The 44,168-nt window shown below is 66.2% G+C and carries 37 protein-coding genes and 6 tRNA genes; 24 read left to right on the forward strand and 19 right to left on the reverse strand.

All coding sequences use genetic code 11. The features are described from left to right. Positions 1 to 60 precede the first annotated feature (60 nt). The 3 genes from RMP06_RS11080 to RMP06_RS11090 all read left to right on the forward strand — a co-directional run bounded on the left by RMP06_RS11080 (position 61) and on the right by RMP06_RS11090 (position 2,814). On the forward strand, positions 61 to 1,131 hold the full coding sequence (locus tag RMP06_RS11080; protein WP_310461844.1) for an IS630 family transposase: 1,071 nt from the start codon (positions 61 to 63) through the stop codon (positions 1,129 to 1,131). A 1,070-nt stretch (positions 1,132 to 2,201) separates the two neighbouring features. Continuing rightward, entirely contained in the window at positions 2,202 to 2,534 is a 333-nt protein-coding gene (locus RMP06_RS11085) for a transcriptional regulator (RefSeq protein WP_310461845.1), read from the forward strand. Next, positions 2,509 to 2,814 carry a helix-turn-helix domain-containing protein gene (locus tag RMP06_RS11090; protein ID WP_310461846.1) on the forward strand — a complete coding sequence of 102 codons (306 nt, stop codon included), beginning with the start codon at positions 2,509 to 2,511 and terminating at the stop codon, positions 2,812 to 2,814. The genes RMP06_RS11085 and RMP06_RS11090 overlap by 26 nt, the downstream gene beginning before the upstream one ends. Before the next feature lie 59 nt (positions 2,815 to 2,873). On the opposite strand, the gene RMP06_RS11095 is transcribed toward RMP06_RS11090, so the two are convergent. The 3 genes from RMP06_RS11095 to RMP06_RS11105 all read right to left on the reverse strand — a co-directional run bounded on the left by RMP06_RS11095 (position 2,874) and on the right by RMP06_RS11105 (position 6,458). Next, positions 2,874 to 4,664: an acyl-CoA dehydrogenase gene (locus RMP06_RS11095; protein ID WP_310461847.1), complete on the reverse strand. Its 1,791-nt coding sequence runs from the start codon at positions 4,662 to 4,664 to the stop codon at positions 2,874 to 2,876. A gap of 107 nt (positions 4,665 to 4,771) precedes the next feature. Continuing rightward, positions 4,772 to 5,707, reverse strand: a complete 936-nt coding sequence (locus RMP06_RS11100; RefSeq protein WP_310461848.1) for an electron transfer flavoprotein subunit alpha/FixB family protein — start codon at positions 5,705 to 5,707, stop codon at positions 4,772 to 4,774. Position 5,708: 1 nt separating this feature from the next. Further along, on the reverse strand, positions 5,709 to 6,458 hold the full coding sequence (locus tag RMP06_RS11105; protein WP_310461849.1) for an electron transfer flavoprotein subunit beta/FixA family protein: 750 nt from the start codon (positions 6,456 to 6,458) through the stop codon (positions 5,709 to 5,711). 233 nt (positions 6,459 to 6,691) lie between these two features. On the opposite strand from RMP06_RS11105, the gene murI reads away from it, so the two are divergent. The 5 genes from murI to RMP06_RS11130 all read left to right on the forward strand — a co-directional run bounded on the left by murI (position 6,692) and on the right by RMP06_RS11130 (position 11,357). After that, a complete protein-coding gene (gene murI, locus RMP06_RS11110; protein WP_310461850.1) occupies positions 6,692 to 7,513 on the forward strand; it encodes a glutamate racemase in 822 nt (273 codons plus the stop codon). 77 nt (positions 7,514 to 7,590) lie between these two features. Further along, positions 7,591 to 8,520, forward strand: coding sequence for a glycine betaine ABC transporter substrate-binding protein OsmF (gene osmF / locus RMP06_RS11115; protein WP_310461851.1), 930 nt, complete (start codon positions 7,591 to 7,593; stop codon positions 8,518 to 8,520). A gap of 7 nt (positions 8,521 to 8,527) precedes the next feature. After that, positions 8,528 to 9,697 (forward strand): ABC transporter permease, encoded by a 1,170-nt coding sequence (locus tag RMP06_RS11120; protein WP_310461852.1) that lies wholly within the window; start codon positions 8,528 to 8,530, stop codon positions 9,695 to 9,697. Next, positions 9,694 to 10,638 carry an ABC transporter ATP-binding protein gene (locus RMP06_RS11125; protein ID WP_310461879.1) on the forward strand — a complete coding sequence of 315 codons (945 nt, stop codon included), beginning with the start codon at positions 9,694 to 9,696 and terminating at the stop codon, positions 10,636 to 10,638. Before RMP06_RS11120 ends, RMP06_RS11125 begins: the two co-directional genes overlap by 4 nt. A gap of 14 nt (positions 10,639 to 10,652) precedes the next feature. Next, positions 10,653 to 11,357: an ABC transporter permease gene (locus RMP06_RS11130; protein ID WP_310461853.1), complete on the forward strand. Its 705-nt coding sequence runs from the start codon at positions 10,653 to 10,655 to the stop codon at positions 11,355 to 11,357. Positions 11,358 to 11,441: 84 nt separating this feature from the next. On the opposite strand, the gene RMP06_RS11135 is transcribed toward RMP06_RS11130, so the two are convergent. The 12 genes from RMP06_RS11135 to RMP06_RS11190 all read right to left on the reverse strand — a co-directional run bounded on the left by RMP06_RS11135 (position 11,442) and on the right by RMP06_RS11190 (position 22,482). Next, positions 11,442 to 11,517 (reverse strand) — tRNA-Gly (locus tag RMP06_RS11135). Between the two features lie 26 nt (positions 11,518 to 11,543). Then, positions 11,544 to 11,636 (reverse strand) — tRNA-Leu (locus RMP06_RS11140). A gap of 28 nt (positions 11,637 to 11,664) precedes the next feature. Then, positions 11,665 to 11,740 (reverse strand) — tRNA-Gly (locus tag RMP06_RS11145). A 23-nt stretch (positions 11,741 to 11,763) separates the two neighbouring features. Beyond that, positions 11,764 to 11,837, reverse strand: a tRNA-Cys gene (locus RMP06_RS11150). A gap of 68 nt (positions 11,838 to 11,905) precedes the next feature. Then, a tRNA-Gly gene (locus RMP06_RS11155) sits at positions 11,906 to 11,981 on the reverse strand. A gap of 72 nt (positions 11,982 to 12,053) precedes the next feature. Next, positions 12,054 to 14,477, reverse strand: coding sequence for an endopeptidase La (gene lon / locus RMP06_RS11160; protein WP_310461854.1), 2,424 nt, complete (start codon positions 14,475 to 14,477; stop codon positions 12,054 to 12,056). Positions 14,478 to 14,557: 80 nt separating this feature from the next. Beyond that, positions 14,558 to 15,835, reverse strand: a complete 1,278-nt coding sequence (clpX, locus tag RMP06_RS11165; protein WP_310461855.1) for an ATP-dependent Clp protease ATP-binding subunit ClpX — start codon at positions 15,833 to 15,835, stop codon at positions 14,558 to 14,560. A gap of 45 nt (positions 15,836 to 15,880) precedes the next feature. After that, on the reverse strand, positions 15,881 to 16,489 hold the full coding sequence (gene clpP / locus RMP06_RS11170) for an ATP-dependent Clp endopeptidase proteolytic subunit ClpP (RefSeq protein ID WP_310461856.1): 609 nt from the start codon (positions 16,487 to 16,489) through the stop codon (positions 15,881 to 15,883). Between the two features lie 206 nt (positions 16,490 to 16,695). Further along, entirely contained in the window at positions 16,696 to 18,003 is a 1,308-nt protein-coding gene (gene tig / locus RMP06_RS11175) for a trigger factor (protein WP_310461857.1), read from the reverse strand. Positions 18,004 to 18,055: 52 nt separating this feature from the next. Then, positions 18,056 to 18,142: transfer RNA gene (locus tag RMP06_RS11180), tRNA-Leu, on the reverse strand. Positions 18,143 to 18,212: 70 nt separating this feature from the next. Next, positions 18,213 to 21,335, reverse strand: a complete 3,123-nt coding sequence (locus RMP06_RS11185) for an efflux RND transporter permease subunit (RefSeq protein ID WP_310461858.1) — start codon at positions 21,333 to 21,335, stop codon at positions 18,213 to 18,215. Positions 21,336 to 21,357: 22 nt separating this feature from the next. Beyond that, on the reverse strand, positions 21,358 to 22,482 hold the full coding sequence (locus tag RMP06_RS11190) for an efflux RND transporter periplasmic adaptor subunit (protein WP_310461859.1): 1,125 nt from the start codon (positions 22,480 to 22,482) through the stop codon (positions 21,358 to 21,360). A gap of 94 nt (positions 22,483 to 22,576) precedes the next feature. Here RMP06_RS11190 and hpnC point away from each other — a divergent pair, with 94 nt between their 5' ends. Genes hpnC through RMP06_RS11215 form a run of 5 tightly spaced genes read left to right on the forward strand, consistent with a single transcriptional unit; the run spans position 22,577 to position 26,339 of the window. After that, on the forward strand, positions 22,577 to 23,395 hold the full coding sequence (gene hpnC / locus RMP06_RS11195; RefSeq protein ID WP_310461860.1) for a squalene synthase HpnC: 819 nt from the start codon (positions 22,577 to 22,579) through the stop codon (positions 23,393 to 23,395). A gap of 12 nt (positions 23,396 to 23,407) precedes the next feature. Continuing rightward, the gene (gene hpnD / locus RMP06_RS11200; protein WP_310461861.1) at positions 23,408 to 24,253 is read left to right on the forward strand and encodes a presqualene diphosphate synthase HpnD; all 846 of its coding nucleotides are present in this window, start codon (positions 23,408 to 23,410) and stop codon (positions 24,251 to 24,253) included. Beyond that, positions 24,250 to 25,518: a hydroxysqualene dehydroxylase HpnE gene (gene hpnE, locus RMP06_RS11205; protein WP_310461862.1), complete on the forward strand. Its 1,269-nt coding sequence runs from the start codon at positions 24,250 to 24,252 to the stop codon at positions 25,516 to 25,518. Before hpnD ends, hpnE begins: the two co-directional genes overlap by 4 nt. Before the next feature lie 36 nt (positions 25,519 to 25,554). Next, positions 25,555 to 25,833, forward strand: coding sequence for a type II toxin-antitoxin system TacA family antitoxin (locus tag RMP06_RS11210; RefSeq protein ID WP_310461863.1), 279 nt, complete (start codon positions 25,555 to 25,557; stop codon positions 25,831 to 25,833). After that, positions 25,830 to 26,339 (forward strand): GNAT family N-acetyltransferase, encoded by a 510-nt coding sequence (locus tag RMP06_RS11215; protein WP_310461864.1) that lies wholly within the window; start codon positions 25,830 to 25,832, stop codon positions 26,337 to 26,339. Before RMP06_RS11210 ends, RMP06_RS11215 begins: the two co-directional genes overlap by 4 nt. 64 nt (positions 26,340 to 26,403) lie before the next feature. On the opposite strand, the gene RMP06_RS11220 is transcribed toward RMP06_RS11215, so the two are convergent. Together RMP06_RS11220 and xseA are read right to left on the reverse strand one after the other, a co-directional pair. Further along, a complete protein-coding gene (locus RMP06_RS11220) occupies positions 26,404 to 26,988 on the reverse strand; it encodes a superoxide dismutase (RefSeq protein WP_310461865.1) in 585 nt (194 codons plus the stop codon). A gap of 69 nt (positions 26,989 to 27,057) precedes the next feature. Next, complete coding sequence (xseA, locus tag RMP06_RS11225) at positions 27,058 to 28,281, reverse strand: exodeoxyribonuclease VII large subunit (RefSeq protein WP_310461866.1); 1,224 nt, start codon at positions 28,279 to 28,281, stop codon at positions 27,058 to 27,060. Positions 28,282 to 28,517: 236 nt separating this feature from the next. On the opposite strand from xseA, the gene RMP06_RS11230 reads away from it, so the two are divergent. The 11 genes from RMP06_RS11230 (at position 28,518) to RMP06_RS11280 (ending at position 40,837) form a co-directional block, all read left to right on the forward strand. Then, positions 28,518 to 29,144 (forward strand): MotA/TolQ/ExbB proton channel family protein, encoded by a 627-nt coding sequence (locus RMP06_RS11230; RefSeq protein ID WP_310461867.1) that lies wholly within the window; start codon positions 28,518 to 28,520, stop codon positions 29,142 to 29,144. Positions 29,145 to 29,165: 21 nt separating this feature from the next. Continuing rightward, positions 29,166 to 29,597 (forward strand): ExbD/TolR family protein, encoded by a 432-nt coding sequence (locus RMP06_RS11235; protein WP_310461880.1) that lies wholly within the window; start codon positions 29,166 to 29,168, stop codon positions 29,595 to 29,597. 4 nt (positions 29,598 to 29,601) lie between these two features. Continuing rightward, positions 29,602 to 30,645, forward strand: coding sequence for a tetraacyldisaccharide 4'-kinase (lpxK, locus tag RMP06_RS11240; RefSeq protein WP_310461868.1), 1,044 nt, complete (start codon positions 29,602 to 29,604; stop codon positions 30,643 to 30,645). 11 nt (positions 30,646 to 30,656) lie between these two features. Then, a complete protein-coding gene (locus RMP06_RS11245) occupies positions 30,657 to 30,875 on the forward strand; it encodes a Trm112 family protein (protein ID WP_310461869.1) in 219 nt (72 codons plus the stop codon). Positions 30,876 to 30,877: 2 nt separating this feature from the next. Continuing rightward, on the forward strand, positions 30,878 to 31,633 hold the full coding sequence (kdsB, locus tag RMP06_RS11250; protein ID WP_310461870.1) for a 3-deoxy-manno-octulosonate cytidylyltransferase: 756 nt from the start codon (positions 30,878 to 30,880) through the stop codon (positions 31,631 to 31,633). 169 nt (positions 31,634 to 31,802) lie between these two features. Next, on the forward strand, positions 31,803 to 32,456 hold the full coding sequence (adk, locus tag RMP06_RS11255; RefSeq protein WP_310461871.1) for an adenylate kinase: 654 nt from the start codon (positions 31,803 to 31,805) through the stop codon (positions 32,454 to 32,456). 73 nt (positions 32,457 to 32,529) lie between these two features. Further along, on the forward strand, positions 32,530 to 33,288 hold the full coding sequence (locus RMP06_RS11260; RefSeq protein ID WP_310461872.1) for a 3-hydroxyacyl-CoA dehydrogenase: 759 nt from the start codon (positions 32,530 to 32,532) through the stop codon (positions 33,286 to 33,288). A gap of 27 nt (positions 33,289 to 33,315) precedes the next feature. Beyond that, positions 33,316 to 35,127, forward strand: coding sequence for a gamma-glutamyltransferase (gene ggt, locus RMP06_RS11265; RefSeq protein ID WP_310461873.1), 1,812 nt, complete (start codon positions 33,316 to 33,318; stop codon positions 35,125 to 35,127). Positions 35,128 to 35,145: 18 nt separating this feature from the next. Then, on the forward strand, positions 35,146 to 37,206 hold the full coding sequence (gene dnaG / locus RMP06_RS11270; RefSeq protein ID WP_310461874.1) for a DNA primase: 2,061 nt from the start codon (positions 35,146 to 35,148) through the stop codon (positions 37,204 to 37,206). Positions 37,207 to 37,441: 235 nt separating this feature from the next. Next, positions 37,442 to 39,778 carry an RNA polymerase sigma factor RpoD gene (rpoD, locus tag RMP06_RS11275; protein ID WP_310461875.1) on the forward strand — a complete coding sequence of 779 codons (2,337 nt, stop codon included), beginning with the start codon at positions 37,442 to 37,444 and terminating at the stop codon, positions 39,776 to 39,778. Between the two features lie 123 nt (positions 39,779 to 39,901). Then, positions 39,902 to 40,837 carry an adenylate/guanylate cyclase domain-containing protein gene (locus tag RMP06_RS11280; protein WP_310461876.1) on the forward strand — a complete coding sequence of 312 codons (936 nt, stop codon included), beginning with the start codon at positions 39,902 to 39,904 and terminating at the stop codon, positions 40,835 to 40,837. Positions 40,838 to 40,844: 7 nt separating this feature from the next. Here the strand turns inward: RMP06_RS11280 and RMP06_RS11285 are convergent, their stop codons facing one another. Together RMP06_RS11285 and RMP06_RS11290 are read right to left on the reverse strand one after the other, a co-directional pair. Next, on the reverse strand, positions 40,845 to 42,377 hold the full coding sequence (locus tag RMP06_RS11285) for a sensor domain-containing diguanylate cyclase (protein WP_310461877.1): 1,533 nt from the start codon (positions 42,375 to 42,377) through the stop codon (positions 40,845 to 40,847). Between the two features lie 27 nt (positions 42,378 to 42,404). Continuing rightward, positions 42,405 to 44,168 (reverse strand): cadherin-like domain-containing protein (locus RMP06_RS11290; protein WP_310461878.1); only part of this gene is annotated, 1,764 nt, incomplete at its 5' end.

Consider the following 44,168-nt stretch of genomic DNA (forward strand, 5'->3'; position numbering starts at 1 on the left):
TTATTAACACCCTAATTAGAAGCAGTACACTGGACCATTGACCGGAAAGAGGTGAAGCCGATGACAACGCCAGACGGACGCCAACTCTCGGAAGAGTCGTTGCAATTGCTGCGCCGCCAAGCACACCGACTGCGGCACGAGATGAATCTGACGTGGGGGAACATCGCGGAGATTGTGGGGGTGAACCTGTCAACGCTGATGGTGTGGGTGAGGAGGTTTGATCTGAGCCGGGCGCAGGTGGGCGATGTAGCGTCGCTGCGGCGAGGCCGGGAGTACGGGCAAAAGCGCACGCTGAGCGAGGCGGACGAGCAGGCGTTGCGGGACGTGGTGCTGCACGAGACGCCGCAGGTGCTGGATCTGCCGTTTGCGCTGTGGAATCGCCACGCGGTGCAGCAGGCGGTGGAGGTGAAGTTCGGGGTGAAGATGCCCATCAGCACGGTGGGGGAGTACCTGAGGCGGTGGGGATGCACGCCGCAGAGGCCGACCAAGAAGGCGCAGGAGCAGGACGCGGTGGCGGTGAGTGAGTGGCAGGAGAAGGTGTATCCGGCCTTGCTGAAGCGGGCGAAGGCCGAAGGGGCGGAGATCTGCTGGGCGGACGAGACGGCGGTGAGGCAGGACACGGCGTGGGTGCGGGGATACGCGCCGGCCGGGCACACGCCGGAGCTGGTGCATCGGGTGAGGTGGAGTCACTTGACGATGATCTCGGCGCTGAGCAACCAGGGACAGGTGAGGTTCGCGCTGCACGAGGGGTCGATCAACGCGGAGCGGTTCATCGACTTCATGCAGGCGCTGGTGCATGACGTGCCGGCCGAGCGCAAAGTGTTCCTGATCGTGGACAACCTGCGGGTGCATCACTCGAAGGCGGCGCGGCAGTGGCTGGAGCGGGCGCAAAACCAGGCGCGGATCGAATTGTTTTACTTGCCGTCGTATGCGCCCGAGCACAACCCGGACGAGTGGATCAACCGGGATCTGAAAACGCATCTTCGCCAGGCAGCGCCCATCAAGGATGATTCGATGCTGCGCCGTCTGGCCGAGCAGTTCATGAACAAACTGCAGGCGTCCAGTGAGTTCGTGAAGACGTATTTCGAGCATACGCATACCCGGTATGCGACTGGGAACTGTGGTGTTTAGTTAGACTGTTAATAGCACAAAAATCTCAACTTTGGAGCCGCTGCAGTTCATTTAGAAAATCAAGCCCCATACCACACAAAACCAACTCAAGAACAATACCAAGCAGCGATCAAGTGAAGTAAATCACAACATATTCAGACCAAAAATACCCCATACACCAACATCTGCAACAAAGCATTCAACCACATCATATTCCTATGTTTAAGTCCAAATACACTGTTTTTTTCTGCACGATAATTTCCTGCGGCAGCGCTTTTTCCGGTGAAATGCCCCCATCATCCACCAAAGATTTTTGCGATCTAGCATCTAGTGTGGGTTACCCTTCGCGAGGTTTTCGCGTAAATAGCAATGGCTGCTCCTCTGAGATGGTTGACGTCCCCGGAAGCGCTTCAAGTAATGGCATCAGCAACAATATCGCATACTATGCCATAGGTGATTCTTACGGCAACGGTAGAATCGGAAAAGTTTCGATTATTTTGAATATAAATAACACCAAAAACAAATCTAGGTCATTAGATGAATTAATTAGTGTTGCAAATTACGTCGGGTACCAAGTTTTAGGTGGAATTCCGAAAGAATTTAGTGGGTTCGTGAAATCCGGAAAAAATGCCAAATGGCAATCAGGAGCGTGGCTTCTAGAAATTAAACATGACAGGTGGAGCACCGGGCTGGGTCAGGATATAAAAATCATGTACTATCCTAGATAACTTAAGCCCGCTCATTAAATATTCATCGAATATCCTAGTTTTTTAGGTGCAAAAAAATTTCGCAGTTCGGCCGAACATTATCGCTTGCAGACTCAGTGTCTGATTTTTTAGTCCCGACATGCCGCCTGCGTCAACCTTAGCCACCGGCGCCTGCCCAGACCTACGATCAGAACGCGTCCAGCGCCAACCCGCACACGGCCCCCGCCTCCGCCCACGATCGCATCCCGCAGGAGCAGTCTTAGCACCGTCATTAGAAGGTGCCCCTCATAGAACTACGCCGCGGTGACCCTGGCTTGCATGAGGGCGACAACCCCCAACTGATAAGGGTTGTACATGGTACGTCTTTGACGTACAGTGACGTTCATGTACACCATCGCAGAAACGCCCTCCTTCATCGAAGACGCGAAAAAACTGTGGACTGAAGAAGAGCGCGCTGCCTTTTGCGTATGGATCGCTGGCAACCCAGAGGCGGGCGATGTCATCCCCAGCAGTGGCGGCTGCCGCAAGGTGCGATGGTCTCGGCCCGGCATGGGCAAGCGCGGAGGTGTCAGAGTGATCTACTTCACTCGCCTGCCATTCGGCAAGATATGGCTCCTCGTCATCTACGCCAAGGCGGTCAGAGGCAACATCCCTGGCCATATTCTCAAAGCCGTTCGTGAGGCCATTGAAAATGAAGAATCGTCGCCAACCCACTGACACCCTGTCCGGCACCGAACTCGGCCTGAAACTCCTTCAATCCGTCAAGGAAATGCAGGCAGGCCAAGCCGCCAGAATCACCGAGGTCGAGCTGAACGAAGTCGCAGACGCCCGCCAACAGACCGGGCTGTCGCAAGCTCAGTTTGCCGAAGCACTGTGCATTTCAAAGCGCACGCTGCAAGAGTGGGAACAAGGTCGGCGCTCGCCTTCCGGGGCCGCGCAAGCATTGATCCGAATTGCTCGCAAACACCCCGAGGTCTTGCTGGAATCCCTCGGGTAAAACAAAAAGGGCAGCCACCCCATCAGGCTGGCTGCCCTGCCCTCTAGATCAACGCCCGATCAGAACGCATCCAGCGCCATCGCACACACCGAGTCCGCGCCCGCGACAATCGCATCCCGCAGCCCCGGCACCTTCACCAGAATGTGCTCCGCATAGAACTGCGCCGTGGTGATCTTGGCCTGCATGAAGGCGACGTCCTCGCCCTCGTTGATGCAGTCCTGCGCGGCCAGCAGCGCGCGGCCCATCTGCCAGCCCGCCATCAGGTTGCCGGCGAGCATCAGGTAAGGCACCGAGCCGGCGTAGGCCGCATTCGGGTTGCTGCGGCTGTTGCCGGCGATGAACGCCACCGCGTCGAGGAAGGCCAGCCGCGCCGCCGTCAGGTTCCTGGCGAACGACTGGGCCGCCACGCTGTCCCGCGCCGCCAGCAGCGCCTCGGTCTGCTCGATCTGCCCGGCCAACGCCTTGGCGGTCTGCCCACCATCACGCCCGGTCTTGCGCCCCACGAGGTCGTTCGCCTGGATGGCGGTCGTGCCTTCGTAGATGGTGAGGATCCGGGCGTCGCGGTAGTACTGCGCCGCGCCGGTCTCCTCGATGAAGCCCATGCCGCCATGCACCTGCACGCCCAGGCTCGTGACCTCCTGGCTCATCTCGGTCGAGTAGCCCTTCACCAGCGGCACCATGAACTCGTAGAAGGTCTGGTTGGCCTTGCGGGTGTCGGCGTCCGGGTGGTGGTGCGCGGCGTCATAGGCGGCGCCGGCCACCAGCGCCAGCGAGCGGCAGCCCTCGGTGTAGGCGCGCATCGTCATCAGCATCCGGCGCACGTCGGCGTGGTGGATGATCGCCGCCGCGCCCGGGGTCGAGCCGTCCACAGGGCGCGACTGCACGCGGTCACGGGCAAATTGCACCGCCTTCTGGTACGCCCGCTCGGCCACCGCGATGCCCTGCACGCCCACCGCGAAGCGGGCCGCGTTCATCATGATGAACATGTACTCCAGGCCGCGGTTCTCCTGACCCACCAGCGTGCCGATCGCCCCGCCGTGGTCCCCGAACTGCAGCACCGCGGTCGGACTGGCCTTGATGCCGAGCTTGTGCTCGATCGACACGCAGTGCGCGTCGTTGCGGGCGCCCAGGCTGCCGTCGTCGTTCACCAGGAACTTCGGCACGACGAACAGGCTGATGCCCTTCACGCCTTCCGGGGCACCGGCCACACGGGCCAGCACCAGATGGACGATGTTCTCGGCCATGTCGTGTTCGCCGTAGGTGATGAAGATCTTGGTGCCGAAGATCTTGTAGGTGCCATCCGGCTGCGGCTCGGCCCGGGTGCGCACGGCGGCCAGATCGGAGCCGGCCTGCGGCTCGGTCAGGTTCATGGTGCCGGTCCAGCGGCCTTCGACCATCGGCGTCAGGTAGATCGCCTTCTGCGCGTCCGAACCGGCGGTCAGCAGCGCCTCGATCGCGCCGTCCGTCAGCAGCGGGCACAGCGCGAAGCTCAGGTTGGCGCTGTTGATCATCTCGATGCAGGCCGCGCCGATCGCCTTGGGCAAGCCCTGGCCGCCGAACTCCTCGGGGTGCTGCAGGCCCTGCCAGCCGCCTTCGCCGAGCTGACGGAATGCTTCCTTGAAGCCGGGCGTGGTGGTGACGACGCCGTCTTTCCACGACGAGGGCTGCTGGTCACCCACCCAGTTCAGCGGGGCAACCACGTTCTCGTTGAACTTGGCGCATTCTTCGAGCACCGCCTGGGCGGTGTCGAGGCCGTGGTCAGCGAACTGGGGGATCTGGGTGAGCTGTTCCAGGCCAGCCAGTTCCTTGAGGCCGAAGAGGAAATCCTTGACGGGGGCGCGGTAGGTCATTTTTCGGGGTCTTTCTTCTGGGGTTCTTGGTCTCGGGACGGAAAAAAGGCGCCACAACAACCGGTTGGGCGCCTTCGGTGAGCCGTGTCAGCAGTGACGACCGAGGGTCACAGCGCCTTCACCAGCTCAGGCACGGCGGTGAAGAGGTCGGCTTCGAGGCCGTAGTCGGCGACGGAGAAGATCGGGGCTTCCGGATCCTTGTTGATCGCCACGATCACCTTGGAGTCCTTCATGCCGGCCAGATGCTGGATCGCGCCGCTGATGCCGCAGGCGATGTACAGGCTCGGCGCCACGATCTTGCCGGTCTGCCCGACCTGCCAGTCGTTGGGCGCGTAGCCCGCATCGACCGCCGCACGGCTCGCGCCGAGCGCAGCACCCAGCTTGTCCGCCAGCGGGATCAGCACTTCATTGAACTTGTCGCTGGAGCCGAGCGCGCGGCCACCGGAGACGATGATCTTGGCGGCGGTCAGCTCGGGGCGGTCGTTCTTGGTGACTTCCCGGCCGACGAACTGGCTCTTGCCCGAGTCGGCCACAGCGGCGACGGATTCCACGGCCGCCGATCCGCCCGTGGTCGCCGCAGCATCGAAGCCGGTCGTGCGCACGGTGATGACCTTCACCGCGTCGGTGCTCTGGACCGTGGCGATGGCGTTGCCGGCGTAGATCGGGCGCTCGAAGGTGTCGCCGCTGATGACCTTGGTGATGTCGGTCACCTGGGCCACGTCGAGCTTCGCGGCCACGCGCGGGGCGACGTTCTTGCCGCTGGCGGTCGCCGGGAACAGCAGGTGGCTGTAAGCACCGGCCACGGCCAGCACCTGCGCCGCGAGGTTCTCGGCCAGACCGTCAGCGAGGCTGGCGCCATCGGCGTGCAGCACCTTGGTCACGCCAGCGATCTGCGCTGCAGCCGCTGCCGCACCGGCCGCGTTCGCGCCCGCCACCAGCACATGCACTTCACCGAGCTGCGCCGCAGCGGTCACGGTGTTGAGCGTCGCGCCCTTGATGTGGGCACCGTCGTGTTCAGCAATAACGAGTACGGATGCAGCCATCTCAGATCACCTTCGCTTCGTTCTTCAGCTTGGCGACCAGCGCCGCCACGTCCGCCACCTTCACGCCCGCACCGCGCTTGGCCGGCTCGGCGACCTTCAGCGTCTTGATGCGCGAGGTGACATCCACGCCCAGCGCATCGGGCTTGATGACTTCGAGCGGCTTCTTCTTCGCCTTCATGATGTTCGGCAGCGTGACGTAACGCGGCTCGTTCAGGCGCAGGTCGGTGGTGATGATCGCGGGCAGCGACACCGACACCGTTTCCAGACCGCCGTCCACTTCGCGGGTCACCACGGCGCGGCCATCCACCACCGCGACCTTGGAGGCGAAGGTGGCTTGCGGCAAATCGGCCAGCGCGGCCAGCATCTGCCCGGTCTGGTTGCAGTCGTCGTCGATCGCCTGCTTGCCCAGGATCACCAGGCCCGGCTGTTCGCGGTCCACCAGCGCCTTGAGCAGCTTGGCCACCGCCAGCGGCTGCAGCTCGTCCGCACACTCGACCAGAATGCCCCGGTCGGCGCCGATGGCCATCGCCGTGCGCAGCGTCTCCTGGCACTGCGTGACGCCGCACGAGACGGCGATGATCTCCGTGACCACGCCCTTCTCCTTCAGCCGCACCGCCTCTTCGACGGCGATCTCGTCGAAGGGGTTCATGCTCATCTTCACGTTGGCGATGTCCACCCCCGTGCCATCGGATTTGACGCGGACCTTGACGTTGTAGTCGACGACCCGCTTGACGGGTACGAGTGCCTTCATGCGAAGTTCTCCAGTATTGGAATGGATCTGAATACGGACGGCGGGAATGCAATTCTAGAGGCCGCCCCACGGCGAATTGCGACGGATTGTGGCAGTGCGACCTGCCTCGTCAAAAAAAGCACGACCGTTCGATTTTAGCCATTCTTGCCGCACTGCACCATTGGTGCGCCCCACTTTTTGCATCAGGGAACACCCGCGGGTGCCATGCAGGCGCTGCTAGACTGGCGCTCCGCATGACGATCCCCGCGCCCTCCTCCGTCCCCCGCATCGGCGTGTTCGACTCCGGGCTGGGCGGCTTGTCGGTGCTGCGGGCCATCCGCCAGCGTCTGCCGGAGGCCCAATTGCTGTACGTCGCCGATTCCGGTCACGCGCCGTATGGCGAACGCAGCGATGACTACATCTGCGCCCGCTCGCTGGCGATCGCCGAGTTTCTGTATGGGCAAGGGGCGCAACTGCTGGTGATCGCGTGCAACACCGCCACCGCCGCCGCCGCGACCGCTGTGCGCAGCCGCTATCCCGAGGGGCGCATCGTCGGCGTCGAGCCGGGCCTGAAACCCGCCGCCGCGCTGACCCGCAACGGCCGTGTCGGTGTCATGGCCACCAGCGGCACGCTGCGCAGCGAACGCTTTCGCCTGCTCGCCCAAGCGCACACCACCCACATCGACCTGCGCCTGCAAGCCTGCACGGGGCTGGCCGCGGCGATCGAGTCTGGCGAGGTGGACGCCCCCGCCGTGCGCGAGCGGGTCGCCACCCACTGCGCCGCCTTGCGCGAACAGGACGTGGACACGGTGGTCCTCGGCTGCACCCACTATCCCTTCGTTGCCCACCACATCCAGGCCGAGATGGGTCCGGACGTGCGGCTGATCGACACCTCGGACGCGGTAGCGCGGCGCACCGTGGCGCTGGCCAGCGGCCTGCCTGCCATGCCGGGATCGGCCGTGACCCAGCCCGCCCGCCTGTGGACCACCGGCGACCTCGGCACGCTGCAGGATTTCGCCCAGCGCTGGCTTGATTTTCCCTGCACGCTGGCCCCGTGGACGACACCGGCCGGCTGACGCGAAAAATCGCCCATTCGCTTATAGTGGCCCCGCGATTTGCCAACCAGTTCACGCTTGCCCGTCAGGAGTCCCCGATGCACGCCTCCCGCTTCACCCGCCGCTGTTTCACCGGAACCCTGCTGGCAGCGCTGCTGGCCAGTGGTGCCGCCCAAGCCCAGACCGCCGTGCGCGTTGGCTCCAAGATCGACACCGAGGGCTCGCTGCTCGGCAACCTGATCATCCAGGTGCTCGAAGCCGGCGGCATCCGCACCGAGAACAAGGTGCAGCTCGGCAACACCAAGATCGTGCGCGGCGCCCTCACCGCTGGCGAGATCGACATCTACCCCGAGTACACCGGCAACGGTGCCTTCATGTTCTCGGTCGAGAAGGATCCGGCGTGGAAGGACGCCAAGGCGGGCTACGAGAAGGTCAAGGCGCTCGATTTCCAGGCCAACAAGATCGTCTGGCTGGAACCCGCGCCCGCCAACAACACCTGGGCCATCGCCATCCGCAAGGATGTGGCGACCGCCAACAAGCTCAAGACGCTGGACGACATGGGCCGCTGGATCGCGGGTGGGGGCAAATTCAAGCTCGCCGCTTCCGCCGAATTCATCGAGCGGCCTGACGCCCTGCCGGCCTTCCAGACGGCCTACGGGTTCAAGCTCAAGCAGGACCAGTTGCTGACGCTGGCCGGCGGCGACACCACGGTGACCATCAAGGCCGCCGCCGAGCAGACTTCGGGGGTCAACGCCGCGATGGCCTACGGCACCGACGGGCCGGTGGCGGCCCTGGGGCTGGTGGTGATGGACGACCCGAAGGGCGTGCAGCCGATCTACGCGCCCGCGCCGATCGTGCGCGCCGAGGTGCTGGAAAAAAACCCGAAGATCCGCGACCTGCTCGCGCCGGTGTTCAAGACGCTGGACGGCCCGACGCTGCAGGCGCTCAACGCCCGCATCGCGCTGGGTGGCGAAGATGCCAAGAAGGTCGCCGCCAGCTACCTGAAGGCCAAGGGTTTCGTCAAGTAAGCCACCCATGCGCGACCGGCTCCGCCATCCGGTGCTGATCGTGCTGCTGCTGGCGGGATTGGCTGCGGCACTCGGCCTGTCCTTCGTGACCCAGGCGCCGAACCGGCTCCTCTCGGGTGTCGGTGTGCCTCTGGCCGAAGTGGTTGGCGTCGGGGCGCACCGCGCCTGGGCACTGGCGCCCGTGCTGCTGCTGGTGGCAGCGGCCTTTTGCACACCTGCTGCAGCGCCGACACGCTGGCTGACCCTGCTCGGCGCCACCGGCAGTCTGGCGGGGTTCACCTGGCTGGCAGGCACACACGCCAGCGCCCTGCTGTCCGACGAGCTGCCCTTGAGCCGCACCTCGCTGGGTGGCGCTTACTGGGCACTGGCGGTGCTGTGTGGCCTGGCTGCGGCCGAGGCGCTGCGCGGCTGGTCGAGCCGCGCCGTGCTGTCGCTGGCAGGCAGTGCATGTGTCGCAGTGCCGGTCATCGCACTGGTGTGGCACGGGGATCTCGACACCCTCTCGCTGCTGAAGGAATACGACAACCGGCAGGACGTCTTCGATGCGGCACTGCAGCGGCATCTGCTGCTGGTGTTCGCGACACTGGTGCCGACTGTGCTCATTGGCGGGCCACTCGGCGTGCTCGCGGTGCGGCGTCCGTCGGTGCAGCCCGCGCTGCTGTCGGCGCTGAACCTGATCCAGACGGTGCCGTCGATCGCGTTGTTCGCGCTGCTCATGGCGCCGCTGGCCGCGATGGCCGCCCAGTGGCCGACGCTTGCGCGCTGGGGGGTGAGCGGCATCGGCGTAGCGCCAGCCGTCACGGCGCTGACCCTGTATTCGCTGCTGCCCATCGTGCGCAGCACGATGGCAGGGCTGGGCCAGATCGCGCCCGGCGTGCTCGACGCCGCGCGCGGCATGGGCATGACCCGGGGGCAGATCTTCTGGCGGGTCGAGGTGCCACTGGCCTGGCCGGTCTGGCTGTCGGGACTGCGGGTGAGCACGGTGCAGACGCTGGGGCTGGCGATGGTGTCGGCGCTGATTGGTGCGGGCGGATTCGGGGCGGTGATGTTCCAGGGTCTGCTGAGCAGCGCGGTGGACCTGGTGCTGCTCGGCGTCGTGCCAGTGGTGGCGCTGGCAGCGGTGACCGATGCCCTGTTCAAGGTGCTCGCGCAGTGGACAACGCAGGGAACGCGATGATCGAATTCCAGCAGGTAGGCAAGTCCTTCGGTGGCCAGGCGGTGGTCGAGGACATCTCGCTCACCATCGCGCAAGGCGAGTTCGCTGTCCTGATCGGCCGCTCTGGCTCAGGCAAATCGACCACGCTGAAAATGGTCAACCGCCTGGTCGAACACGACCGGGGCCGCATCCTGTTCGCTGGACAGGAGATCCGTTCGTTCCAGCCCGAGGAGCTTCGACGCCGCATGGGCTATGCGATCCAGTCGACTGGCCTGTTTCCACACTGGACGGTCGAGCGCAACATTGCCTGTGTGCCGGAGTTGCTGAAATGGCCGGCGGCGCGCATCCGCGACCGGGTCACCGAGTTGCTCGAACTGCTGCAACTGCCCCCCGATCTCTTCCGGGACCGCTTTCCGCACCAGCTTTCGGGCGGCCAGCAGCAGCGTGTCGGCGTGGCCCGCGCGCTGGCGGCAGACCCGGACGTGCTGCTGATGGACGAGCCGTTTGGCGCACTGGATCCGATCACCCGGGAGGCCTTGCAGTCCGAACTCGCCCGCATCCATCAACTGTCCGGCAAGACCATCGTGCTGGTGACACACGACATCGACGAGGCATTGCGACTGGGCAGCCGCATCGTGCTGCTGGACCATGGGCGCATCGTGCAGACAGGAACGCCGCGCCAACTGCTGGCGGAGCCGGCCAACGATTTTGTGCGTGACTTCATTGGCCGCAGCGACGCGGGGCTGCGCCTGTTGGCATTGGAAACTGTGGCCAGTCGGATGCGGCACGGGCCGGCTGTGTCAACGACATCCGTGGCATTGCGCAGCACGGACTCTCTGCGGGAGGCCCTGTCGATGCTGCTTGCGCACGGTGTGTCGCACTTGCCCGTGGTCGATGGTGCGGGCCAGTCCTGCGGGCAGCTGCACCTGGCCGATCTGGTGCAAGTGCGTAGTGGGCCATGAGGCGACACCGCTGGATGGATCCGCTGCCGTGGGCCCTGCTCCTGCTGGTCGGACTCACGCTGGGCATGCCGACGCTCAAGCCGCTGTTCGCAGCAGGCTTCCCGGCACTCGACCGCCCGATGTATGAGCAGGACAGCTTTTCGGCACTGATGCTGTCGCACATCGGGCTGGTGGCGGCGTCCAGCCTGGTGTCCGTGCTGCTGGGCTGGACAGCGGGTGTGTTTGCCACTCGACCATCGGGGCAGGTGTTTCGCCCGTTGATCGAAACCATTGTCGCGATGGGCCAGACCATCCCGCCGGTGGCGGTGCTGGCGATTGCCGCACCGCTGATCGGCTTTGGAGAAGCGCCGGCCCTGATCGCGCTGGCGCTGTATGGTCTGCTGCCGGTGGTTCAACAGACCCTGGTCGGACTCGGTTCGGTACCCGAGGACGTGCTGGACGCGGCGATCGGGCTGGGCATGACACCGGCTCAGCGTCTGTGGCAGGTCGAGTGGCCGCTGGCGTGGCCCGTGGTGCTGTCGGGTGTACGCACCTCGGTGGTCATCAACATCGGGACTGCCGCGATCGCCTCGACGGTAGGGGCCAAGACGCTGGGATCACCGATCATCGTCGGCCTCAGCGGATTCAATACCGCCTATGTGCTGCAGGGCGCCGTGCTGGTCGGGCTGCTGGCAGTGGTGGTCGATCTGGGTTTCGAACGCTTGATGCCGAAACGCTGACACCAAGCACTAACCACACCACAAAACAAACAAGCCGTCACAGTGGACGGCTTGTTTGTTTTGTACAACTTTTAGTACTTGTACTGGAGCGGGAAACGAGACTCGAACTCGCGACCTCAACCTTGGCAAGGTTGCGCTCTACCAACTGAGCTATTCCCGCAATACTCTTCAATTGACCAACGAATCTGGTGCCCGGGACGGGAATCGAACCCGTACGCCCCCTCTCGGGAAAGCGGCGGATTTTAAGTCCGCAGTGTCTACCAATTTCACCACCCGGGCGGCTGATCAGCCCCCGACAAGACAAAACTGGAGCGGGAAACGAGACTCGAACTCGCGACCTCAACCTTGGCAAGGTTGCGCTCTACCAACTGAGCTATTCCCGCATTCAACTTCATGGATCAGATGCTGGAGGCGCGGAGTGGAGTCGAACCACCCTACACGGATTTGCAATCCGCTGCATAACCGCTTTGCTACCGCGCCACTGACCCTCTTCACCAATAAAAAAGGAAGCTAACTTGCGCTCCCTTTTTCAGAAACCTGTACAGCACTGGAGCGGGAAACGAGACTCGAACTCGCGACCTCAACCTTGGCAAGGTTGCGCTCTACCAACTGAGCTATTCCCGCATCGACTTGTGTCGAGAACGAAAGTATAGAACAAATCATTCTCGACGCACAAGCATTTCAGGCCAGTTTTTTTCAGTGCTTGGTCGCAGCTTCCACCACGACCGCCACCACAGGCTCCACCTTGGCGGCCTCGACCACCTTGGGCTCGTCCTCGGGCAAGGGCTGCGGCTGACGCTCCAGCGCAATTTCCAGCACCTTGTCGATCCAGCGGACGGGAATGATCTCCATCTGGCTCTTCACGTTCTCGGGAATGTCCTGGAGATCCTTGGCGTTGGCCTCGGGGATCAGCACCGTCTTGATGCCACCACGGTGGGCCGCCAGCAGCTTCTCCTTCAGCCCGCCGATCTCCGTGACCTCGCCGCGCAGCGTGATCTCGCCCGTCATGGCGACATCCGCACGCACCGGAATCCCGGTCAGCGCAGACACGAAGGCCGTCGTCATCGCAGCACCCGCGCTCGGACCGTCCTTCGGCGTCGCGCCATCCGGCACGTGGATGTGGATGTCGCGCTTCTCGAACAGCTCTTCCTTGATGCCGAGTCGTGCCGCACGGCTGCGCACCACGGTGCGCGCCGCCTCGACCGACTCCTTCATCACGTCGCCGAGCGAGCCGGTGCGGATGATCACGCCCTTGCCCGTCATGATCGCCGCCTCGATGGTCAGCAGATCACCGCCCACCTCGGTCCACGCCAGGCCATTGACCTGCCCGATCTGGTTCTGCTTCTCGGCTTCACCGTAGCTGTACTTGCGCACGCCCAGGAAGTCGTTCAGGTTGGCCGCATCGACCGTCACGCGTCCTTCGTACTTCTTCAGCGACAACCCCTTCACCACCTTGCGGCAGATCTTGGAGATCTCGCGTTCGAGCGAACGCACACCGGCCTCGCGTGTGTAGTAGCGGATGATGCCGCGGATCGCATCTTCGGCAATCGTCAGCTCCTCGTCCTTCACCCCGTTGTTGGTGCGTTGCTTGGGCAGGAGATAACGCTGGGCGATCGAGACCTTCTCGTCCTCGGTGTAACCCGCCAGGCGGATCACTTCCATCCGGTCCAGCAGCGCCGGCGGGATGTTCAGCGAGTTCGACGTGGCGATGAACATCACGTCGGACAGGTCGAAATCCACCTCGACGTAGTGGTCGCCGAACGTATGGTTCTGCTCAGGGTCCAGCACCTCCAGCAGCGCCGACGACGGATCACCCCGGAAATCGGTGCCCAGCTTGTCGATCTCGTCGAGCAGGAACAGCGGGTTGCGCACGCCGACCTTGCTGAGGCTCTGCAGCACCTTGCCCGGCATCGAACCGATGTAGGTGCGGCGGTGGCCGCGGATCTCGGCCTCATCGCGCACGCCGCCCAGCGCCATGCGCACGAACTTGCGCCCGGTCGCCCGCGCCACCGACTGCCCCAGCGAGGTCTTGCCCACGCCCGGAGGACCGACCAGGCACAGGATCGGCGCCTTGACCTTCTCGACACGCTGCTGCACCGCAAGATACTCAAGGATGCGTTCCTTGACCTTGTCGAGGCCGTAGTGGTCCTCGTTCAGCACGCCTTCGGCGAACGGCAGGTCGTGCTTGACCTTGCTCTTCTTCGCCCACGGCAGGTTGACCAGCGTCTCGATGAAGTTGCGCACCACCGTGGCTTCGGCCGACATCGGCGACATCAGCTTGAGCTTCTTCAGCTCGCCATCGGCCTTCTTGCGCGCTTCCTTGGACATGCGCGCGGCGGTGATCTTCTTCTCCAGCTCCTCGAAGTCGGCGCCTTCTTCGCCTTCGCCGAGTTCCTTCTGGATCGCCTTGACCTGCTCGTTCAGGTAGTACTCGCGCTGGCTCTTCTCCATCTGGCGCTTGACGCGGCCACGGATGCGCTTTTCCACCTGCAGGATATCGACCTCGTGCTCCAGCAGCTCCAGCAGCTTCTCCAGCCGCTTCGCCACGGGCACCAGATCGAGGATGACCTGCTTGTTTTCGAGCTTGAGCGGCAGGTGCGCGGCGATCGTGTCCGACAGCCGGCCCGCATCATCAATGCCAGCGATCGACGTGAGGATCTCGGGCGGGATCTTCTTGTTCAGCTTGACGTACTGGTCAAACTGCTGCGTCACGGCGCGGCGCAGCGCCTCGATCTCGGGCGTACCCTGGTCGGGCACCGGCACCGGCGAGACAACCGAAGTGAAGTACTCGCCACTGTCATCAATGCTGACGGTATTGGCGCGCTGCAGGCCCTCGACCAGCACCTTCACGGTGCCGTCCGGCAGCTTCAACATCTGCAGGATGCTGGAGACGCAGCCCGTCTCGAACATGTCGTCCGATTTCGGCTCGTCCTTGCCAGCGGCTTTCTGCGCCACCAGCATGATCTGGCGACCCGCTTCCATCGCGGCTTCGAGCGCCTTGATGGACTTCGGCCGTCCCACGAACAGCGGGATGACCATGTGCGGAAAGACCACGACATCGCGCAGCGGCAACAGCGGCAGCGTGATCGGGTCCGGGGGAAGAATGGGGTGGCCTGACATCAGAACCTCTCTTTCTGCGCTCCCATCTGGGAGCACATCGCCGGTTTGCAAGAGTCAGTGGCAAACCGGCGCGGATGCACTCAGGCGCTGGCCTTGGCCTGCTCGTGGTAGACGAGCAGGGGCTTGGTGTTGTCCTCGATGGTGTGCTCGTCGATGACGACCTTGGCGACACCGTGGAACGTGGGCAAGTCGAACATGGTGTCCATCAGGGCCAGCTCGATGATCGAGCGCAGCCCGCGGGCACCGGTCTTGCGGTTGAGCGCCTTCTTGGCGATGGCGGTCAAGCCGGAGGGACGAACCTCCAGATCCACCCCGTCCATCGCAAACAGCTTCTGGTACTGCTTGACCAGCGCGTTCTTCGGCTCGGTGAGGATCTGCACCATCGCGTCTTCGGTCAACTCGCCCAGCGTGGCGATCACCGGCAAGCGGCCGATCAGCTCGGGGATGAGACCGAACTTGATCAAGTCTTCCGGTTCGACCTCGCGGAACGCCTCACCAGCACTGCGCTCGGACTTGGCCTTGACCGAGGCCCCGAAGCCAATGCCCGACTTTTCGGACCGGTTGGCGATGACCTTTTCCAGCCCGTCGAACGCACCGCCGCAGATGAACAGGATGTTGGTCGTGTCGATCTGCAGGAAGTCCTGGTTCGGGTGCTTGCGGCCACCCTGGGGCGGCACCGAGGCCATCGTGCCTTCGACCAGCTTGAGCAGCGCCTGCTGGACACCCTCGCCGGACACGTCGCGCGTGATTGACGGGTTGTCCGACTTGCGGCTGATCTTGTCGATCTCGTCGATGTAGACGATGCCGCGCTGGGCACGTTCGACCTCGTAGTTGCAGTTCTGCAGCAGCTTCTGGATGATGTTCTCGACATCCTCGCCCACGTAGCCGGCTTCGGTCAGCGTGGTAGCGTCGGCGATCACGAAGGGCACATTCAGCAGGCGAGCGAGCGTCTGGGCCAGCAGCGTCTTGCCGGAACCGGTCGGGCCAATCAGCAGGATGTTGCTCTTGGACAGCTCGACCTCGTCGCCCTTGACCTTGCCCGCCATGTGTTTCAGGCGCTTGTAGTGGTTGTAGACGGCCACCGCCAGCGTGCGCTTGGCCTGATCCTGGCCAATGACGTACTGGTCGAGACTGGCCTTGATGTCGCTGGGCACCGGCAGGTCATCGCGGTTCGTCTTGCCACCAGGGACATCGGCGGCTGGTGCCTCATCGCGGACGATGTCGTTGCACAGCTCGATGCACTCGTCGCAGATGAACACCGACGGGCCAGCGATCAGCTTCTTGACCTCGTGCTGGCTCTTGCCGCAGAACGAGCAGTACAGCGTCTTTTCGCCGGAGGAGCCTTTTTTCTCGGGCATGGAATGCGGCCTTGTCGAGTCGGGAGAAATGGAATGCGGAACGGATCAGGCGCGCTTGCTGATCACTTGGTCGATCAGGCCATAGGTCTGGGCTTCAGCGGCGGTCATGTAGTAGTCGCGCTCGGTGTCGGCCTGGATCTTCTCCAGCGGCTGGCCCGACCGGTCGGCCAGGATGCGGTTGAGCTGCTCGCGGGTCTTGAGGATCTCGCGGGCGTGGATCTCAATGTCGGTGGCCTGACCCTGCGCGCCGCCGAGGGGCTGGTGGATCATGATCTTGGCGTTCGGCAGCGCAAAACGCTTGCCCTTCTCGCCGGCCGTCAGCAGGAAGGCGCCCATGCTCGCCGCCATGCCCATGCACAGCGTGGAGACTTGCGGCTTGATGAACTGCATCGTGTCGAAGATCGACATGCCAGCCGAGACGCTTCCACCGGGTGAGTTGTTGTAGAGCGTATTGTCCGGGTCGGGATTTTCGCTTTCCAGGAACAGCAACTGGGCCACCACCAGATTGGCAACCTGGTCATTGACGGGGCCAACCAGGAAAATGACCCGCTCGCGCAGCAAGCGCGAGTAGATGTCATAGGAGCGCTCGCCGCGTCCGGATTGTTCGATGACGATGGGCACCATGCCCAGGTTCTGCGTGTCGATTGCGCTCATTGAAGACCCTTGAAACATCACTGTGTCGCGCTGATGACCGCTCTGGACCGCTCGGGGGCGGGTCGGCCATCAGCGATGAACCCGATTATGGGGGTTGCTGACATTCAACGCCGGACACGGGGGAGGCCATCATGTGACAAGGGGCGCTCGTGGCGCCCCTTGTTCCGGCTTTACCGACGGCAACCGTCGGCTAGCTTGGTGGTGGTTCAGGCCCCCATCAGCTCGTCGAATGCCAGCGCCTTGTCCGTGACCTTGGCCTGGCCCAGCACGAAGTCGGACACGTTGGCCTCGATGACCACCGCTTCGACCTCGGCCAGACGCTGCTTGTCGCCCATGTACCAGGCCATGACCTGGGCTGGCTGCTCGTAGCTCTGCGCCATCTCTTCGATGTGGGCGCGGATCTGGTCCGGCGTGGCGGCCAGTGCGTGCGTGCGCACGACCTCAGCCACCGTCAGGCCCAGGCGCACACGGCGCTCGGCCTGCGGCTGGAACACTTCGTTCGGGATCGGCGCAGTGTCCGCATCCTTCACGCCGCGCTGCTTCAGATCGGCACGGGCGTTCTCGACCAGACGACCCAGTTCGTTCTCGACCAGCGCCTTGGGCAGGTCGAACGAGGTCGCCGCCTCCAGTGCGGCCATCACGGACTGCTTGTTGCGGGCGGCAACGCGGAACTTGACTTCGCGCTCCAGGTTCTTCTTGATGTTGGCGCGCAGCCCTTCGACGCTGGCGTCGGGGATACCCAGCGATTCGGCGAAGGCCACATCGACTGCCGGCAGGTTCTGCTGCTCGACCTTCTTCAGCGTGACGAGGAAGTCGGCTTCCTTGCCGGCCACGTCTGCACCGTGGTAGTCGTCGGGGAACTTCAGCGGGAAGGTCTTGGACTCGCCGGCCTTCATGCCGCGCACCGCGGTCTCGAAGGCTTCGAGCATGCGGCCTTCGCCCAGCAGGAACTGGAAGGCTTCTGCCTGGCCGCCCTGGAAGCTGTCGCCGTCGATCTTGCCGTCGAAGTCGATGGTCACGCGGTCGCCATCGGCGGCCACGTCGTCGGCGGCGCGCTCGGTGAAGGTGCGGCGCTGCTTGCGCAGGATGTCCACCGTGCGGTCGATGGCGGCTTCCGTGACTTCGGAAGACACACGCTCGATCTCGACGGCGCTCAGGTCGCCGACCACCACGTCCGGGTAAACCTCGAACACCGCGTCGAAGGCGACGTTGCCTTCGGAGGCTTCTTCCTTCTCGGTAATGCGGGGCGTGCCGGCCACGCGGACCTGCGCTTCGTTGGCCGCGTCCTGGAAAGCCTGACCGACCTTGTCGTTCATGACTTCGTACTGGACCGAGTAGCCGTAACGCTGGGCGATCACGGACATCGGCACCTTGCCGGGACGGAACCCGTCGATCTTGACCGTGCGCGCCATCCGCTTGAGGCGGTTGGCGACCTCGTTCTGGAGTTCGGTGGCCGACAGGGTCAGCGTGATGCGGCGCTCGAGCTTGTCGAGGGTTTCCACAGTAACAGCCATGTTCTGAAGCTCTTTAGGTTGCTTGAATCTGGGGGAGGTTGCGTGCCTGGTGTGGTGCGCGGGGTCGGACTCGAACCGACACGCCCGTGAAGGCGTCAGGACCTAAACCTGGTGCGTCTACCAATTTCGCCACCCGCGCGGCACGCGTCGGAAATTCCCGGAACTTTGGATTCTAACCCGATCGTGCAGGCAGCCTTTTCAGGCCCGGGTCACGCCCGTTTGACCCGGAACCACGCCGCGTACATCGCCGGCAGCGCCAGCAGCGTCAGCGCCGTAGCGACGATCAGCCCACCCATGATCGCCACCGCCATCGGCCCCCAGAAGATGCTGCGCGACAACGGAATCATCGCCAGCACGGCGGCGGCCGCCGTGAGCACGATCGGTCGGAACCGCCGCACGGCCGACTCGACCACCGCGTCCCAGGTCGGCACCCCGGCAGCCCGGTCCTGCTCGATCTGGTCGATCAGGATCACCGAGTTGCGCATGATCATGCCCATCAGCGCGATCACGCCCAGCAGGGCCACGAACCCGAACGGCCGGTTCAGCAGGATCAGCGCCCCCGCCACGCCAGCAATGCCCATCGGCCCGGTCAGGAACACCAGCATCGCCCGGCTGAAGCTCTGCAGTTGCAGCATCAGCAGCGTGAAGGTGACGAACAGCATCACCGGCACACCGGCCGCGATCGAGCCTTGCCCCTTGCTGCTCTCGGCCACCGCGCCGGCGATCTCGATCGAGTAGCCCAGCGGCATGCGCTCCTTCAACTTCTCCAGCGCCGGCCAGAGTTCCTTTGTCACGGTCGGCCCCTGCACGCCTTCCGGCACGTCGCCCTGCACGGTAATCGCGTACTTGCGCCCCTCGCGCCACATCACGCCCGGCTCCCAGACGTGGTCGATGCGGGCGATCTGCGTCAGCGGGATCGGCTTGCCGCTGCTGGTCGGGACGTAGGCGCTGCCGAGGTCGGTGATCGCGTCGCGCTCGGTGGTCGGCTGGCGCATCACGATGTCGATCAGCTTGTCGCCTTCGCGGAACTGGCCGATCGGCGTGCCGCTGAGCAGCATGCGCGTGGCCTGGGCGATCGACTGGCTGGTAACGCCCAGCGCACGCGCCTTGTCCTGGTCAATCTGCAGGCGCAGCACCTTGACCGACTCGTTCCAGTTGTCGTTCACGCCGAGCATGTTCGGGCTGGCGCGCAGGATGTCCTTGGCCTGGTCGGCCCAGACGCGCACCGTCTGCGGATCGACGCCGACGACACGAAACTGCACCGGGTACGGCACCGGCGGCCCGCTCGGCAGCAGTTGCACCCGCCCGCGCGCTTCAGGGAACTCGTCGGCCAGCAGCGTCGGCAGCCGCTTGCGCAGCTCCTCCCGCTCGGCCATGCCCTTGGGCAGCACGATCGACTGGCTCACATTGGTCTGCGGAAAGATCTGGTCCAGCGGCAGGTAGAAGCGCGGCGTGCCCGAGCCGATCCAGGTCGTCACCGTCTCGACGCCCGCTTCCTGCTGCATGCGCTTCTGGAACCGCTCGGCCACGCGCTCGCTCTCCTGGATCGTCGAGCCTTCCGGCAGCCACAGGTTGACCATGATCTCCATGCGGCTCGAATCGGGGAAGAACTGCTGCTGCACCTTGCCCATGCCCGCCAGCCCGAGCACGAACACGCCGATCGTCAGCCCGATCGTGATCCAGCGGTGGGCCACGCACCAATCCACCAGTCGCCGGAAGCGGTTGTAGAACGGCGTGTCGAACAGGTCGTGCGACTGCCCTTCGGCATGCGGCTTGACGCGCAGCAGCCTGGCCCCGAGGTAGGGCACGAAGTACACCGACACCACCCACGAGATGACCAGCGCCGCCGAGGTCACGGCGAAGATCGCGAAGGTGTACTCGCCCACCGTGGACTTGGCCATGCCGATCGGCAGGAAGCCGGCGGCGGTGATGAGCGTGCCGGTGAGCATCGGCATCGAGGTGGCGTCGTAGGCGTAGGTGGCGGCATAGAGCTTGTCGTGGCCCTCCTCCAGCTTGCGCACCATCATCTCGACGGCAATGATCGCGTCGTCCACCAGCAGGCCCAGCGCGATGATCAGCGAGCCGAGCGAGATCTTGTGCAGCCCGACGCCCCAGTAGTACATCGTGACGAAGGTGATCGCCAGCACCAGCGGAATCGTGATCGCCACCACCATGCCGGGCCAGATGTCGATGCGCAGCGGCTTGAAGTGCAGCCCCAGGCTGATGAAGCTCACCGCCAGCACCACGGCAATCGCCTCGATCAGCACATGCACGAACTCGCCCACCGAGCGCGACACGGCCACCGGCTGGTCCTGCACCTGCGACAGCGTGATGCCGGCGGGCAGCTCGGCGCGGATCTGCTCGACCTTGTGGTGCAGCGCCTCGCCCAGCGCGATGATGTCGCCGCCCTTGGCCATCGACACGCCCAGCGCGATCACCGGCTCACCCTGGTGGCGCACCTTGACGGCCGGCGGATCGCTGTAGCCGCGCTTGATCGTGGCGACATCGCCCAGCTTCGTCATGCTCGCCACGCCCGTCGCCGGGTTGACGACGCGGATCGGCAACTGGCCGAGTTCCTCGACCGTGCGGAACTGGCCGCCGACGCGGATCTGCAGGTTCTGGGTGTCGGCGTTGAGCACCCCGGCGCTCTCGACCGCGTTCTGCGTGCCGATCTGGCCGATCACCTGGTTCAGGTCGAGGCCGAGTTGCGCCAGCCGCTTGCCGGACAGCTCGATGAACACCTTCTCCGGCTGCGCGCCGAAGGTCTCCACCTTGGCGACATCCTTGACCTGCAGCAGCTTCGAGCGCACGTCATCGGCGAACTCGCGCAGCTCCTCCGTGCTGAAGCCATCGGCGGAGAGCGCCACGATCGAGCCGTAGACATCGCCGAACTCGTCGTTGAAGAACGGCCCGATCACGCCGGCTGGCAGCGTGGCGCGCATGTCGCCGATCTTCTTGCGCGTCTGGTACCAGATCTGCGGGACTTCCTTCGGCGGCGAGCTGTCCTTGATCTGGAAGATGGTGACCGACTCGCCCGGCTTGGTGTAGCTGCGGATGATGTCGGCGTTGGGGACTTCCTGGAGCGTCTTCTCGATCTTGTCGGTGACCTGGTCGGCCATCTGCTGCGCGGTGGCGCCGGGCCAGACCGCCTGCACGACCATGGCGCGGAAGGTGAACGGCGGGTCTTCGTCCTGGCCGAGCTGGAAGTACGCGGCGAAGCCGAGCACCATCAGCACCACCATCAGGTAGCGGGTCAGCGCGGGGTGTTCCAGTGCCCAGCGCGAAATGTTGAAGCCCGAACGCGGGGCGGTGTCGTGGGTGTGCGGGTTCATGGTGCTGACCTTGACCTTCCGCTTAACGCGACGCCGCCGGACGCACCGGCTCGACATACCGCTTGACCTTCATGCCGGCAGTCAGCACATGGACGCCGGCCGTGACCACTTCCTGCCCCGGCTGCACCCCGCCGCCGACCAGCACCAGATTGCCATCCGCCCCGGCGATCTGCACCGGCTGCGGCTTGACCGTCATCGTGGCCGCGTCGAGCAGCCAGACGACGCTCTTGCCGCCCTGCTCCACCACAGCCGCCAGCGGCAGGCGCGTGACTGCGTCGCGCTTGACCAGATCGAAGGCAACCGTGGCGGTCTGGCCAAGGCGCACGTCGCTGGCCGCCAGATCGGCCTTGGCAGCGAAGGTGCGGGTAGTCGGATCGGCCGCCGCCGCAATCTCGCGCAGCGTGGCGCGCACCGGCTCGCCAGTCGCGCCCCAGAGGCGAACCTGCAGCGCGCCGGACTGCTTCAGCAGCGCCCGCACCGACGCCACCCGGTCTTCCGGCACGTTGAACACCACGTCCCGTGGCCCGGCCAGCGCCAGGCGAATGATGGGCGTACCGGCGCCGACGACCGTGCCCGGTTCGGCGTCCACGCCCGTCACCACACCGGCGGCGTCGGCGACGAGGCGGGTGTACTGGGTCTGGTTGCCTTGCGCGCTGGTCTGGACACGGGCCTGGTCGAGCGTGGCCTGGGCAGCCTTGAGCGCGGTTTCACGGCGTTCCAGCTCTGCGCCACCGATGAAGCCCTGCCCGTGCAGTTCCTGGTACCGCTTGAGGTCGGCGCTGGTCTGGTCCCAGTTGGCCTGGGCGGCGCGCAGGCCGGCGGCGGCGGCATCCTGGCCGAGCTTCAGGTCCGACGGGTCGAGCTGCGCGATCACCTGCCCGGCCTTCACCTCGTCGCCGAGATTGACCGAGCGGCTCATCAGCTTGCCACCGACGCGGAAGGACAGCCGTGTCTCGGTGCGCGCCTTGATCTCGCCCGCGTATTCCTGCTGCGCGGTGGCCGACTCAGCGCTCACCTTCTGCGTGCGCACGGCGCGGATCGGTTCGGGCTGCGGCTCGGGCTTCGAGCAAGCGGCCAGCACGGTGAGCAGGGACAGCCCGAGGGCCATCGACAAAGGGCGGCGGGCGCGGAGAAGACGGGGTCGCATGGGCAGAACTCCAACTGACTGACTGGTCAGTAATGTACGGGTCGCCCTGAACCGATGTCAATTCCCGCGGACAGACCGTGGCGATAATCACGCCATGAGCGTCGATCACTACGAAAACTTCCCCGTCGCCTCGGTGCTGTGCCCGCCCGCACTGCGCCCGGCCGTCACCGCGATCTACTGGTTCGCGCGCACGGCCGACGACATCGCCGACGAAGGCGACGCGACGCCCGAGCAGCGCCTGGCCGACCTCGACGCCTTTCGCGAAGACCTGCGCAGCGTCGCCCGGGGACACGCACCGTCGCCGCGGTGGGAAGGCGTGTTCGTGCCGCTGGCCGCCATGTTCCGGCGGCACCATCTGCCGCTGCCGCTGCTGGAGGCGCTGCTGTCGGCGTTCATGCAAGACACGCACCAGCGGCGCTACCCGGACCGCGCCGCCCTGCTCGACTATTGCAAGCGGTCCGCCAACCCGGTCGGGCGGCTGCTGCTACACCTGTATGGGGTGCGCGAACTGGACGCGCTGGTGCAATCGGACGCGATCTGCACCGCGCTGCAGCTCATCAATTTCTGGCAAGACCTGAGTGTGGATCTGCCGCGTGACCGGCTGTATGTGCCGCTGCTGGACTGCGCCGAGGTCGGCGTGGGTGTGCCCGAGCTGATGCGCCAGCGCGACACTGGCGCCACAAGGGCGTTGGTGGAGAAGGAGGTGCGCTGGGCGCGGGAGTTGATGCTGTCCGGCGCACCTCTGGCCAGCCGGTTGCCCGGGCGCACTGGCTGGGAGCTGCGGCTGGTGGTGCAAGGCGGCTTGCGCATCCTCGACAAGATCGAGGCGATGGAGTTCGAGGTGCTGCGGCGGCGGCCGAAGATTGGGGTGGTGGATGCGCCGGGTCTGCTGTGGCGCGCCATGGCGATGTGACAATCCCGCCCCATGACGACGACGCCCGAACACTACGTTCAAGAGAAGGCTGCCAAGAGCGGCTCCAGCTTCTATTACGCCTTCCTGTTCCTGCCGCCGCCGCGCCGGGCCGCGATCACCGCGTTCTATGCGTTCTGCCGCGAGGTGGACGACGTGGTGGACGAGACCAGTGACGCTGGCGTGGCGGCGACCAAGCTGGCGTGGTGGCGCACGGAAGTCGCCAAGGCATTCGGGGGGCAGTCATCGCAGCATCCCGTCCTGCTGGCGCTGATGCCGCACGCGCCGCTCTACAAGATCACCGCCGCGCACCTGCACGCGGTCATCGACGGCTGCGAGATGGACCTGCAGCAAAGCCGCTACCTCGACTACCCCGGCCTGCAGCGGTATTGCCACCTCGTCGCGGGCATCGTCGGCGAGGTCGCGGCCAGCATCTTCGGCCAGACCACCCCGCAGACCACCGCCTACGCCCACAAGATGGGCCTGGCCTTCCAGCTCACCAACATCATCCGCGACGTGGGCGACGACGCGCGGCGCGGGCGGATCTACCTGCCGGTGAACGAGCTGAAGCAGTTCGACGTGAAGGCACAGGAGATCCTGAACCGCGGCTACAGCGCGCGGTTCACGGCGCTGATGCAGTTCCAGGCCGAACGCGCCCACCGCACCTACGACGAAGCCCTCGCCCTGCTGCCCGAAACGGATCGGCGGGCGCAGAAACCGGGGCTGATGATGGCCAACATCTACCGCACGCTGCTGCGCGAGATCGAGGCACACCAGTTCCAGGTGCTGCACCAGCGCGTGTCGCTGACGCCGGTGAGGAAGCTCTGGATCGCGATGCAGACGAACTGGCGCGGTCGGTGACATCTTCGGTTGCCATCGTCGGCGCGGGCTGGGCCGGGCTGGCGGCGGCGGTGGCCGCGGCCGAGGCGGGCGAGCGTGTCACGCTGTTCGAGATGGCGCCCCAAGCTGGTGGCCGCGCCCGCAGCCTCGCCGCCGATGCGGGCGGGCCACGCCTGGACAACGGCCAGCACATCCTCATCGGCGCGTACACGGCAACCCTCGACCTGATGCGTCGCGTCGGCGTCGATCCCGAGACAGTGTTGTTGCGCACGCCGCTGGCCTTGCTCGACCAGGATGGCGTGGGGCTGCGCTTGCCGCCGGGGCATCCGGTCATCGCGTTCACGCGGGCAGTGTGGGCGATGCGGCATTGGTCCTTGCGCGAGCGGCTGGCCTTGAGCAACGCGGCGGCGGGCTGGATGCTGCGGGGCTTTCGCTGCGACGCAGCGCTGACGGTGGCGCAACTGACCGCCAATCTGCCCGCCCGGGTGTGCGCCGAGATCATTGATCCGCTGTGCGTGGCGGCACTGAACACGCCCGCGGAGGCAGCCAGCGCAACGGTGTTCCTGCGTGTGCTACACGACGCGCTGTTTTCCGGGCCGGGGGCAAGCGACCTGCTGATTCCGCGGCGACCGCTGGCGGAGTTGCTGCCCGAACCGGCGCTGCGCTGGCTGGACACGCACGGCGCGACGCTGCGCATCGGGCAGCGCGTGCAGCGGCTGGCGGCGCGGACGGACGGCGCGGGCTGGACGGTCGATGACGCGCCGTTCGACCGCGTGGTGCTCGCCTGCAGCGCCAGCGAGGCGGCGCGGCTGACCCGCGACATCGCGCCTGCGTGGTCGGCGAGTGCCGCGGCATTCGGGTACGAACCGATCGTCACTGGCTATGTGCAGGCGGCCAATGCCCGGCTCGCCGCGCCGATGGTGGCGCTCGCCGAAGGTCCGCAGGCGCCCGCACAGTTCGCGTTCGATCATGGCGCACTGGGCATGACCGCGGGGCTGTTCGCGTTTGTCGTCAGCGGCGCGGCGCCGTGGGTCGCGCAGGGGATGGAGGCGACCGGCGCGGCCTTGTTGGGGCAGGCGCGGTCGGTGCTGCGCGGCGAGGGGGCGCAGGGCGCGGCGCTGGTGAAGCTGGTGGCGGAGAAACGGGCGACGTTTCGCTGTGTGCCGGGGCTGCGGCGGCCGGTGGCGCGGATCGAGGCGGGGCTGAGCGCGGCGGGGGATTATGTGGAGGGGCCGTATCCGGCGACGATCGAGGGGGCGGTGCGCAGCGTACAGCCAATGTACTAACATGCAACCCCCCGCTGTCGAATTCAGGATGCCCCCATGACCACCGCCACCCGTTCCGCCCGCCTCGGCCTGCGCGCCACGCCGGATCAGGAAGCCGTGCTGCGCCGCGCCGCCGAGGTGGCGCACAAGTCGCTGACCGAGTTCATCCTCGACAGCGCCTGCCGTGCAGCCGAACAGACGTTGCTTGATCAGCGGCTGTTCATTGCCTCGCCAGCACAGGGACAGGCATTGCTGGATCTGCTCGACCAGCAGCCCGCCGACAACCCCGGCCTGCGCGAGCTGTTCACGCGCAAAGCCCCTTGGGAAGCGGCATGACGCTGTCGGCCCCGCAGCCGCTCGGCTCGGCACACCAGTTGGACGGTTTCCACTGCGGCCAGCCCACGCTCGACGATTGGCTGATGCGCCACGCCCGCCAAGCGAACGCCAGCGGCTCGGCACGCACCTTCGTCGTCACGACGGAAGCCGAAGCGGTCGCGGGCTATTTCGCACTCACCGTCGGGCAGATCGACACGCTGGAAGCACCAGACCGCATCCGGCAAGGCATGGGGCGCTATCCGCTGCCGGTCGTGGTGCTGGCTCGGCTGGCGGTGGATCAGCGGTCACAGGGACTGGGTGCAGGAGTCGGACTGCTGAAGGACGCCGTCCGGCGCACGCTGCTCATCGCCGATCAGGCTGGCATCCGCGCCATGCTGACCCACCCGATCGACACGCCCGCTGCTGCGTTCTATCGCCGCTTCGGGTTCATCGATTCACCGCTGGGAGCGCCGCAGATGCTGTTGCTGCTCAAGGATGCGCGGCGCTGGGTTCGACCTCAGCCGTGAGCAACAAAAAAGCCGACCCACAGGCCGGCTTCCATCGCACGAGGGCGAACCCCCGTCAGCGCATTCAGGCGAAGTTGGCTTCCGCAAACGACCAGTTCACGAGGCTGTTCAGGAACGTCTCGACGAACTTCGGCCGCAGGTTGCGGTAGTCCACGTAGTAGGCGTGTTCCCACACGTCGATGCACAGCAGGGCCTTGTCGCCGGTCGTCAGCGGGGTGCCGGCGGCGCCCATGTTGACGATGTCCACCGAGCCGTCGGCCTTCTTCACCAGCCACGTCCAGCCAGAGCCGAAGTTGCCGACCGCCGATGCCTGGAACGCCTTCTTGAAGTCATCGACCGAACCCCACTTGGCGGCGATCGCGTCGGCCAGTGCGCCGGTCGGGGCGCCGCCACCGTTCGGGCTCAGGCAGTTCCAGAAGAACGTGTGGTTCCAGACCTGCGCGGCGTTGTTGTAGACGCCACCGGCCGGGGCCTTCTTGACGATGGCTTCCAGATCGAGGTCGGCGTAGTCCGTGCCCTTGATCAGGTTGTTGAGGTTGGTGACGTACGCCTGGTGGTGCTTGGCATAGTGGTATTCGAAGGTTTCCTTCGACATGTGCGGGACCAGGGCGTCCATCGCGAACGGGAGTGCGGGCAGGGTGTGTTCCATGGGGTTCCTCTTGTGGGTAGACCGGGTGATCCGGCAGTGAAAACGGCTGTGCGATTGTAGGCAAGGCGCTCAGTCTGCGCTCTGAGCGGCCGTCACGGCGGTCACCGTGGTCTGCACCCGGCCATCGCGGAGCACCGCCGTCAGCGCCGCGCCGGGCTGCACCTGCGCGACCGAGACCAGCGTGCGGCCCTCGGCGTCAGTGATCCAGGCATAGCCGCGCTGCAGGACGCGGGCCGGGTCCAGTGCCTGCAGCCGCGCCGCCAGCACGTCGAGCCGCTGACGGTGATGCTGCAGCGCACGGGGCAGCACGGCGGTGTGGCGCTGGCCGAGCAGGGCCAGGCATTGCTGGTGCTGGCGCAGCGCCTCGGTCGGCCGTGACAGGCGCTGCGCGGCGCGGTCCAGCCGCTGCGCCTCGCGGTCCAGCCGGCGTTGCAGCGCCTGCCGCAACTGCGCTTGCCGCTGGTCGAGCAAGGCCAGACAGGCGGCCCGCTCAGGGGCGACCATCTCGGCCGCCGCCGTTGGTGTCGGGGCGCGCAGGTCGGCGGCGAAGTCGGCCAGCGTGAAATCGGTTTCGTGGCCCACGCCGCACACGACCGGGATCGGCGACGCCGCAATGGCGCGCACGACTGCCTCATCGTTGAACGCCCACAGGTCTTCGAGCGAGCCCCCGCCGCGGCAGACGATCAGCGTGTCCACCTCGCGCCGCTGCCCCGCTTCGGCGACGGCACGCACCAGCAGCGGCGGCGCCTCCAGCCCCTGCACCGGCGCGGGATAGACGACCACCTCGACGTGCGGCGCCCGACGCTGCAGCGCCGTCACCACATCGTGCAGCGCCGCCGCCGCCAGCGACGTGACGACCCCGACGCGCCGCGGGAAGGCGGGCAGCGGGCGCTTGCGGGCTGCGTCGAACAGTCCCTCGGCTTCCAGGCGGGCCTTCAGGCGCAGGAACTGCTCCATCAGTGCGCCCTCGCCCGCCGGGCGCATCGCCTCGACGATCATCTGCAGCTCGCCGCGCGGCTCGTAGACCGCCAGCTTGCCGCGCAACTCGACCGCCTGGCCGTCGCGTGGCGAGAAGTCGAGATAGCCAGCAGCGCGGCGGAACATCGCGCAGCGCAGGCCAGCACTTCCGTCCGGCGCCCGCAGGTTGAAGTAGCAGTGTCCACTGGACGCCCGCGTGAAACCGGCCAGCTCGCCGCGCACGGCCACAGCGCCGAAGCGCGTCTGCAGCGCCTCGCCCACAGCCTGCACCAGCACGGCCACATCCCAGACCCGGGCGGTGTTCGGTGTCGTCATCGAGAATTCACGGTTGATCAAAAATGAGGCAATCCAACAAAAACGCTGTGTTGACAGGCACTTGGCGTCCCCCTCCTCAGCTTGTCCCCAAGGTTATCCACAGGAGTCGGGGAGAATTCGTGCCGCATCGCACAGGTGTTGTGCAGATCAGGCACGCAGCCTTGCGTCCATAATCCTTCTTGCTGCGCCGCGCCGCGCCAGGCTGCGGATGTCCACCTCACCCTGGGGAACGACCTTTGTTTTCGATCATACAAGCCGCTGGCTGGCCGATCTGGCCACTGATCCTGTGCTCCATCGCCGCACTGGCCATCGTCATCGAACGCTTCATGAGCCTGCGCGCCGCCAAGGTAGCGCCCCTGAAGCTGCTCGATGAGGTGCTCACCCTCACGCGCAGCAGCCTGCCAGCGTCGGACGTGATCGACAAGCTGCACGGCAACTCGGCGCTCGGCACGGTGCTGGCGGGCGGCATCCGTGCCGCAGTGGCCGATCCGCGCTGCGACGAGGCCCAACTGCGCAACGCCTTCGAGACCTCCGGCCGCATTGCCACGCACCGGCTGGAACGCTACCTCAACGCGCTGGGCACCATCGCTTCGGCCGCGCCGCTGCTGGGCCTGCTGGGCACGGTGGTCGGCATGATCGAGATCTTCGGCGCGCAGGTGCCGAACTCGGGCGGCAACCCGGAGCAGCTCGCACACGGCATCTCGGTGGCGCTCTACAACACCGCGTTCGGCCTGATCGTGGCGATCCCGTCGCTGATGTTCTACCGCTACTTCCGCGGCCAGGTGGACGAGTTCGTGCTGACGCTGGAGCAGGCGGCCGAGCGGCTGCTGCCCCAACTGCTGCCGCGCGCCCCGCGCCGCTGAACCGGGAGCCGCACGATGGCAATGAACTTCCGTCACCGACGCCCCGAGGAGCCGGAGATCAACCTGATCCCGTTCATCGACGTGCTGCTGGTGGTGCTGATCTTCCTGATGCTCACCACCACCTACGCCAAGTACACGCAGCTCAAGATCACGCTGCCCGTGGCCGAGTCGAACCGGATCGAGAGCCAGCCGCGCGAGATCGTGGTCGGCGTGTCCTCGGACGGCGTCTACACCATCAACAAGCAACCGGTCGAGGGGGTGGGCATCGAGGTGCTGACCAATGCGCTGAGTGCCGCTGCGCAGGGCGACGTGAGCCGCACCGTGATCATCTCGGCCGACGCGATGGCCGCGCACCAGAGCGTGATCAACGTGATGGACGCGGCGCGGCGGGCCGGGCTGGTGCAGCTGACCTTCGCTACGCAGAGCGCCCGCAGCGGCGGTACGGGCCGCTGAGCCGGTGACGCTCGCGGCGCGGCTGGAAGCCATCTGGCAACACGGCGGGCCGGCGCAGTGGGCGCTGCGTCCACTGGGCGGGCTGCATGGGGTGCTGGTCGGGCTGCGGCGGTGGCTGTACCAGCGGGGCTGGAAGGCCACGGTGCGGCTGCCGTGCCCGGTCATCGTGGTCGGCAACCGTGTCGCAGGCGGTGCAGGCAAGACGCCAACCACGCTCGCGCTGGTCGGCGCATTGCAGCAGGCCGGCTGGCGCCCCGGCATCGTCTCGCGTGGGCATGGCAGCCGGGAAACTGCTGCACGCCCCGTCCACGCGCAAACACCCGCCGCCACGGTTGGCGACGAGCCGCTGCTGATGCAACGCCGGTCGGCCGTGCCGGTCTGGGTCGGGCGGGACCGGGCAGACGCTGGCGTCGCGCTGCTGGCGGCACACCCCGAAGTCAACGTCCTCGTCTGCGATGACGGGCTGCAGCACTTGCGCCTGGGCCGCTCGGTCGAGATCGTCGTGTTCGACGAGCGCGGCGCCGGCAACGGCTGGCTGCTGCCGGCAGGGCCGCTGCGCGAGCCGATCGACGCACCCGCCGCCGCACCCCAGCAGTTCGTGCTCTACAACGCCGCACAGCCCAGCACCGCCCTGCCCGGCGATTGCGCGACGCGGCAACTCGCCGGTGCGGTCGATCTGACCACCTGGTGGGCCGGTGCGCCAGCCACACCGGAGCAACTCGCTGCACTGCGCGGACAACGTGTGTTCGCCAGCGCGGGGATCGGGCAGCCGCAGCGGTTCTTCGATGCCCTGCGGGACGCCGGTCTGGCGCTGGACCCTGCCGACACGCTGGCCCTTGATGACCACCACGACCACGCCCGCCTGCCCTGGCCCGCTGGCATCACCGACGTGGTCGTGACCGAGAAGGACGCCATCAAGCTCGACCCGCAGCGCCTCGCCGCCGAGCGACCGGGGCTGCGTGTGTGGGTGGTGCCGCTGGTGCTGGTGCTGCCACCCGCGTTCATCCGGCGCGTGCTGGACGCGCTCGGCGCCGCGCCGGCAAGGTAGCATCACGCCCCATGGACACCCGCCTGATGCAACTGCTCGTCTGCCCGCTCTGCAAGGGGCCGCTCAACCATGACCACGCCACGCACGAGCTGGTCTGCCCGGCCGACCGGCTGGCGTTTCCGATCCGGGACGGCATGGCCGTGATGCTCGAAAGCGAGGCACGCACGGTCGATCCGGACGCGCCGCCACCCTCGCCGTTCCCGCTGCCAGACCCTGCACCGACGCCTTGACCATGGACTGCACCATCCTGATTCCTGCCCGGCTCGCCTCGACCCGCCTCCCCGGCAAGCCGCTGGCGGATCTGGGTGGCCTGCCGATGGTCGTGCGGGTGGCTCAGCGCTGCGCCGCCGCTGGCGCATGGGATGTGGTCGTCGCCACCGACGCGCCCGAAGTGGCCGAGGCCTGCACTGCGCACGGCGTGCGCGTGGTACTGACCCGCGCCGATCACGCCACCGGCAGCGACCGCCTGGCCGAAGCCTGTGCACTGCTCGGACTGGACGGCGACGACCTCATCGTGAACGTGCAGGGTGACGAGCCGCTGATCGACGTGGCCCTGATCGCTGCCTGTGTGCAGGGTTTGCAGGACCACCCGGACTGCGTGATGAGCACGGCCGCGCACGCCATCGACAGCGTCGAGGAGTTCGTCAATCCGAACGTGGTCAAGGTGGTGTGCGATGCGGCGGGGCGGGCGCTGTATTTCTCGCGTGCGCCGCTGCCCTGGTGGCGTGATGGCAATACGGGCGGCATCAGCGCGCTGCCGACCCACCCCGCACCGCTGCGCCACATCGGCATCTACGGCTACCGCGCGGGCTTTCTGCGCCGGTTCCCGTCCCTCAGCGCAAGCCCGATCGAGCAGGTCGAGTCGCTGGAACAGTTGCGGGTTCTGTGGCACGGCGAGCGCATCGCGGTGCACATCAGCGACACCCGGCCTGGCCCGGGTGTGGACACGCCGGAAGACCTCGAACGGGTGCGCCGCCACTTCGAATAGCCCCGGATAACCCAGATTTCGCTGCAGCAAAAGCCTGGGCAGACCCTGACGTTCAACCGACGCGACGCGCCACGCCGAGTCAGTTTCAACTCAGGGGAGGCATGGTATTCTCAAAATGACCCCCCAGAATTTGCAGTACGTTTCACGCAGACAGAGACCGAGGAGATCCATGAGACTGATCCTGTTGGGCGCACCCGGCGCCGGCAAAGGCACGCAAGCGGCCTTCATCTGCCAGAAATACGGCATTCCCCAGATTTCCACCGGCGACATGCTGCGCGCGGCCGTCAAGGCCGGCACGGAGATGGGCCTCGCCGCCAAGAAGGTGATGGACGCGGGCGGCCTCGTCGGCGACGACATCATCATCGGGCTGGTCAAGGAGCGCATCACGCAACCCGACTGCACTGGCGGTTTCCTGTTCGACGGCTTCCCGCGCACCATCCCGCAGGCCGACGCGATGAAGGCCGCAGGCGTCAAGCTCGACTACGTGCTGGAAATCGACGTGCCGGACACGTCCATCATCCAGCGCATGAGCGGGCGCCGCGTCCACGTGGCGTCGGGTCGCACCTACCACGTCGTCTTCAACCCGCCCAAGGTCGACGGCAAGGACGATGTGACCGGTGAAGACCTGATCCAGCGCGCCGACGACGCCGAAGACACCGTGCGCAAGCGCCTGGAGATCTACCAGAGCCAGACCCGCCCGCTGGTCGATTACTACTCGCAGTGGGCCGCCACCGGCGACGCCGCCGCGCCCCAGTACCGCGCCATCAGCGGCACCGGCACCGTCGACGAAATCACCGCCCGCGCCTTCGCTGCCCTCGGCTGAAGCGCCCTGTCCAAGCCGCCCACGGGCGGCTTTTTCATGCCATCAAGTTGACGTTTACGTAAAGGACAACCAAATGCAGATCGCCGATCGAGTCTTCATCGTCACGGGCGCCGCTTCCGGGCTGGGCGAAGGCGCTGCGCGCATGCTGGCGCGCGAAGGGGCCAGGGTCGTCATCGCCGATCTGCAGGCCGAGCGCGGCGCGGCGATCGCGGCCGAGCTGGGTGGCGCCTACGTGCAGTGCGACGTGTCGAACGAGGACGACGGCCGCGCCGTAGTGGCACAAGCCGTGTCGATGGGCAAGCTGGTGGGCCTCGTGAGCTGCGCTGGTATCGCCCCGGCCAGCCGCACCGTCGGCCGCGATGGTGCACACCCGCTCGCACTGTTCAGCAAGGTCATCTCGGTCAATCTGATCGGCACGTTCAACATGATCCGCCTGGCCGCCGAAGCCATGTGCAAGAACGAACCGGAGCCGACCGGCGAGCGCGGCGTGCTGATCAACACCGCCAGCGTCGCCGCCTTCGACGGCCAGATCGGCCAGGCGGCGTATGCCGCGAGCAAGGGCGGCGTGGTGGGCCTGACGCTGCCGATCGCGCGCGACCTGTCGAAAAACGGCATCCGCTGCATGACCATCGCACCGGGCATCTTCGGCACGCCGATGCTGTTCGGCATGCCGCAGGAGGTGCAGGACGCGCTCGCCGCGGGCGTGCCGTTCCCGAGTCGGCTGGGCACGCCGGCCGACTACGCCAAGCTCGTGCACCAGATCGTCACCAACGAGATGCTCAATGGCGAGGTGATCCGCCTCGACGGCGCGGTCCGGCTGGCGCCGCGCTGACGCCCCGCCTGTGACACGATGGCGGGCATGAGCAAACGCCCTGCCCGCCGCCCTCAGTGCCTGTCGTTCTTCGCCTGCGCCGCGCCACTGCTGGTCGCCTGCAGTGCGGTCGACGCACCGCATCCCGCCCATCCGGTGCAGCCCGAAGCGGCATCCGGCCACCAGGCCAAACCCGGCTGGACCACCACCCGCTACGCCGTGGCCGCCGCGAACCCGCTGGCCACCGAAGCAGGCCAGCAAGTCCTGCAATCCGGCGGCAGCGCCGTGGACGCCGCCATCGCCGTGCAGATGGTCCTCACCCTCGTCGAGCCGCAGTCCAGTGGCATCGGCGGCGGCGCCTTCCTGCTGCACTGGGACGGCCAGCGCGTGCGCGCCTACGACGGCCGCGAGACGGCCCCGGCCGCCGCCGACGGGCGGATGTTCCTCGGCGCAGACGGCAAGCCGGTGGCCTTTCACGACGCGGTGGTCGGCGGGCGCGCGGTCGGTGTGCCCGGCACGGTGCGGATGCTGGAACTGGCCCACGCAAGGCACGGCAAGCTGCCCTGGGCCACCTTGTTCGCCCCAGCCATCCGGCTCGCCGAGCAAGGATTCACCGTCAGCCCGAGGTTGCACACGCTGCTGGGGACCGACCCGTTCCTGCGCCGTGATCCGGTTGCTGACTCCTATTTCTATCCGGGCGGCCAACCGGTACCGATCGGCGGCACGCTGAAAAACCCCGCACTGGCCGAGGTGCTGCGCCGCATCGCGCGCGACGGCTCCCGCGCCCTGCACGAAGGCGAGATTGCGCAGGCCATCGTCGCCAAGGTGCAAGGCCATCCGACCAACCCGGGCCGCATGACCGAGGCCGACCTCGCCGGCTACCGTCCCCAGGAACGCATGCCGCTGTGCCATGCCCACGCGGCCGGCGGCCGGCGCTGGACCCTCTGCGGATTTCCGCCACCGAGTTCCGGCGCCATCGCCATCGGGCAGATCCTCGGCATGCTCGGCCAGACCGAGGCGGCAGGCGAACCGCTGACCGAGACCGGGCTTCCGTCGGCCAAGTGGCTGCACACCTACGCCGAAGCTTCGCGGCTGGCGTTTGCCGACCGGGCACAGTACCTGGGTGATCCGGACTTTGTCGCAGCACCGGGCGGCGACTGGCACAGCCTGCTCGACCCGGCTTACCTGCGCGAGCGCGCAGGGCTGATCGGTCCGCAACGCCTGCCCGTCGCCCCGGCGGGTACTCCGGGCGGCGTGCGCACCAGCCTCGCGCCGATGCCCGAGCAGGTCGAGCACGGCACCAGCCACATCAGCGTCGTCGATGCCGACGGCCATGCCGTGTCGATGACCACGACGATCGAGGACGCCTTTGGCGCGCGCCAGATGGTGCGCGGCTTCCTGTTGAACAACGAGCTGACTGACTTCAGTTTTCTGCCTGGCGACGCCGCCGGCCGCCCCATCGCCAACCGCGTCGAACCGGGGAAACGGCCGCGCTCGTCGATGTCGCCGACGCTGGTGTTCGACGACCAGGGCGTGCTGGCGATGACCGGCGGCAGCCCTGGCGGTGCGCTGATCATCCACTTCACCGCCAAGACGCTGCACGGCGTGCTGCAGTGGGGTCTGACGCCGCAGCAGGCGATCGATCTGCCGAACTTCGGGACAACCGGCGGGCCGGTGCTGCTGGAGCAGGGACGGTTCCCGGCGGTGGTGGCCGAGGCGCTGAAAAGCCACGGACATGAGGTGCGCGAGGTGGAGATGACCAGCGGGTTGCAGGCGATCAGTCGGGGGCGCGAGGCGGGGCGGGAGGTTTGGCGCGGGGGAGCCGATCCGCGCCGGGAAGGGATCGTGCTGGGCGAGTGAGCAGCTAGACTCCTCCGCGTGATCCCCCAAGGCTTTATCCAGGACTTGCTTGCCCGCGCCGACATCGTCGATGTGGTCGGCCGCGCCGTGCAGCTCAAGAAGGCTGGCATCAACTACAAGGGCCTGTGCCCGTTCCACGGCGAGAAGTCGCCGAGCTTCATCGTCAGCCCCTCGCGCCAGACCTACCACTGCTTCGGCTGCGGCGTGCATGGGAACGCGGTCGGTTTCCTGATGGAGCACAGCGGCCTGGGCTTCATCGACGCGGTGAAGGACCTGGCGCAGGACGTGGGCATGACCGTGCCCGACGATGACAACAGCCCGGAGGAGCGCGCCCGCGCCGCCAAGGTCCGCGAACACCAGATCACGCTCGGCGATGTGTTGTTGAAAGCGAGCAACCACTACCGCGCCCAGCTCAAGGACAGCCCGCGCGCCGTCGCCTATCTCAAGGGCCGCGGCCTGACCGGCGAGATCGCCAAGCACTTCGCCCTCGGCTACGCGCCGGGTGGCTGGCACGGGCTGTCGAGTGCCTTCGGGAAGTACGACGACCCGCTGCTGGTCGAGTCCGGCCTCGTGATCCTGCAAGGCGACGATGCGGCCGAACAGCGCCGCTACGACCGTTTCCGCGACCGGATCATGTTCCCGATCCGCAATCCCAAGGGCGAGGTGATCGGCTTCGGCGGGCGGGTGCTGGACCAGGGCGAGCCGAAGTACCTGAACTCGCCCGAGACGCCGGTGTTCAGCAAGGGCCGCGAGCTGTACGGCCTGTTCGAGGCGCGCGCCGCGATCCGCAAGCGTGGTTTCATCCTCGTCACCGAGGGCTACATGGACGTGGTGGCGCTGGCGCAGCTTGGTTTCGGCAACGCGGTGGCCACCCTCGGCACAGCCTGCACCGGCGAGCACATCGTCAAGCTGCTGAGGTTTTCCGAGCAGGTCGTCTTCAGTTTCGACGGTGACGCAGCCGGCCGGCGGGCGGCGGCGCGGGCGCTGGAAGCGGTGTTGCCGCACGCGGGCGACACGCGCAGCTTTCGCTTCCTGTTCCTGCCGGCCGAGCACGACCCGGACTCCTTCATCCGCGAGCGCGGGCCGGAGGCGTTTGAAACCTGCATCCACGAGGCGTTCACGCTGTCGCGGCAGTTGCTGGCAGTGGCAGGCGACGGTTGCGACATGGCGACCCCGGAAGGCCGAGCACGGATGCTGGCGCAGGCGCGGCCACTGTACGAACTGCTGCCGGACGGACTGCTCAAGGCCCAGCTGCTGGTCGAACTCGCACGCGATGGCGGGTTGACGGCAGACGTGTTGCTCCACCACTGGGCAGCGGCCAGTGCGCGCCGGGGCGATCGTCGGCGCCCGGAAACCGGGCACGCAGAGCCGACACCCGCACCCACCGCGCACCACCACGACGAACCGGACTGGGATAACGCCCCACCACCCGACGAAGCCCCGCCAGAAGCGGAGCCGAACGGCCTCGGCTACGACCCGATGGACGACGGCACGCCACCGGATGAGCGTTGGCGCAGAGATAAATTTTCCGGCAAAAATCGCGATCGAAAGGGTGGCTTTAGAACGGACCGCGCAGATTCTTGGGTGAAACGAAATTCCGGTCTGGCACAGCCGAAACGCCGCCCCTTGCGAACGACAACATCGCTGGATCAGGCTGCATGGTTCCTGGCACATAACATGGAGTTGTGGCTTGAGCTTCCGAATGACATTCACGATCTATTGGTTCAACAGTCCCCGCCGTACGGAAGTTTCTTTTCAGTACTGGAACGACTGCTGCATGAAGAAGGAACTTTGCCTCTTCATGCCGTACTGGACCACATGCAGTTAGAACCGCAGGAAATGGGCTTGGGCGTCCTGGTCACTCGACTCAAGCGACTGATAGAGCTTGGCGACAATGCCCCCAATGCCACAGAACTGCCCAAGTTGATCGACCGGCTGCGGCTCGACCAAGTGATCGATGAATGGGACCTTCTCATCGAATCAGGTCCGCTCTCTGAAGAAGCCAAACAACGGGCGATCGAGCTCAATGCATTGCGCACCGAACTGAAGGCACGCTTGACTCGTAGCAACCCTGTATAATCAAAGGTTGGTTTCGACGCGGCAAGAGTGACAGCAGCGCCTGCCGGCCCCGGCCACCCGCGACACGGGTTATTTCAGGCCAACTTCCCCGCCAGCGCTGCACCTTGATGGATGTTCACGCCAGCTTGCCCGCCTGAGAAGCACCTCGTCCGCGAGCGCCTTTCGTGCGCCGCCCGAGACTTGTGATTCAGGCTCAAAGCCCCACCGTATCCGAGCACCCCAGCCGAGGAATCGCATGCCCGCGAAAAAGAGCGCCCCTGAGCAATCCCCCGTGACGAACACCGCTGCCGCTCCGGCCGCTCCGGTGGCGTCCAAGACCGTGCGCGTCGTGAAGGCAGTCAAGGCCGTCAAGCCCGTAGCCGCTGCCCCCGCCGCCGAGGTGGTCACCGCGGCCGCAGTTGCGGTCGCACCGGCAGAGGCCACCGTGCCCGTCGTCGTGATCAAGCGCGGCCGCAAGACCAAGGCACCCGCGGCCGAGTCCGACACGAAGGTCGAGAAGGCTGAAAAGATCGACAAGAAGGTCGAGAAGCCCACGCTGGACGCCGATGAGGACTTCACCGACCCCGACGCCGAGATCGATGTCGAAGCCGAGGTGGAAGCCGAGGTCGAGGTGGTCGCCGAAGGGGAAGTCGAAGTTGAAGCCGACAAGCCCAAGGCCAAGCCGCTGCGCATGAAGGTCAGCCGGGCCAAGGAACGTGCGCTGATGCGCGAGTTCGGCCTCGACGAGACCACGCTCACCGAAGAGGAAGTCGCCAAGCGCCGCCAGGAGCTGAAGACCCTCATCAAGATGGGCAAGACGCGCGGCTTCCTGACGCACCAGGAGATCAACGACCACCTCCCCGAGAAGCTGGTCGAGAACGAGATCCTGGAAGCCATCATCTCGATGCTCAACGACATGGGCATCGCGGTCTACGAGCAGGCACCCGACGCGGCCACGCTGCTGATCGCCGGTGGTGGCGCGACGACCTCGACCGAGGAAGAAGCCGAAGAAGCCGCCGAAGCCGCACTGTCCACGGTGGACTCCGAGTTCGGCCGCACGACCGACCCGGTCCGCATGTACATGCGCGAAATGGGCACGGTCGAGCTGCTGACCCGCGAAGGTGAAATCGAGATCGCCAAGCGGATCGAAGGCGGTCTGCAGGCCATGATGCTGGCGATTTCCGCGTCGCCCGCCACGATCGACGAGATCCTGGGCATGGCGGACCGCATCCGCGCCGGCGAGTCGCAGATTTCGGAAGTGGTCGATGGGTTTGTCTCCTCCGAAGAAGCCGATGACTACGTCGCCGAAGAAGATTTCGACGAGTTCGACGAGGACGAGGAAGAAGGTGGCACCTCCAAGGCACTGACCAAGAAGCTCGAAGAACTCAAGAACCAGGCCCTGTCGCGCTTCGACTCGATGCGCGCCGAGTTCGCCAAGATGCGTGCAGCCTATGCCAGCCACGGCTACAAATCGGCGCCCTACAACGCCGCGCAGACCGCCATCAGCAACCAGTTGATGACGATCCGCTTCACGGTCAAGACGATCGAGAAGCTGTGCGACCTGCTGCGCTCGCAGGTGGACGATGTGCGTCGTTACGAACGCGAGCTGCGCAAGATCGTGGTCGACCGCTGCGGGATGCCGCAGGAGCAATTCATCAAGGTCTTTCCGCCGAACATCCTGAATCTGGCCTGGGCCGAGGGCGAGATCGCCGCTGGCAAGGGCTACAGCGCCATCATGGGCCGCAACCTGCCCCCGATCCAGGAATTGCAGCAGAAGCTGATCGACCTGCAGACCAAGGCCGTCGTGCCGATCGACGACCTGAAGGCGATCAACAAGCGCATGAACGAGGGCGAGGCCAACTCGCGCGAAGCCAAGCGCGAAATGATCGAGGCCAACCTGCGCCTCGTCATCTCCATCGCCAAGAAGTACACCAACCGCGGTCTGCAGTTCCTCGACCTGATCCAGGAAGGCAACATCGGCCTGATGAAGGCGGTGGACAAGTTCGAATACCGCCGCGGCTACAAGTTCTCGACCTATGCGACATGGTGGATCCGCCAGGCCATCACACGCTCGATCGCCGACCAGGCCCGCACGATCCGCATCCCGGTTCACATGATCGAGACGATCAACAAGATGAACCGGATCTCGCGCCAGCACCTGCAGGAGTTCGGTTTCGAGCCGGACGCGCCTTCGCTGGCCGAGAAAATGGAGATGCCCGAGGACAAGATCCGCAAGATCATGAAGATCGCGAAAGAGCCGATCTCCATGGAAACGCCGATCGGGGACGACGACGACAGCCACCTGGGCGACTTCATCGAGGACACCAACAACACCGCGCCGATCGAGGCCGCGATGCAGTCGGGCCTGCGCGATGTCGTGCGGGACATCCTGGACAGCCTGACGCCGCGCGAGGCCAAGGTGCTGCGCATGCGCTTCGGCATCGAGATGTCCACCGACCACACGCTGGAAGAGGTTGGCAAGCAGTTCGACGTGACGCGCGAACGCATCCGCCAGATCGAGGCCAAGGCCATCCGCAAGCTCAAGCACCCGAGCCGCTCGGACAAGCTGCGAACCTATCTGGACAATCTGTAAGCACCCGCTTGACAAAGGGGGATTAACGTCCCCATGAACATGGCCCCGCATCTGTGGGGCCATTTCACTTCTGCAACCTTTGGATGCGTACTGCTTCACGAAACGACAAGGTAAACTGAGCGCATGTCGCAGACCGTCACTTGCACCGTTCTTTTTGCCGATCTGCGCGGCAGCACATCCCTGTACGAAAGCTTGGGGAATGCTGAAGCCGCGTCCGTCGTCACGCACAGCGTGGCGGTGGTCGCTCGCATCATGGAGGGCCAGGGCGGCCGGGTGATCAAGACGCTGGGCGATGGCCTGATGGCTGTGTTCCCTCACCCCGTCGGCGCCGTGCGCGCGGCCGAAGAAGTCCATGAATCGCTCGAACGGGTCATGGGCGCCGCGCGACCGTCGCGCAGCCCGGTGATGCGGGTGCAGATCGCCATGGCCCATGGCGAGGTGATCGAGGTGGCCGGTGACTGTTTCGGCGACGCGGTGAACGTGTCCGCCCGTCTGCTCGACCACGCCGGCGACAACGAGACGCTGGTGACCTCGCAGACGCTGGGCGTACTGCCATCGGACGTGCGCGAGCGTTTTCGCCGGCTGGAGCGGCTGCACCTGCGCGGGCGGGTCGAGCCGGTCGAGGTATGGCGTTTCGAAGCACGGCGCTCCGGGCCGGATCCGCTGTCCACCATGTTCGGTGACGCGGCCCCCACGACTGTGCCCGAAGGCATCCGCCTGGTCAGCGAAGGCATCTCGCGCATCCACACCGTGCGCAACCTACCGGCCATTCTGGGCCGCAGCCACGAGGCGGCGTACTGCCTGGACGACAGCCGCGTATCGCGCATGCACGCCCGCATCGAGTGGCACAGCGGCAATTTCCAGCTCACCGACCTCAGCTCCAACGGCACCTATGTGCGCTTCGGCCGCCAGTCCGAGGTGGTCACGCTGCGCCGCGGCGCCTGCACGCTGCATGGCCGCGGCGTGATCTGCCTTGGCGTCAGTCCGAACATCATCAACGCCCCCACCGTCAGCTTCGAAGTCCTGCGCTTCGACGACACGGACCCGCTGCCACTCTGACGCGGAATCAGGCGGTGGAGTCGGTGCCGATCGTTTCGGGCTGCCGCTGCTCGAACAGCGTGCAGCGGTTGCGCCCGGCCCGCTTGGACTGGTAGAGCGCCTGGTCGGCCTGGTCGACGAGCTGCTCCAGCGCCAGACGCGGCGAGCGGGTCACCGCAACCCCGAAGCTCGACGTGATGCTCAGGCGCGGCTCGTAGTCGATGCCGTCACCGGCCGTGTCCTGCACCCGCTTGCGCAGCATCTCGGCAAACACACCGGCTTTCGCTTCGTCAAAGCCTGGCAGGAGCAGACAGAACTCTTCGCCGCCGTAGCGGCAGGCCAGTCCGACTGGTTCCGCCGCAGTGTTGTAGAGCCCCGCGACCGCCTTGATCACCTCGTCGCCGATGGCGTGGCCATAGCGGTCGTTGAAGGACTTGAAGTGGTCGATGTCGCACATGATGGCTGCCACCGGCTGACCGACCAGGTTGCACTGGTCCTTCCGGGCGCCCGCGATCTCGAAGAAGGCGCGCCGGTTGAGGCAGTCAGTCATGGGATCGCGGGTGGCGAGTCGGGTCAGCTCGGCGTTTTTCTGCTGGATCTCGTCGTTGGCCGACTGCAACTGGCTGGTCGTCAGGCGCAGGCTTTCGTTGCTGCGTTCGATGTAGGTCTGGTCGGAGATGACCACCAGACAGCCCAGCGCCTTGTTCCGCTCGGTGATCGGGCTGCAGGTCACCAGCGTGACGTGCAGGTCACCGCCCAGCCGCAGCTTCATGGGCATGCGGGTGCAGGCCGTGTTCGTTTGCAGCGCCAGTGTCCACGGGTAGCCACTGCCGTCCTGCAGTTCGGCGCCCTCGCGCAGCCAGTCGTGTTCTTCCAGGCGCCGCCCGACCAGGACGCTGCGCTGCCCGACCAGCACCCGGAAGGCCTCGTTCAGCAACACGATGCGACCCTGCCCGTCGAGCATGATGACCGATTCGGACAGCGTGTTGTAGGCACGACTCACCCGCTCCGGCACGGCCGCGCTCGGGTCGAGCTGGTGCAGCACCTTGCCGAGATAGAGCCGCAACAGCACCGTCAGCAGCAGGAAGGTCAGCATGGGCCAGAGCGACTGCGGAGTCAGCAGCATGTCGGGGAACGCTTCCGCCGCAATCGGCTGCCAGTTCAGTTCCAGCGCGCCCCAGGGTTGCCCCTGCAGCATCACCGGGACGCGCACGTGGGTGGACGTGCTGCGGAAGTTTGCGCCCACGCGCGGCGGCGTGACGCCGGTGATCGACACCGCATCGCCCGCCGCCGAGCGCAGCGCCATGCCGAGCAGCTTCGATTCGTTGCGCCGCGCGCTGTAGAGGAACTGGTGCACGTCCGGCGGCCCCAGGCGGGTCGCGACCAGCGCGATCTGGTCAGCCAGCAGCTGGCTGACGGCCTGGCGCCGGTCGATCTCGACCCGGACCGGGTTCGGCACGAGTCCGAAGGCGTAGTCCAGGCCCATCAGGCACAACACCACCAGCGCCGCGATGCCCACGGCGATGCGTGAAATCGTGTCCGGTGGCCAGGGAAAGCGCATGGGGGGTGAGGCCTCTGTGTGCCGACGTCAGGTGCGTTGATCGAGGATGTCTTCCGCCAGCTCCGCCAGCGATCCCGTGATATCGGTATCCAGCCACTCAACTTCAGTCCCTTCGGGCTGGCGGGGTGCATGGACACTCAGGACCGGCAGCGGATCGAACTGGCGCCACGGCGGCGCCACGGCCAACAGGCTCGCGACCAGCCCGGTTGCCCGCGTGGCCCAGAACACCAGTCCCACCGACAGCGCCATGCTGCCGATCTGCGCGGCCTGCCGGCTGTCCCAGCGCAGGGCCGGCGCCTCGTCCTTCGCTTGCTGCTGGAGCGCGGAATCCGCGGCGGCGCGGCTTCGCTCATCGGCCAGCGCCCACTGAAGCAGGGCCATGCGGTCCTGCACGAAGCCGCTCAGATCGATCGGCACGTCCAGCATCACCAGCAACTCGCTGGCGGTCTGGCGGCTGGAATCGGGAGGGTTGGCCGACACCGACTGCGCTGCGGCCTGGCGGAGTCCATGCAAAGGAGTCTGCAGCGCGGGCATGGCGGCGGGCGCCCGGGCAGATGCCGACGGCCGGTCCGGCGACCCCGAGGCCGGCGCAGCCTCGTTGTCACGGTCCGTCGTCGCCAGGGACGTGAGGATCGGCTGGCCGGCGACACGGCTGCCAGCGATCTCCACCAGGATCCGGTCCAACCGAGTCCCCTCTCCCACGCCAGTCAGCGGTTCACTGGATCGGAGCAGAGGGGCCCCCACATCGACCCCGGCGCCCGCGACAGGCCGCATGTCGAGTTCGACGGCCGGCACCAGGATCACCTCGGGCTGCGGCACCACCGCGGACGGCTGCACCTGCACCACCACCCGGCGCGGCCCGACCGTCCAGCCGCCATCCGACACGGTCAGCCCGAAACTCGCCGCCGCCGCGCCGGTCCCCGACTGCACGAACACGACCCGTCCGGCGACCACATCGGCTTGCGTGAACTGGCTGACCGCCTGCCCTGGTGCATCCGCTCGCTCGAACACACCCGACTGCACATCGCTGACCGTGAAAACCAGCGCTGCCGCATCGGTGTCGGTGTCGCTCGCCCGCAGCATGTCGCTGTCGAGCACCACGCGCCCCCCCTGGTCTACCGCCACCTGGCTCTTCACCAGCACCGGCGCCTCGTTGAGGTTGGTGACCCGCAACGTCACCGTCGTGTGCCCGGTCAGTTCACCATCCCGGACATCGACCGCTACCTCGTAGACGTTGTCCAGATTGGCGTCCTGTGGCACTTCGTGGTCTGCCGTCAACTTGAACGCCAGCAGGCCACTGTCCGGATCGAGTTCGAACAGCGCAGCGTCCGCACCGCCGCTGATTCCGAAGGTCAGCGCCTGTCCCGGCAGGTCTGCATCGGCCGCCTCCAGCACCATCGACCAGCGCTCGCCTTCCGGCACCGACACCAGCAACTCGGCACCACCCCCAGCCTGCGCGCTGAAACGAGGGGCGTTGTCGTTGACCCCCGTGACCGTCACCGCGACGGCCTGCGTGGCGCTCAGGCTGCCATCGCTGACCTGCACGGTGACGTCGTAGACGTTGTCCGCTCCGGCATCGCTCGGGGCTTCGTGATCGGGGGCGGTCTGGAAGCTCAGCGCGCCGGTGACCGCGTCGATCGCGAACCGGGCCACGTCCGCGCCGCCGACGAGGCTGTACGTCAGCGTCTGGCCGGGCTGGTCGGCGTCGCTCGCCGTCACTGTGGTCACGGCCGTGGTGTTCTCGGTCACGCTGAACACGCTGCCCGAGGTGATTGCCGGCGTGTTGTCGTT

Source organism: Sphaerotilus sp. (assembly GCF_031429695.1).
Classification (GTDB): Bacteria; Pseudomonadota; Gammaproteobacteria; order Burkholderiales; family Burkholderiaceae_C; genus Sphaerotilus.

Coding starts and splice junctions, on each gene's coding strand:
- RMP06_RS11130 (WP_310461853.1), top strand. CDS start 10,653: ATGGATCCGCTGCCGTGGGCCCTGCTCCTGCTGGTCGGACTCACGCTG.
- clpP (WP_310461856.1), bottom strand. CDS start 16,489: ATGAGCGCAATCGACACGCAGAACCTGGGCATGGTGCCCATCGTCATC.
- RMP06_RS11220 (WP_310461865.1), bottom strand. CDS start 26,988: ATGGAACACACCCTGCCCGCACTCCCGTTCGCGATGGACGCCCTGGTC.
- RMP06_RS11095 (WP_310461847.1), bottom strand. CDS start 4,664: ATGACCTACCGCGCCCCCGTCAAGGATTTCCTCTTCGGCCTCAAGGAA.
- RMP06_RS11080 (WP_310461844.1), top strand. CDS start 61: ATGACAACGCCAGACGGACGCCAACTCTCGGAAGAGTCGTTGCAATTG.
- rpoD (WP_310461875.1), top strand. CDS start 37,442: ATGCCCGCGAAAAAGAGCGCCCCTGAGCAATCCCCCGTGACGAACACC.
- kdsB (WP_310461870.1), top strand. CDS start 30,878: ATGGACTGCACCATCCTGATTCCTGCCCGGCTCGCCTCGACCCGCCTC.
- hpnC (WP_310461860.1), top strand. CDS start 22,577: ATGAGCGTCGATCACTACGAAAACTTCCCCGTCGCCTCGGTGCTGTGC.
- RMP06_RS11260 (WP_310461872.1), top strand. CDS start 32,530: ATGCAGATCGCCGATCGAGTCTTCATCGTCACGGGCGCCGCTTCCGGG.
- hpnD (WP_310461861.1), top strand. CDS start 23,408: ATGACGACGACGCCCGAACACTACGTTCAAGAGAAGGCTGCCAAGAGC.
- adk (WP_310461871.1), top strand. CDS start 31,803: ATGAGACTGATCCTGTTGGGCGCACCCGGCGCCGGCAAAGGCACGCAA.
- RMP06_RS11085 (WP_310461845.1), top strand. CDS start 2,202: ATGTACACCATCGCAGAAACGCCCTCCTTCATCGAAGACGCGAAAAAA.
- RMP06_RS11235 (WP_310461880.1), top strand. CDS start 29,166: ATGAACTTCCGTCACCGACGCCCCGAGGAGCCGGAGATCAACCTGATC.
- ggt (WP_310461873.1), top strand. CDS start 33,316: ATGAGCAAACGCCCTGCCCGCCGCCCTCAGTGCCTGTCGTTCTTCGCC.
- RMP06_RS11215 (WP_310461864.1), top strand. CDS start 25,830: ATGACGCTGTCGGCCCCGCAGCCGCTCGGCTCGGCACACCAGTTGGAC.
- clpX (WP_310461855.1), bottom strand. CDS start 15,835: ATGCCCGAGAAAAAAGGCTCCTCCGGCGAAAAGACGCTGTACTGCTCG.
- RMP06_RS11190 (WP_310461859.1), bottom strand. CDS start 22,482: ATGCGACCCCGTCTTCTCCGCGCCCGCCGCCCTTTGTCGATGGCCCTC.
- RMP06_RS11210 (WP_310461863.1), top strand. CDS start 25,555: ATGACCACCGCCACCCGTTCCGCCCGCCTCGGCCTGCGCGCCACGCCG.
- RMP06_RS11090 (WP_310461846.1), top strand. CDS start 2,509: ATGAAGAATCGTCGCCAACCCACTGACACCCTGTCCGGCACCGAACTC.
- murI (WP_310461850.1), top strand. CDS start 6,692: ATGACGATCCCCGCGCCCTCCTCCGTCCCCCGCATCGGCGTGTTCGAC.
- RMP06_RS11120 (WP_310461852.1), top strand. CDS start 8,528: ATGCGCGACCGGCTCCGCCATCCGGTGCTGATCGTGCTGCTGCTGGCG.
- RMP06_RS11245 (WP_310461869.1), top strand. CDS start 30,657: ATGGACACCCGCCTGATGCAACTGCTCGTCTGCCCGCTCTGCAAGGGG.
- lon (WP_310461854.1), bottom strand. CDS start 14,477: ATGTCAGGCCACCCCATTCTTCCCCCGGACCCGATCACGCTGCCGCTG.
- RMP06_RS11100 (WP_310461848.1), bottom strand. CDS start 5,707: ATGGCTGCATCCGTACTCGTTATTGCTGAACACGACGGTGCCCACATC.
- xseA (WP_310461866.1), bottom strand. CDS start 28,281: ATGACGACACCGAACACCGCCCGGGTCTGGGATGTGGCCGTGCTGGTG.
- RMP06_RS11185 (WP_310461858.1), bottom strand. CDS start 21,335: ATGAACCCGCACACCCACGACACCGCCCCGCGTTCGGGCTTCAACATT.
- osmF (WP_310461851.1), top strand. CDS start 7,591: ATGCACGCCTCCCGCTTCACCCGCCGCTGTTTCACCGGAACCCTGCTG.
- RMP06_RS11285 (WP_310461877.1), bottom strand. CDS start 42,377: ATGCGCTTTCCCTGGCCACCGGACACGATTTCACGCATCGCCGTGGGC.
- RMP06_RS11125 (WP_310461879.1), top strand. CDS start 9,694: ATGATCGAATTCCAGCAGGTAGGCAAGTCCTTCGGTGGCCAGGCGGTG.
- RMP06_RS11105 (WP_310461849.1), bottom strand. CDS start 6,458: ATGAAGGCACTCGTACCCGTCAAGCGGGTCGTCGACTACAACGTCAAG.
- tig (WP_310461857.1), bottom strand. CDS start 18,003: ATGGCTGTTACTGTGGAAACCCTCGACAAGCTCGAGCGCCGCATCACG.
- RMP06_RS11280 (WP_310461876.1), top strand. CDS start 39,902: ATGTCGCAGACCGTCACTTGCACCGTTCTTTTTGCCGATCTGCGCGGC.